Annotated in this window: 39 protein-coding genes, 1 pseudogene and 1 riboswitch (1 of these 41 running past the window's edge); of the genes and pseudogenes, 1 reads left to right on the forward strand and 39 read right to left on the reverse strand. The window is 27.8% G+C overall.

Annotated features, from left to right (window positions below):
* Positions 1-342 precede the first annotated feature (342 nt).
* Together IR152_RS15545 and IR152_RS15550 are read right to left on the reverse strand one after the other, a co-directional pair.
* Entirely contained in the window at positions 343-1,920 is a 1,578-nt protein-coding gene (locus IR152_RS15545) for a cell wall-binding protein Cwp5 (protein WP_227452833.1), read from the reverse strand.
* A gap of 316 nt (positions 1,921-2,236) precedes the next feature.
* On the reverse strand, positions 2,237-4,648 hold the full coding sequence (locus tag IR152_RS15550) for a cell wall-binding cysteine protease Cwp84 (RefSeq protein ID WP_227452834.1): 2,412 nt from the start codon (positions 4,646-4,648) through the stop codon (positions 2,237-2,239).
* 150 nt (positions 4,649-4,798) lie between these two features.
* On the opposite strand from IR152_RS15550, the gene IR152_RS15555 reads away from it, so the two are divergent.
* Positions 4,799-5,218 carry a GtrA family protein gene (locus IR152_RS15555; protein WP_227452835.1) on the forward strand — a complete coding sequence of 140 codons (420 nt, stop codon included), beginning with the start codon at positions 4,799-4,801 and terminating at the stop codon, positions 5,216-5,218.
* A 295-nt stretch (positions 5,219-5,513) separates the two neighbouring features.
* On the opposite strand, the pseudogene IR152_RS15560 reads toward IR152_RS15555, so the two are convergent.
* The 37 genes and pseudogenes from IR152_RS15560 to queA form a co-directional block, all read right to left on the reverse strand.
* Positions 5,514-6,729, reverse strand: a pseudogene (locus IR152_RS15560) (IS256 family transposase).
* A gap of 503 nt (positions 6,730-7,232) precedes the next feature.
* Entirely contained in the window at positions 7,233-7,670 is a 438-nt protein-coding gene (locus IR152_RS15565) for a COG2426 family protein (RefSeq protein ID WP_227452836.1), read from the reverse strand.
* 21 nt (positions 7,671-7,691) lie between these two features.
* Complete coding sequence (locus IR152_RS15570) at positions 7,692-9,062, reverse strand: undecaprenyl-phosphate glucose phosphotransferase (RefSeq protein ID WP_227452837.1); 1,371 nt, start codon at positions 9,060-9,062, stop codon at positions 7,692-7,694.
* Between the two features lie 199 nt (positions 9,063-9,261).
* Positions 9,262-10,218: a glycosyltransferase family 2 protein gene (locus tag IR152_RS15575; RefSeq protein WP_227452838.1), complete on the reverse strand. Its 957-nt coding sequence runs from the start codon at positions 10,216-10,218 to the stop codon at positions 9,262-9,264.
* Between the two features lie 43 nt (positions 10,219-10,261).
* Positions 10,262-10,444: a hypothetical protein gene (locus IR152_RS15580; protein WP_227452839.1), complete on the reverse strand. Its 183-nt coding sequence runs from the start codon at positions 10,442-10,444 to the stop codon at positions 10,262-10,264.
* 25 nt (positions 10,445-10,469) lie between these two features.
* Positions 10,470-11,777: a DUF6056 family protein gene (locus IR152_RS15585; protein WP_227452840.1), complete on the reverse strand. Its 1,308-nt coding sequence runs from the start codon at positions 11,775-11,777 to the stop codon at positions 10,470-10,472.
* On the reverse strand, positions 11,764-12,243 hold the full coding sequence (locus tag IR152_RS20300) for a hypothetical protein (RefSeq protein ID WP_311315448.1): 480 nt from the start codon (positions 12,241-12,243) through the stop codon (positions 11,764-11,766). Before IR152_RS20300 ends, IR152_RS15585 begins: the two co-directional genes overlap by 14 nt.
* The gene (locus IR152_RS20305) at positions 12,243-12,737 is read right to left on the reverse strand and encodes a glycosyltransferase family 2 protein (RefSeq protein ID WP_311315449.1); all 495 of its coding nucleotides are present in this window, start codon (positions 12,735-12,737) and stop codon (positions 12,243-12,245) included. Before IR152_RS20305 ends, IR152_RS20300 begins: the two co-directional genes overlap by 1 nt.
* 126 nt (positions 12,738-12,863) lie before the next feature.
* A complete protein-coding gene (locus IR152_RS20310) occupies positions 12,864-15,536 on the reverse strand; it encodes a CDP-glycerol glycerophosphotransferase family protein (protein WP_227452841.1) in 2,673 nt (890 codons plus the stop codon).
* 30 nt (positions 15,537-15,566) lie between these two features.
* Complete coding sequence (locus IR152_RS15600) at positions 15,567-16,388, reverse strand: glycosyltransferase (protein ID WP_227452842.1); 822 nt, start codon at positions 16,386-16,388, stop codon at positions 15,567-15,569.
* Positions 16,389-16,404: 16 nt separating this feature from the next.
* Positions 16,405-18,597: a CDP-glycerol glycerophosphotransferase family protein gene (locus IR152_RS15605; protein WP_227452843.1), complete on the reverse strand. Its 2,193-nt coding sequence runs from the start codon at positions 18,595-18,597 to the stop codon at positions 16,405-16,407.
* Between the two features lie 29 nt (positions 18,598-18,626).
* Positions 18,627-19,367, reverse strand: coding sequence for an ABC transporter ATP-binding protein (locus tag IR152_RS15610; RefSeq protein WP_227452844.1), 741 nt, complete (start codon positions 19,365-19,367; stop codon positions 18,627-18,629).
* A 14-nt stretch (positions 19,368-19,381) separates the two neighbouring features.
* Positions 19,382-20,158, reverse strand: coding sequence for an ABC transporter permease (locus IR152_RS15615; protein WP_227452845.1), 777 nt, complete (start codon positions 20,156-20,158; stop codon positions 19,382-19,384).
* 123 nt (positions 20,159-20,281) lie between these two features.
* Positions 20,282-21,223, reverse strand: a complete 942-nt coding sequence (locus IR152_RS15620) for a glycosyltransferase family 2 protein (protein ID WP_227452846.1) — start codon at positions 21,221-21,223, stop codon at positions 20,282-20,284.
* Positions 21,224-21,301: 78 nt separating this feature from the next.
* Positions 21,302-22,930 (reverse strand): O-antigen ligase family protein, encoded by a 1,629-nt coding sequence (locus tag IR152_RS15625; RefSeq protein WP_227452847.1) that lies wholly within the window; start codon positions 22,928-22,930, stop codon positions 21,302-21,304.
* Positions 22,931-22,942: 12 nt separating this feature from the next.
* Positions 22,943-23,410, reverse strand: coding sequence for a tetratricopeptide repeat protein (locus IR152_RS15630; RefSeq protein WP_227452848.1), 468 nt, complete (start codon positions 23,408-23,410; stop codon positions 22,943-22,945).
* Positions 23,411-23,599: 189 nt separating this feature from the next.
* Positions 23,600-25,471, reverse strand: a complete 1,872-nt coding sequence (locus IR152_RS15635; RefSeq protein ID WP_227452849.1) for a cell wall-binding repeat-containing protein — start codon at positions 25,469-25,471, stop codon at positions 23,600-23,602.
* A gap of 32 nt (positions 25,472-25,503) precedes the next feature.
* Positions 25,504-26,211, reverse strand: coding sequence for a PIG-L family deacetylase (locus IR152_RS15640; RefSeq protein ID WP_227452850.1), 708 nt, complete (start codon positions 26,209-26,211; stop codon positions 25,504-25,506).
* Between the two features lie 107 nt (positions 26,212-26,318).
* The gene (locus IR152_RS15645; RefSeq protein WP_227452851.1) at positions 26,319-28,190 is read right to left on the reverse strand and encodes a cell wall-binding repeat-containing protein; all 1,872 of its coding nucleotides are present in this window, start codon (positions 28,188-28,190) and stop codon (positions 26,319-26,321) included.
* Between the two features lie 317 nt (positions 28,191-28,507).
* Positions 28,508-30,850, reverse strand: a complete 2,343-nt coding sequence (gene secA / locus IR152_RS15650; protein ID WP_227452852.1) for a preprotein translocase subunit SecA — start codon at positions 30,848-30,850, stop codon at positions 28,508-28,510.
* Positions 30,851-31,111: 261 nt separating this feature from the next.
* A complete protein-coding gene (gene slpA / locus IR152_RS15655) occupies positions 31,112-33,283 on the reverse strand; it encodes an S-layer protein SlpA (protein ID WP_227452853.1) in 2,172 nt (723 codons plus the stop codon).
* A gap of 290 nt (positions 33,284-33,573) precedes the next feature.
* The gene (locus IR152_RS15660; protein ID WP_227452854.1) at positions 33,574-35,172 is read right to left on the reverse strand and encodes a cell wall-binding repeat-containing protein; all 1,599 of its coding nucleotides are present in this window, start codon (positions 35,170-35,172) and stop codon (positions 33,574-33,576) included.
* 219 nt (positions 35,173-35,391) lie between these two features.
* Positions 35,392-36,993 carry a cell wall-binding protein Cwp11 gene (locus IR152_RS15665; RefSeq protein ID WP_227452855.1) on the reverse strand — a complete coding sequence of 534 codons (1,602 nt, stop codon included), beginning with the start codon at positions 36,991-36,993 and terminating at the stop codon, positions 35,392-35,394.
* 364 nt (positions 36,994-37,357) lie between these two features.
* Positions 37,358-39,223, reverse strand: a complete 1,866-nt coding sequence (locus IR152_RS15670) for a cell wall-binding protein Cwp10 (RefSeq protein WP_227452856.1) — start codon at positions 39,221-39,223, stop codon at positions 37,358-37,360.
* Positions 39,224-39,433: 210 nt separating this feature from the next.
* Positions 39,434-45,397, reverse strand: coding sequence for a M60 family metallopeptidase (locus IR152_RS15675; RefSeq protein WP_227452857.1), 5,964 nt, complete (start codon positions 45,395-45,397; stop codon positions 39,434-39,436).
* 123 nt (positions 45,398-45,520) lie between these two features.
* Positions 45,521-45,606: riboswitch (cyclic di-GMP riboswitch) on the reverse strand.
* Positions 45,607-45,861: 255 nt separating this feature from the next.
* Positions 45,862-47,265, reverse strand: a complete 1,404-nt coding sequence (locus tag IR152_RS15680; RefSeq protein WP_227452858.1) for a cell wall-binding protein Cwp9 — start codon at positions 47,263-47,265, stop codon at positions 45,862-45,864.
* A 575-nt stretch (positions 47,266-47,840) separates the two neighbouring features.
* Entirely contained in the window at positions 47,841-49,736 is a 1,896-nt protein-coding gene (locus tag IR152_RS15685) for a cell wall-binding protein Cwp8 (protein ID WP_227452859.1), read from the reverse strand.
* A 246-nt stretch (positions 49,737-49,982) separates the two neighbouring features.
* Complete coding sequence (locus IR152_RS15690) at positions 49,983-51,449, reverse strand: family 1 glycosylhydrolase (protein ID WP_285894805.1); 1,467 nt, start codon at positions 51,447-51,449, stop codon at positions 49,983-49,985.
* A 48-nt stretch (positions 51,450-51,497) separates the two neighbouring features.
* Positions 51,498-52,877, reverse strand: a complete 1,380-nt coding sequence (locus tag IR152_RS15695) for a PTS transporter subunit EIIC (protein ID WP_227452860.1) — start codon at positions 52,875-52,877, stop codon at positions 51,498-51,500.
* Between the two features lie 152 nt (positions 52,878-53,029).
* Positions 53,030-53,830, reverse strand: coding sequence for a MurR/RpiR family transcriptional regulator (locus tag IR152_RS15700; RefSeq protein ID WP_227452861.1), 801 nt, complete (start codon positions 53,828-53,830; stop codon positions 53,030-53,032).
* Positions 53,830-54,009, reverse strand: a complete 180-nt coding sequence (locus tag IR152_RS15705) for a hypothetical protein (protein WP_227452862.1) — start codon at positions 54,007-54,009, stop codon at positions 53,830-53,832. Before IR152_RS15705 ends, IR152_RS15700 begins: the two co-directional genes overlap by 1 nt.
* A gap of 489 nt (positions 54,010-54,498) precedes the next feature.
* The gene (gene scfA / locus IR152_RS15710) at positions 54,499-54,642 is read right to left on the reverse strand and encodes a six-cysteine ranthipeptide SCIFF (RefSeq protein WP_009891067.1); all 144 of its coding nucleotides are present in this window, start codon (positions 54,640-54,642) and stop codon (positions 54,499-54,501) included.
* A 65-nt stretch (positions 54,643-54,707) separates the two neighbouring features.
* Complete coding sequence (locus tag IR152_RS15715; RefSeq protein WP_227452863.1) at positions 54,708-55,070, reverse strand: TIGR04086 family membrane protein; 363 nt, start codon at positions 55,068-55,070, stop codon at positions 54,708-54,710.
* Positions 55,071-55,127: 57 nt separating this feature from the next.
* Positions 55,128-55,421 (reverse strand): preprotein translocase subunit YajC, encoded by a 294-nt coding sequence (gene yajC, locus IR152_RS15720; RefSeq protein ID WP_227452864.1) that lies wholly within the window; start codon positions 55,419-55,421, stop codon positions 55,128-55,130.
* Positions 55,422-55,554: 133 nt separating this feature from the next.
* Positions 55,555-56,676: a tRNA guanosine(34) transglycosylase Tgt gene (gene tgt, locus IR152_RS15725; protein WP_227452865.1), complete on the reverse strand. Its 1,122-nt coding sequence runs from the start codon at positions 56,674-56,676 to the stop codon at positions 55,555-55,557.
* Positions 56,677-56,755: 79 nt separating this feature from the next.
* Positions 56,756-57,241: a phosphate-starvation-inducible PsiE family protein gene (locus IR152_RS15730; RefSeq protein ID WP_227452866.1), complete on the reverse strand. Its 486-nt coding sequence runs from the start codon at positions 57,239-57,241 to the stop codon at positions 56,756-56,758.
* Positions 57,242-57,252: 11 nt separating this feature from the next.
* On the reverse strand, positions 57,253-57,671 hold the final stretch of the coding sequence (gene queA / locus IR152_RS15735) for a tRNA preQ1(34) S-adenosylmethionine ribosyltransferase-isomerase QueA (RefSeq protein WP_227452867.1). The gene runs 607 nt beyond the window's last position; the window shows 419 of its 1,026 coding nt (coding positions 608-1,026); its start codon lies beyond the right edge, outside the window; its stop codon occupies positions 57,253-57,255.

A 57,671-nucleotide genomic window follows, 5' to 3' on the forward strand; every position in this document is an offset into this window, starting at 1 on the left:
TGCTATTGCTATTGCTATTGCTATTGCTATTGCTATTGCTATTGCTATTGCTATTGCTATTGCTATTGCTATTGCTATTGCTATTGCTATTGCTATTGCTATTGCTATTGCTATTGCTATTGCTATTGCTATTTAGATTATTTTTCTTTATTCTAGTTTTGTCAATACTTTTATGTATTTTTTTGTTACATTCAATTCCGCTCCCCATGTTACCTCCCCAAAATTTATTTAAACATATATTGAACTATATATTTAGTTATAAGCCTATTTATCTATAAATATATTTAACTATATAACTTCAGATATAATTCCAACACACAGTTCACTTAAATATACATATTTTTAGCTAAGAAATTTCTTTAGAAATCCAAGCTTATCTAGTATATCTTGTATTTTATTGATTTTCTGGCTTATAGAATCTATAGCTTTTTCAATTGAATCGACCTTAGCCTCTAAATCCTCAAGCTGATTAACTTTTTTATCTATAGTTCCATGATTAGTAATGTCACTATTAGATGAGTTATCTATAAGCTTTCCTATATAACCATCATTAATCAATTTTGTATCATTAGCAGAAGCTAATATCATCATTGTTTCTATATCTGAATTTCTAGTATTTTCTATAACTCTACCATTTTTGTCACGAACTGACAATATAGTTATTGTATCATGATTATTAAATCCACCTTCTCCAATATTTCTAACTATAACATTTACCAAAGTAGCATAGTTATTTACTTCACCATTAGGCATATCTATTGTAATAGTTTTTAAGCAATCCCTATTTATATTCACAGTTATTGGTTTATTTGTTACCATCCTAAAAGCTTCATTTACAGTATCTTCTTTGGGGCTAAAGTTAATAATGTCATTAGGACTTGCGATATTCATCATATCAGTTAATTCCTCAACTGTTTTGGCTTCAAATACAGTTTTTTCTTGTAAACTCTTAATCTCGTCAAAAGCCTCTTCATTTCCACTTCCACCTACCTGCGTTATAATACTTAATTTTTTAGTACTAAGTATATCTCTCTGTTTTGTATTTAATTTATCACCAACCAAAACAACAGGAGATTCATTTTTTGCAGCCAACACTCCAACTGCTAACGAGTCTATTAATTGATTTTCATTTTTGCTACCATCCTTAGTCACATATAGATTGCTTAAATTCGTATCAGAATAAAACTTTTCTATAACTTTAGCATTAGTCTCATTTCTATCCTTTCCACTCAATCTTTCTGCATTAGGAAGGCTCTTTTCCACAGCTCTTGAAACAGAATTTGTACCTCCAATTACATATGCTTTTATAACTTTCTCATCTCTTATAAATTTATCAAAGGCTTCTACCCCATCCTGAGGGCTAGATAAAATTATAGGCATCTTATTTTGAGCTGCTGGTGCTCCAACGCTAACAGCATCACTCAATCCTTTTTCACCATTTACCACAGTAACTTCCTTAATATCTTTTATATCCTTAAGCTTATTAGCCAAAATCAGTGAAGTTTCATATCTGTCCTTACCATTAATTCTTTCTACATTAAGTCCCTCACTTTTTAATTTGCTCTCTATATCTTTATTAAGTACAGCAGTACCACCTATTAAATAAATATCTTTAGCTCCTAAACGCTTTATCTCTTCTTCAGTTCTATCATCTAGTTTATCACTTTCTGTCAAAAGTATTGGTGCTCCTTTAGCTTTTGCAAATGGTGTAGCTGAAAGTGCATCAGCTAATGAATTATCATTAACCAACACTACATTAGAACTAGAACTGTATGCCTTTTGACTTATCTTTACAGCAGTTTCGTATCTACCATTACCTATTAGTTTTTCCTCTGTAAGTGCATATGATGGTATTATAGAAATGCTACTTAAAGTAAGCGCTATTGTCAGTATTGTTAAAATAGTTTTTGGTGCTTTCATTATTATTCCCCCTTATTTTGTTTAAAATCTTACTATATTTATATTATAAAATATATTTACACTATTTTACAGTTTAAAATTATTACATTTTTTCTCAACAAAAAATATGCTGTCTTAAAATAGATATACGCTCTTTCTCATTGTTGAAATGATGAAAATATATTTAATTTCATACAAAAAAGAGTGCCTCATGAACTAAAAAGTTCATTTTAGGGCACTCCATTTTAAGGCACTCTATTTTTGCTATTTCATATTTATAAACTTTTATTAAAATATTTTAATAATAAAACATATCGATTTATTATCTTTCTATTCACTATTTTCCTAAAAGAGTATTTAGTTCATTAAAAGCACTTTCATTTCCATTTCCACCAACTCTAATAGGAGTTTCTATTTTCTTAGACTTAAGTACAGTTTTTTGACTTTCCTCTAACTTATTCCCAACTAGAACTACTGGTGAATCAGTTTTAGCACCTAATGCTCCTACTGCTAGTCCATCTATCAAGTCTCCTTGACTCTTTGAACCATCTTTAACAACAAAAGCATATTTTAAATCTGAACTAGTATAAAATTTATCTATTATCTTAGCATTAGTTTCATTTCTATTACTTCCTGCAAGTCTTGTTGGATTTGAAAGCTTACTTTCTAAATTTGATGATAAAATAGCTGTACCACCAATTATATAAGACTTAGTTATTTTTGATGAATTTAAAAATTCATCAGCACCTTGTAACTCACTCTTTTCATTAGTAAGTATTATTGGCATATTATTATCAGCAGCTGCTGCACCAACACTTATTGCATCTGGAAGCCCATTTACACCATTTGCCACTGCAACTTGTGAAACAGATTTTATACTGTTTAGCTTTTGAGCTAGAGATATACTAGTCTTATATCTATCGCTACCTGAAATTCTTTCTACTGATATACCCATATTGCTAAGTTGAGTTTGTACATTCTTACTTAAAGAATCTTCTCCACCTATTAGATAAACTTTTTTAGTTCCTAATCTTTGTAACTCTGCCTTAGTTTTTGAATCTAAGTTATCTTTTCCTGTTAAAAGAATTGGAGAGTCGATTGCTGCTGTAAATGGAGTTGCTGTTAAAGCATCCACTATTACGTTTCCATTTACTAGTACTGCATTTTGTGAAGAACTCCATCCTTTTTGACTAACTTTAACTGCTGTTTCATATCTATCTGCTCCAGTTAAAGATTCTCCTGAAGTAGCTTGTCCAGAAGATGTTTTTGTTATAGCTTTTATAACAAAGTTACAAGGAGAAAATTCACTATATGTATTTATATCTTCAAATTTATTATTTTGAAGTATGTAACTTTCACCTAAGTTTGCTTTAGCTTCATATAGATAGTATCCATCTATGTCAGTTTCATATGCTAAAGTTGATTTTTCCCTATTAGGATTTGCTGTGTTGTCTATAACTACTACTATTGCCCCTTTACCTTTTGGTAAGCTGTAAGAATTAGTAGGTACATTTATGTATCCAGAATATGATACTGTTCCATTTGCAAGTTTTGTCATTGAGTTATTTTGAGGAACTCCATTTACTACTGGTGCATAATATACTTCATATTTTGCTCCTACAGAGTCTGTTTCAAACATAACAGAGTCAAGTTTTTCAGAGTCTCTGTTAAAATCAAACACATTTGCTGCTGTTACTTTATTTGACATTATTTTGCTAAGACCAGCATATTCAAGTTGGTACATCTTTTTGTCACTATCTGGTTTTGATACAGATTTCATTGCATAGTTATCAGTATCTGTTAGTAGAGTTTTATCTTCATAAGAAATCCAGAAGAATCCTTTCATAGAATTAAACTCTCCCCAACTGCTTTTTACTAACCACGCTCCATTTGATTCTGGTTTTACATCAGATGCAAAATTATCTTTTGAATAATTATCATCCCATCCTACTATCGCTACAGAGTGATTCAAAGGCACACTTCTATCATTACAATTATATGCTGTTTCATCATCATTAAAATATCTTGAATAATGTGCATATCCAGATGTCACTGCACCATACTGCATTATAGCATTTTTTACAGTTTCCTTATCTTTATTAAGACGAACAACATCTGTTACATTAAATTGTGTAGATGCAGTATCCATATTTGAAGGTCTAGTTGCACCTTGCACCTCAGATTTAAGATTATATGGTATATCCTTTTCTAACTTAGGACCTGCCCATGCAGTCAGATATCCTATAGCTGTTACATTTGAACTACCTGACATATCATCTACATTCCATCCATGTGTTCCACCAGTTGACCACCATCTAAAGTGCTCTTCTGAAAGGTCATATGTTCCATAGCCTTTTAGCTTTAGGTATGACTCTAAAGTTGACATACTAGAAAATGCCCAACATGTGTTAAGGTCTCCCTGATTTTTTGCTGGTGTAGTCAATCCTAAATTCATTGGATTGTATGATGCACTTGATTTGTATGATGATGGAAGAGTGCTTCTTCCCTTATTGTGAAGTATTGTACCTTCCATTTCATGCGGAACTGGTATTACTCCATTATATTTAGCTGTGTCTCCATTTTTGACATCTTCTAGATATTGAAGATAACTTTCAGAGTACTCTGCAGTTTCTACTCCATTCAGAGTTTTATTGTTTTCTGCTGAGATAGGTATTGTTGACACTATTAAAAAACAAACTGTCAACAATGCCAGTAGCTTTGACAATTTTTTTGATTTATACTTTTTCATGTTTACCCCCTTATATGTATTTAATTTTTATTATATCAGATTTCTAAATCAAGGTCATATTTTATTTTTATTATAATAACTTTTATTTGCATACTAGTTAATAATTATGTTATATTGGATATTAATTATATTATTTAGGAATATTGATATATGGGGAGGAATTATATATTGATTTTAAAAAGATACAAAGAAATAATATTATATTTATTTTTTGGAGTATTAACTACACTTGTAAATATGATTACATATTTATTTTTTACTAGAATTGTAGATTTAGATTTTTTAATTGCAAATTTTTTAGCATGGTTATTTTCAATCTTATTCGCATATTTAACTAATAAATTTTTTGTATTTAACAGTAAAAAAACTGATTTCATTTTTTTTATAAAAGAATTTACATCTTTTGTAAGCTGTAGACTAATATCTGGAATCACTGAAATGTTAATTATGTATATAATGATTAATTTTCTCTTAATAAATGACTTTATTGTAAAAATACTTACTAATATAATTGTTGTTATTTTAAATTTTTTATTTAGCAAGGCTATAATTTTCAAGAATAAAATTTAACTCCATCATATTAGATAAGAGATATTATAAAAGTTTAAAACTTTTATAATATCTCTTATCTAATTCTAAATATAAAAATTCATTAACAAATTTAAGGTGTGTCTACATATTGTGGAGTCTGGAAATATTTATGTGTATTCTTTAAATAAAAATTTATTTTTTAAGTGATAATTAAACATTTATTGGTAAGGCTATGGCTTTAAAAATCATAGCCTTATTTTGATATTTTTTCCATTTTTGCAAAAATTATTACCCCTTTAAGAAAATTTCTTGATTTTTTTGAAATATTTCTTTATTAATTTAGAGTTAGATTTCTTTCTTCAAAATAAATACTTAAATGAGCTAAAATTTGAGTCCAATTTCTAATTTTCTGAGTCCATTTTTCAGAAATATCCATAGTTGCTAAGTATAATGATTTGTGCAAAGAATCATCCGAAGGAAAAATAGACTTCGATTTAGTAACTTTTCTTAATAATCTATTGTAACTTTCCATTGAATTTGTAGTATATATCAATGTTCTTATCTCTTGAGGATATTTAAAGTATGTTGCTAGCTCATTCCAATTGCTTCGCCAACTTCTTAATGCTATCGCATATTGGTTACCCCATTTTTCCTCTAAGAGCGATAGCTCACTTAACGCTACCTCTTCTGTAATTGCAGCATATACTTTCTTTAAATCTTTTGCAAATTCTTTTCTATTTTTATATGATACATATTTAAAAGTATTTCTAATTTGATGCACAACACATCTTTGTATTTCAGTATCGGGAAATACTGCTTTAATTGCATCAGAAAATCCAACTAGCCCATCTACAGAAGCTATTAATATATCCTTAACTCCTCTGTTTCTAACATCTGTGAGTACCTTTAACCAATACTTTGAACTTTCATTTTCTCCAATCCATATTCCTAAAACCTCCTTTATACCTTCTAAGTTAATACCAATAGCTATATATGCTGCTTTGTTTATTATTCTACCTTCACTTCTAACTTTGTAATGTATAGCATTCATAAATACAATTGGATAAATCATATCAAGTGGTCTATTTTGCCATTAATGAGCTAAAGGTATAACTCTATCAGTAATTTTAGCTATTAGTTAATGATATATATCTATTCCATAAATACTTTTAAGATTACTTGATATATCTCGAGTGGGCATACCTTTTAAATACTATTCCAATCACCTGGTTCTCTATTCCTGATATATCATTTTCATAGTTTCTAATTATCTTTGGTTCAAAATCTCCATTTCGGTCTCTTGGAATATTTAAAGTTGTTTTTCCAAAATCTGATTTAACATTTTTATTTCTATATCAATTTCTAGAGTTTTTAGTATTTTTATTCTTATTATCATACCTATCATAACCTAGATGGTCACCAAGCTCCGCTTCTAACATTTGATGAATTGTACTTGCAAATAAATCCTTTAACATGTCTTGTATGTCTGTAGTTGTTTTAACATCGTATTCTTCAATAAGTTTTTTTAATATTTCGTTTTTGTTAAACATAAAAAGTGTGCACCTTCCTTTTATATAGTGATATTTAATATTTTAATTATCATCATTTTTTAGAAGAATACACACTTTATTTTAAAGACCCATATTGTGTCTTATTTAATTTTGATTCATTAAAGTGATACTTTACAGAATGATACCCTATTGCATATTAACTTTTCTCAGGATTCCACTTTTCATATCTCTTCATTGACATTTAATACTTTCTACACTCTAACATTTTGATTAACATTTATAAAATATTTACAGTTATGAGCTTTTATATAGAACCTTAAACCTTTTATTTTTCCTTCCAACTTTAATACCATCTCTCCCAATGTTCTATGTTCTTCATGTATACCACTTACTTTGTATGGAATAACTGACTTTACTTTTACACTTGGATAATACTTTAAAATATTTTAATATTATTTCTTTTTCTTTGCTCAATTATCCACCATGAGCTCTATTTTTTGAAAACTCTTCCTCATGATATAGAATATTCGTGTATATCTTTTTTAAAATATATGATATGACACAATAAATATAATAAGGCCTGATAGTGCATTTCCTAAAAATATTCCTAGTATTGCATCTTTTAATCTCATCTCTAACAATGATGCTATACCTGCTGCACTCCATGCGCCTGTGGTTGGAAGAGGTATTCCAACAAATAAAATTAAACCTATAACACTCAAAGATTTTAATTTTCTTGCTCTGCTATGAATTTTATTCTCTATGGAATTAGTAAATACGCAAAAGTATCCTTTTAATTTTAAATAATTTAATATATATCTAAAAGTTAATATTATAGGTATTCCAATGAATGTAGATCCTATTAGACATGATAAATATACTAACAGGGGATTCAAATTTAAAGAAATTCCTATAGGAATTGCTCCTCTAAGTTCTATTATTGGTATCATAGAAAAAAATACTAAATTTACATATTCCAATACATCACTCCTCATTATAAACTAATAAGCATTCTTGTTTGATATACCTTTAAATATAGTTAAAAGTATTATTTTTATATCAAATAAAAATGACCAATTTTCTATATAATATAAATCATGTTCTATTCTTTTTTCTATTGATGTATCTCCTCTATATCCATTTACTTGAGCCCATCCTGTTATTCCAGGTCTAACTTGATGCTTAATCATATATTTTGGTATTTCATCTTTAAACTTATTTACAAAAAATGGTCTCTCTGGTCTAGGGCCTACTATTGACATTTCTCCTTTTAAAACATTAAAAAACTGCGGAAGTTCATCTATACTTATTTTCCTCATTATTGAACCCCACTTTGTTTTTCTTGAGTCATTTTTTGTCGTCCATTTTGTTTTTTCATCTTCATCATCTTGAACTTTCATTGATCTAAATTTATACATATAAAAATCTTTTCGGTTTAATCCAACTCTTATCTGTTTATATATCATTGGACCAGGAGATGTTATCTTTATCATTATTATTGAAAATAACATTATTGGTAATGTTATTAATATAGCAAATAAAGAAAAACATATATCAAATAATCTTTTACAGCTATTCTTAAAGTAATTATCCAAAGGCACATGTCTTATATCAATAATTGGCAATCCATCTAAATCATCTATATATGGCTTTGTAGGTACATAGTTATAATAATATGGAATTATATTTGTCTTAACGCCAGCTTTTTCACATTTATTTATTATTTCTCCAAGTCTAAAAGAATACTCTGAATCAATTGTTATAAACACGATATCTATATACATTTTATCTAGTATATTTTCTATATCACCTATATCTCCTAAAATAGACATCCCTTCAAATTCATCTTTTTTATTATCTTTTTCATTTAAGCATCCTAATATATTATACCCCCACTGACCATTTTTTTTAATTTTTGATACTAATGTTTTTGAAGCTTTTGTTGTCCCAACTATTAGACAATGCTTTTGATTAAATCCTTTAAGTCTGGACTTTCGTAATATGTATCTTATAATTATTCTAACTAAACTAGTTAATATGGTATTATAAATCATAAACAATAAAAGAACTACTCTAGAATAATTTATAAGTTTTACTATAAATAACACTAAAATCAATATTAAAGCTCCTATTATATTTGAAGTTATAACTTCCTTTATTTCTGTATATATACTACTTATTCGTTTAGTATTATATAAATTTAAAGTATTATATATTATAAAGTACATTACTGTAGAACAGATTGCAGTTACTACATATCCCTTTGTCCCGATTGAATTTATACCTTTTAATATATAAAATTTTGTATAATATGCAAAGACAAATGATAATAAAGTAATAGACATATCAAGTAATATATGTATATTATTCAATAGCTTCTGATTTTCTTTTATCATAAAAACACCTTTTTCTGTAAATATTTAATCAAGTAGATTTACTATAGCAGTTATTTTTCTATGTTATAATGCATACAAACAATAAATATCAATATATAGCAACTAGTAGAGCAATAGACTAGATTCAAGAAATAATCATTTATGCCAACTTTTATTAAATATGTATCTTTAATTACTATATGAATTTACTAACAATATATCTAAACACATTAACTATTAGTAAAACCTCTATTTTCAAATAATTAAATAAATTTTTAAATCTAAAATCTACTTTCTTCATTTTATGTAATGACTTTATTCCTTCTGTAATTCCACTTCTGTAACTTTTTCCAAACCCTTTTACTATAAAAAATATATGTTTTATAAAAAAACCTATTAAAAGGAACGGAAAATTCATAATTAATTGTACTAAGGGCATATTCTTATATATTGTATATATATTATTTCTTGCAGACAACTTAACTTTGAATTCATTATATTTACTTCCAGTCGTAGCACTACCAACATGATAAACTACAGCATCTGAGCAATATACATTTTTATAACCATTAATTTTAGCTCTATAACATATATCTAAATCTTCCATATATGCAAAAAACCTTTCATCAAAATAACCAATCTTCTCTAATATACATTTTCTATATATAGCGGCTCCTGCGCAAGAACTAAATATCTCCTTATTTTTATTAAATCTTTTTATGTTCTTACCATCACCTCTCTTTAATGTCCAACCTATTAAATTATAATCATCTCCTGCATCGTCAATAACATTCTTGTTATTGTATCTTACCATTTTTGATGATACAGAAAAAATTCTTTCATCATTATTTATTGTTTTCACTAAATTTTTCAACCAATCATGTGTTACTTCTGTATCATTATTTAAAAGTACAATATATTCTGAATTGGCCAATTTAATGCCTTCATTAACAGCAACACTAAAACCATAATTTCTATCCAATTTTTTAAAAATTATATTTTCATAATTTTTTAACCACTCATATGAATCATCATTAGAATTATTATCTATAACTATAATTCTAAAACAATTATAACTTTGCTTTAGTATAGAATTTATACATTTTCTTAAATATTTACATCCATTATAATTTGGTATTATTATATAAATCATAAATTTTCTCCAATTACTTATCTAAAATATCAAATACTTAAATCTAATTCTTATAAAAATTTTTCTTCCACTCATCTTTTGAAACAAATGTTATATCTGTATCTTTTGGTACACCATAAAACAGTTTATATCTTTCATTCCATAAATCTTTATGTGGAGTTGGAACCCATAAATATTCTTCATAAGGAAGTTTTTTTAGAACAATTTCCCTACTATTTAATTTCAATTGACTTTTTAAATAACTTAACTGTTCAAAATTTTCTTTTGCAATATATATATATACTTGAATAATAAATCATTAAACCCGCTATAGATATTGAGATAAATTTGTTTATGTATTTATAATCTAAATTTGAACATGACATTATTAAATTTAAAATTTCATTAATTATTAACATAAATATTACATATGTAACAAAGAAACAACGACTTCCTATTGGCTTAACAACAAATAATGGTGCAACTAGCAAAACTATACTAATCCATAAAAATAAAATTTTATTCCTTCTAAATTTATCCTCTATAAAATCCTTTATTAATACTCCTATAGAAATAAAATAAGCAACTGAAAAAACACCTTCAAAGTATTTGGTATATTTTAATAAAATTTGCCAACTACTATTTATATTAACCATCAAACTATAAAATGCATATAGAATAATAATTGTTAAAATTAAATTACTAATGTAATTATTTTTTATTTTAGAAATAAATTTTCTTTTATTCATAATTATTATTACAGCCAACAGTGCTAGAACTAGATTTAAAAATACATTATTTAAAAACAATTCTTTATATATAACATTAAAATAAGTATGTATAGCAGATAAAATAAACTCATATAAACCTCCACTTGGAACTTGTCTATATGTATCATTATTATTTAAAATAGATATATATGCTGAATTAGAAAACATTATTACTGCTCCTATAGTAGCTCCTATAAAATATATAATTTGAGCTGTATAAATTCTTTTAAACTTTTTATAACTATAAATAATAACAAATATAGAAATAAGGATACTATATATAGTTACATGCTCAACAATTAAAGAATTACAAAATGATAGTAAAAATAAAAAAATAATTTTTTGTTTAGAATAAAACAATTCATTTTTGTCAAAAATATCTTTAATCATATATATAAATATTAAAATTGTAAAAGCTGATATAGCATAGTTTGTAAATCCAGAAGTCCAAACAACAGCTTCTCTAAATATAAGTCTAGGAATCATTAACATTATCAAACAAGTTGTTAAAAAAATTGTAGTATTTTTTTTATTTGAAAATCTATATGTCAAAACTATTATTCCCCAAATAATCATACTTCCTGAGATTATTCTTAAAAATTTAAATCTTGTTAAAAGTAAAACAATTAAATTTCCTAAATATCGCCCATTATAATTATAAAAAAAGCTATTATATCTTTCTACACCAATTGAACTCCCCCATGCCCAATCATCACCTGTATAAGGAAAACTTGCTGTTATCATAAATAAAAATACAATTAGTATACAGTTTAATAAAATTTCTTTTTTATGCAATTTAAATTTCTGCATTTTCTTCCTCCAATTCAAAATCTTTTTCAGTTTCATTAACTATATACATAGGTCTATGCTTAACCTCAGTATATGTCTTTGATAAATATTGTCCAACAACACCTATACATAATAATTGTATCCCTGATAGAAATAATATTAAACAAGCTAAAGTTGGCCATCCAGTTGTACTTTCACCCCAAATCATAGTCTTAATAATTATATAAAAAGCATAACAAATAGAAATTATAAATAAACTTATACCAAGTATAGAAGATACTAATAATGGAACAGTTGAATAAGCTAAAATTCCTTCTAAAGAATATCTTAATAATCCAATAAAAGACCATGTTGTTTTCCCTGCTACTCTTTCTTCATTTTCAATTGATATCCATACTTTTCTAAATCCAACCCATTCAAATATTCCTTTTGAAAATCTATGATATTCTTTAACATCTAAAATAGCATTTATCATCTTTCTAGTCATCAACCTATAATCTGTAGACCATCTATTATTTCAGTTGAGGATATTTTATTAACTATTTTATAAAAAAGTTTTGAAAAAATAGTTCTTATAATTGGTTCACCATGTCTATTACTTCTTCTTGTAGCCACACAATCACATTTTTGTTCATTTATAATTTTATACATATCTTCAATCAATCTTGGTGGATGTTGTAAATCAGCATCAATTATAACACTATAATTACCATTACTTTTTTTTAACCCTGCGTACATGGCTGCTTCTTTTCCAAAATTTCTTGAAAAAGATATATACTTTGTTCTTGAATCCATTAACTTTAACAATTTAATTTCTTTTAATGAATTATCATTTGATCCATCATCAATAAATATAAATTCAAAATCTATATAATTCATTTTTTTTGATAAATCTTTTATTTCCTCATAAAAAATTGGTATAGATTCTTCTTCATTATAACAAGGTATTATTACTGAAATTAGCTTTTTCCTATATTTCATAATAGACTTTCCCTCCTATACTTATTTAGATTTCAACAGCATATTTTCTATACTTTAAAATAAATTTACATTTATTTAAATATTATCAATTTAAATCTAAATATACATAATATCTTTTATAAGTAATCATATTTTTTTTATCTCATCATATATTCTTTGGCAATTTTCAGCATCTACATATCTATAAAAATTATTTACACGATTTATATATTTTGTCTTCATTTCGCAGTTATTTTCTATATATTCAATTATCAAATTAATTAAATCATTATATTCATAACAAACTTCACCAAATCCCATTGTATCATAATCAAAATATCCTCTTTTATATGTATGAGTACCGTCCTCAAATATTTCTCCTTTATCGTACTGATAATAGATAACTGCTTTTTTTAAAAATGCAAAATCAAACACTACTGAAGAGTAATCTGTAATAAATAAACTAGATTCAGAGAATAATTTATTATATGTAGTTGTTTTATCTTTAAACAAAACAAAATCATTTTGTTTAAAATCTTTAAGCTGTTGTTCAATATTTGGATGGGGAAAAAAAACTATACTATATCCATATGTTTTAGCATATTCTATTAATTTTTTATCATTTATTAACTTATTATATACTTTAAAATAGATACTTTCTTTAAAATTTTCATTATATTCTCTTTTACCTGTATTTATATTAAGATTATTGACAATATTCTTTCTCCATGTAGGAGATATAACAATTTGTTTTTTATTAGAATCATGAAGATAATCATACCTTGCCAACCCTGTTAACTTAACAATGTCTTTATTGTAATAATAATTTTCATTTAATATAGCATCATATTCTTGTTCTGCAGAAGTTATAAATAAATTAATATTTTTATTATATCTATTTAACCATGAAGATAAATCATCTTTTATTATGCCATGTTGTAAAAAAACAAATTTAAAATCAATTAAGTTTTTCAAATATCTTCCTCCACTTTCTAAACCACATCTTATGTTATCTTCAATATGAGACGAAATAACTTTATCTGCTAGTATTAAGAATAACTTATGCCTATAGGAATTAAAGTTTAATACTTTACCTAATTTTTTTATTCTTTTATAATCCTTCGACTTTTTATCAATTACAAAATATTTTTTAATATTATCTTTTTTGTTCAATGTATATCTAAATAAAGCTTCTCCATTATCATCAGCCATATCAACCCTATCCATTATTAACCATATTTCTTTTCTTTTTATATTTTTTAATATATATGAAAAAATTCTTAAAATGACAATTTTATACTGTTTTCTTCTATAAAGTTCTTGTATAAATCTAACTTCTCTACCCAACTTAGATTTTAAAGTCTTTCTAATAACAGAAAATCTTCCTTTTTGGTAAACTACACAAAATCCATTATCTATAAAATAGGATTTCTCAACATCAGAAAATAACCGAACGAATTTATTAAAATTTGGTTTTATTTTTATTTCAGTTTCATTTGATTTTATAAACAATTCAATTTCTGTACTTTGTACATTTTCTAATAATGGAATACTCATTAAAAAGTATTTTTTTTCCATTATAACTTCATCTAATGAATGTTTTTGACTTTTAACATTGTCCAATATTTCAGCTTTATATATCTCAGAATTAGCTTTCGCTATTATTGTAATATTTTCTGTTTTAAATAATTTTATATCTGCTAAAAATCCTTCTATTATTAATTTATTATTATCTATATGCATAAAGTCTATTTTAGGTTTAAAATCAGATAATTTATAAATAAAACTGTCATGAATGCCATAATATATATCACATTTATCATTTATTTTATTTAACCTCAAGTTATTTCCATACTTTAAATTCATACAAAATAATTTGTGCTCCAGATAAATATACTTTTGTTGTATTATAATAGAGTCATCTATATCTGATAAAACATATTTTATATTTTCTTTAAAACTTATTATTTCCTCATCATTAAATATATCATTACTTAGATTAGATATAATAAATCTCCACTGTAAATCATACATTACTAAGTATTGTACATATTTTGGTATAAAACCAAATTTAGTTTTTGAATAATTTAAAATATCTATTGAAAAATTAATTATATATTCATTATACCATTCTTTTCTACTAACTCCATTTTGAATAGCAGACGTTAAATTTCCCCTTCTTCTATAGAAATATTTTGCATTTGAAACAATCCCAAACTTACCTTTTTCTAATAAAATCTTTGTAATAAATTTTGCATCCTCTGCGTAACTTAAATTTTCATCAAATAACATTTTTTTAGTAATATCTTTTTTAAAAAAAGAACTAGATGCACTTAATTGTATTGATTTATATTCTTTAAATATATCTATAACTCTATTTTTATTAAATTTTTCATTAAGTATGTGCTCTCCGTTTTCTAAGTCAAAAAAATATAATGGTATAGATACAAAATCTATATCCTCATAATTATCTTCAAAAAAACTATAAACCTCTACAAGTACATTTTCATCAAATTTATCATCAGAATCTAAAAAGTTAATGTATTTTCCTTCTGCTAATTCTATACCTTTATTTCTAGCTGAAGATACACCACCATTTTCTTTATATATATATACGATATTATTTGGATATAAATCTTTATACTTTAAACAGATTTCTTCAGAATTATCTAGACTTCCATCATTAACTAAAATTATTTGAACATCCGCTTCAAAGTTTATCTTTTCTTGATTTACTATACTGCGTATAGTACACTCTAAATATTTTTCAGAATTATAAACAGGTATAACTATTGAAAATTTAAAATCATAATCGTTCACAATTTTTACCCCTTTTCTAAAACTTTGTCATTATATTTTAAACATTACTTTTTTTAGGAATTTTTTTACTCCATACTTATTTATGTATTCAAATACTACACTAAGTTTTGACTTTCTTATATAACTACTATTCTGTATATAAATAATATATTTATTAAAAATTAAATTTTCATATTCTTTCATGCTATCTTTTTTATTTTTTAACAATTTTCTATCATTAGGTATATTATAAATAGATGTAACCGCATTCAAAAAATAAAATTCAGACTCAATACTATATCTTATCCATAATTCCCAATCCTCTAATAAATGAAATCTTTCATCCATTCCTCCATACATTTCATATAATTTTCTTCTAAACATAACAGCTTGTATAGGAAACATATTTTCAAAAAATATCTTTTCTTTATTCAAAGGTTCATTATATTTTTCAAATTTTTTTACAGCAATATAAGTTACTTGTTCTCCTATGTACTTTATTTTTTGTTCATATGAACTTGAATGTACAGCATCATATTCAGCATATTCATCTAAAATATTAGCAAGTAGTTTAACATGATTAGGCAAGAGAATATCGTCATCATCAAGAAAATTAATATATTCTCCTTTAGATACAGCAAGTCCTATATTTGCAGCTTTCACTCTTCCAACTTTTTCTACAGTTGAATAATAGTTTATATTTAACTCAGCAAACTCTTTATATATTTTTTCTTTAGATTTTTCTGGACCATCCTCTACAATAATAATTTCAATATTTTTGTATTCTTGGTTTTTGATACTTTCTAGCGCAATTCTAAGAAACTCATACCTGTCGTGAGTCCTAATTATAATCGAAACCATTTTTTCACACATAAACTCATACCCTTAATTAAAGTTTAACAATTTCATTATATATTCTTTCACAATTTTTATTGTCATGCACTTTAAAAAAATTATCCATCCTTTCATAATACTTAATTTCCAAATCAAAATCATCATTTATAAATATTTGCTTTAAATAATTTATAATCTCTATTTCTTTATCAAATACAGGACCAAATCCATTTTCAAAATAATCAAAATATCCTTTTTTATAATGTCTTTCAAAAAAATCTTTTCTATCAAATTGATAATATATTACTGGTTTCTTCATATATGCAAAGTCAAAATAAACACTAGAGTAATCAGTTATTAATAAGTTAGAACTTTTTATTATATCTTGTAATTCAATTTCACTACTATTTGCAATGATAATATTTTTACTCCTTGAATTAAAATAAGGTTTATATATTTGAAATTCATGATGAAGATAAAATATAAGAGTATAATTGTTAAGTTCCAAAAAATCAATTAAATCATCACTATTTATAAAGCTATTATAAACCTTATAAAAACTAGAATTTAAAAACAATCTATCATCACATTTATTTTTTTTAGATAAATACTTTCTCCACGTGGGCATTAATAAAATTTGATTCTTATTCTTAAATTCATGAAGATTATCAAATCTAGCAAGCCCTGTATATACAACTTCATCTTTGTATCCAAATTTAGATTTTACATAATCATACTCATACTTTGCACCACAAATAAATAAATCAAATTCTGTATATTTTCTTCCCAATATATCTACTAAATCATCTTTAATTATACCATGTTGTAAAAAAATATATTTTTTTCTACCTAATATATCTGAAAGATATTTATTATAAATTTTATAATTCCATGGTTCTATAGCTCCTTTATGAGCAGTTACAAGTTTTTTAGATAGTATAAACAATATCCCATGTTTAAGAGTATAGGGTTCAATCACAGGTCCTAATTTATTTACTTTATAAAAATCTTTCTCATTTTTCTTACTTATCAAATAATATGCATTTATATTTGGATGTTTTTCTCTTAAATACTTAAAAAATACATATCCATTATCACTAGCATCATTTCCTCTCTCAGATATTATCCATACATTTTTATACTTGGGATTTGCTTTCATAAATATAGATAATATAATTGATGCTAGAATAAGAACTAGTTTCTTTAATATATTTAAAAATCTACTTAAAAAGGAAAATAAATTTTTATTCTTTAGTTTTAGAATTAATATCTTTATAAAAAATATATTAAAATTATTACTTTTCACTATAATATCAACAAGTTCTATTAAAAATATATCATCTAATTTATCTATTGATTCATTTGAAGAATTCTCAAACAATACTTTACTTTTTTTAAATAGTTTATCTTTTTCTTTTTTAGTAAGAATCCTTTTACTAAACATATTATATAAAAATACCAAATAAGTTTTCATATTAAACCAATCTATCATAAACTTATATTTAGGATACTGATCTATCAAATTATATAATTCTAAATTTAAATTTAAATGTTCAAAATAATTTTTCTTTTTCTGTAAATAATTGTCAGACTTAGAAATATTCTTCTTATATTCTCTTTTTCTGTAATAGTATTTACATTTGTTGCTAATATAGATTTTATTCGCATTAAAAGTTGTTAATACTGATACCAATACATCTTCAAAACCATTTATTGGAAACCTTAATTCTTTAAATAATTTTTTTGAAAATATTTTATTGCATACAGAAGTTGCAAATATTATTTCGGGTATATTACATATCTCAGTAACTACCCTTTCCTTTTCGAATATCTTACTTGATAAATTTCTTTCATATGTATTACCAAATTTACTATAATATAAATACTCATATATAAACAAATCACATTTATTTTCTTTAATTTTTTTTAAAGCTGTCTCATATGTATTTAAAGAAATAAAATCATCTGAATCAACAAAGGTTATATACTCTGCTGTAGCATATTGCAAACCATCATTTCTTGAATTAGCAGTTCCTCCATTCTCCGACCTATTAAGAATCTTAATTGATTTATATTGCTTAGCATATTCATATGCTATTTCTACACTTTTATCAGTAGAGCAGTCATTCACAATAATAACTTCAATATTGTCAACCCCTAATGTTTGATTTACTATGGAGTCTAAGCATTCATGTATATAGTCCTCTACATTATACATTGGTATAATAACACTTATTTTATATGACATATTTCTTTTATCTCCTCCAGTTAAATAAATTATCTATTTAGATACTCATTATACATATTACAAATTTTTTCTGAATCTCCAACTATCTTTACTTTTCCTTTTTCCAACCAGACTACCTTAGTACATAGACGTCTAATTTGATCTATTGAATGTGATACAAAAAGTACTGTAGCATCTGATTTTATTAGTTCTAACATTTTATTTTCACTTTTATTTCTAAATCTACCATCTCCAACAGATAATACTTCATCAACAATTAATATTTCTGGTGTTTTTATCGTTGCTATAGCAAACCCAAGTCTAGCTTTCATACCAGAAGAATAATTTTTTATAGGAGTATCTATAAATTCTCTTATCTCTGCAAAGTCAATTATATTATCTATATTTTCATTTATAAACCTTTTACTATATCCTAATATTAATCCATTTAATGTTATATTTTCCCTACCAGTAAGCTCATTATCAAACCCTGCTCCAAGTTCTAAAAGAGGTGATACTTGACCATTAATTTCTAGTGAACCTGTAGTTGGTTTTAGTACACCAGAAACCAGTTTTAACAATGTACTTTTACCAGCTCCATTTAATCCAACAAAGCCAACAACTTCACCTTTATGTATTTCTAAATTAATGTTATCTAATGCAACAAAATTTTCATATTCTACTTCTTTTTTAATTTTTTTTATAAAATATTCTTTAATTGAGTTTATCTTTTGAGTTCCCTTTCTAAAGTGCATAGATACATCTTTTATATTTATTGTAATATTACCCATAATTAACATCTCTCCTAAATATATAATATAAATTTATCTTGCTTCTTGTAAAAAAAGAACAATCCTATTATTAAATATACTACACTATAAAAAGCACATAAAATAATGTTGGTTGTAGATGTAATATATCCATTTAATATGCAATCTCTAAATACACATATGGCAGGATAAATTGGATTTAATTTCATAAAAAAAACAAACCTTGGGTCTACAATATTTGGAGAATAAAATATGGCTGACATATACATAACTATAAGTAATACAACTGAATATATGTGTTCCATATCTCTAAAAAATACATTCACTGTAGACAAAATTAATCCTATACCAAATGATATAATGAATAAAGTCACTAAAGGATATATAATAAGTAAATTCATAGCACTAAATTTAACACCAGTAACTATCATAACCAAAAATAAAGGTATTAAAGATATAACAAATATTATAAATGTTGACATAACTTTAGATAAAGGATATATGTACTTTGGAACATATATTTTCTTTATTAAGGAACTTCTTCCTGTTATTGATCTCATAGATTGATTTGTAGATTGTGAAAAAAAATCGTATAATAATCTTCCTGAAAGACAGTATACCGGAAAATTTTCTATAGAATTTTTAAATATATTTGAAAATATAAAAGTTAACACAAGCATAGTCATTAAAGGATTTATCATACTCCATAGTATACCTAAAAAAGAATTTCTGTATTTTAATTTTATATCTCTTTTAACAAACTCATAAAGCAAGGGTTTGTATCTCTTAAATGTTATTAAGTATTTATTCATTTTTACACTCCTGTAACTTGATTAAGTATTTAATTTTATTATTATTATTTAAAGTCAACTAAGCATATTTTGTTTTTTAATTAAAACTTAGTCTTATAAATTAATATCATACTTAAATTGATTTTATAATTTATTTTCTAATGTAGAAAACTCTTTGACATTAAAATAAAAAGAATGCATACTCATTTTCTTAACAAGTGAGCTTGGTAATTTCTTATAATTTTTTCCAAATCTATATCCAATAAATTTAAAACCACTCTCTATTATCAAATATGGAATCAACCATATCTTATTATTTCTAATTAGGTATTTTAATCCTTCTTTTACAAACTTAATACCTTCAGATTCAGATTTTATGTTCATAAAATAGCTATTAGTATCTGCAAATACAACTCCGATATCAAAATTTCTTTTAAACTGTTGAATGTAAGTGTATTTATGTGAATGTAACACTCTAGCACTAGATGCATAATAAATATTTTTATTATTTTGTATAAACTTATATGCTATTATCATGTCTTCATTCATTATCATATTTTCTGGAAATCCATTAACCTTAAAAAATTCCTCTCTAAGATATGCTGAACATACATTGCTAAAGAAAAAAGTTTTTACACCTAAAACACTAATATCTTTTTTAGACTTAACTATATCAACATCTCCATAATTAAAGCTTCTAGAAAACACTTCAAGTACACTTGCATCCAGATTTGGTAATTGTCTAGCATATGAACATACTGCACTTTTTTTCAAAAGTGGATTTATTAGTTCCTGTATAAGTGTGCTATCTTCTGGCAAAGCATCTTGAGTCATAAAAACCAATATATCACCAATGGCTAATTTAGCTGCTTCATTCCTAGTTTTTCCATGATTAAATTCATTTTGTTTTATTTGAAAAAATTTTACTATATCATACTTCATACAAATTTGTTTTGTTTTATCATTAGATTCTGTATCTATCACGATTATCTCAGATGGTCTTATAGTTTGATTCAATAATCTATTTATAAGACTATCCATATACTGCTCTGCATTTCTAGTTGGTATTATCACACTAACTTTCAAACTATATACCCCCAAATATATTTAATAGTAATACTAACAATTTTTGAATATAAAACAAGTTATCATATATTTTTTAATTTATTTTGTATTATTTTCGTTTTTTTCAAAAAATATTTTATTTGCACTTAATCCGGCAAACACCCAAAAAATCAAAGATGTTCCAACAAAACTATCATTAAGTATCCCTTGTAAAGCATATGCTAATACAGCAGCTGCAAAAATATATGTAAATTTATCATTCACTTGATCTACATACTTATAAAATGTATTTCTTAATAATGATATTATAATTCCTACCAAACCTATTAAACCAACTAAGCCACTACCATAGGCAACCTCAACATACCAACTATGGGTTTTATCTATAATCTCTCCATATTTACTAACAGCTCCAGACTTGTCTTCATTAATAAGTCTATATGGAAAAGTATCAAATCCATTCCCTATCACTGGGTTTTCATTTATAAATTGTAAGGCCCTGCTCCATATATTCAAACGATCTGTACTAAGCTCATTTAATTTATTGAAAATATGTGAATCTTTAATACTAGATATATTGGTACTTGGATTTTCTGATAATATTTGTTTTTCTTTATTTAAAGTATAAGAAAACACTATAGTTGAAATTGAAACAATCGCAACAAAAAGTATCGTACTATAATCAAAAAACTTCTTATTATTTACATATTTTAAAACAAATATAATCCCAATAAATAGTACTAAAATCATTGGTATTATAATAACTGATATACTATTTAATTTTGCAAATATAGCAAATGTCTCATCATAAATAGATTTTTTATACATACTTAGTAACAAGTAAACTGCTCCATTTAAAACTAACATAATAGAAGTGTAGATAGTTAACTCTTTTTTCTTTATAAATCTCCATGCTAAAACAATTATAATTGGAGTTAAGACTAGTGATGTTAAAAATCCACCTAATGAGTTTGATGTAACCACTATAGTAAAAGATATAATAGTTCCTAATAATGCTAAAATTTTCTTTATATGTTCTTCTTCAAATAACATATATACAAAACTCATACTATAAGTCACTGCTGAAATACCACTCATAAAATTAAACTGGTATAGAGTTGTCCAAAATGTTCCTGTAAATGTTCCTCCATTTCTACTACCAAGTATAAACTGTACAAAACTATTTTTTAGAACATCAAATCCGTAGAAATTAGCCAATACTAAAAATAAGTTTATGATTAGAAATGGAAATAATCCAAAATAGAAATATTTGAAATATTTTTCTTCTATTTTTATATTGTACAAAGTAAAAAATATTACTATATAGCAAAACCAAGAAAGTGCACCTTCATATCTATCAAAATTTCCAAACAATGCTATATCCTTATACTTAGAAAATATTGGGGATAAAATTACTCCTATTGCTAATATGAACAATATTATATTAATTTTTTTTCTTTTAAATTCTTCTTTCAAAAATATAATTTTATACATTGATAAAACAAAAACTATAAAAGTACCAATATATAAAACCATTGCCTTGTAAAAATTAAATAGTTCAACTTTTCGCCCTGTAGAATACATTGTTAATGTATAAATAGGACTATATTGTGTTGAAGTATGTATATGTGTTATTATTGGAATAATACAAAGCATAATTAATACTATAAATAATATTATTCTATTTACTACTTCAATTTTTTCTTTCATATAATATTTATCTAACATACGCCTCTCCCTTTAATTAATTTGAGATAATATTTTATTAGTTATATCTTTATATTCATTTGGTATACCTACTTTTTGTGCTTTTTCCAGTAAATTTCTTGCCATTTCCTTATCTTTATTTTCTATAGCAACTTCTGCATATGATACTAAAAAAGGTACCTTATTTTGCAAATGTATATATGAATCATATGCTTCTTTAAACTCTTTTTGAGCTTTATCATATCTTTTTGATACTTTATACAAATCAGCCTTTGTAATATATAAAATATCACTTTGACCATACTTTTTCTCTATACTTTCAATACCTAATATAGCTCTATCTAATTCTTTTCCTGTTTGTATTGATTGACTAGCTTGAACATATATATTATAATCTTTTTTCCTTTGAGAAACTTCTGACTTCGCTTCATATACAGAAAAGCCAAAACACGCAATTGCTAATATCGAAACTCCCAATATGTACTTATTTGTAATATTCACAGTCACTACTCCTTTCTTATACATTTTTCATCATATTTCCCTTAAACATAGTATACACTAATTTTGTTGTTATGAAAACTTTGTTTTAAATAACAATTACAAATAAAATATGAGATATTTTATTTATTTACACTAAAAACTAACTTAATGTATAAACAAAACATCTCATATTTTTCAATTCCATCTATATCATAATATAACTCTTGCTGTAGCAGGTGAAGTGGTTGATGTCGTATAACCATCATCTACAGAATATTTTGTTCTTCCCCACTTAGTTACTTTATTATTTGATATTTTTACTTCTACAGCTTCAATATAACTTCCATCTACCGCACTAACTTCAAAGCTATTTTGACTATCAACTTCAATCCATAAAGATTGATTTATCCTATCTCCAACATCCATAGGTGATGGTTTTGAGCTAACTACCCTGTAGTAAATTTTATGTTCTGAGCTTTGAGGTTTTGTAGAAATTGTTAGACTCACTCTATTTAATTTTGCTGGTGAACAAGCAGAAGCTGACACAGATATTCCTTTAGCAGAAGTACTATCAGTTACAGTATTATTATCTGGCTTTTTTCCACTTATAGAAGGTTCTTCACTTCCACTTACAGTATTTATCTTGCCATTATTTTTTATTATAGTATCAGATACACTGTTATTAACTTTATTTATCTGACCATCATTAACAATATTAACATTTTTAGCATTATCTGCTATTGTTAAAAGCCATATATCACCCTCTTCTTTATTATTTATTCTACATCCATTTCCATCATACACTGAAATTGAATCAATACTTCCTTCATTATTTAATGTATCGTTTTTTATATCTTCTATAACTAATTCATTGCTTAGATTTGACTTGGAATCGATATTAATATCTCCATTTGGCATATTTACAGTAATTTTATCAGTAAAATTTCCAATAAGCTCTACAGTTATTGCTTTTTTTGTATCGATTTTAAAAGAAGAGCTTATTGAACCATCAGCTTTGAATTTTATTATATCATTTGCATCTGATTTTTTTATAGCTGACTCGAATTCAGATACATTTTCAGCATTAAAATTAGTTGTTTCTTGCAAATCCTTAAGTTCATTATATGCATCTTCGTTTCCATTTCCACCTACTTTTGTTATTTTAGCAAAAATTTTAGAGTTCAAGACATCCTTTTGTATAGCATCTAATTTTTTTCCTACTAGTATTAATGGTGAATTATTTTTAGCAGCTAATACACCCACGGAAAGTGAATCAATTAAATCTCCTTGTTTTTTCATCCCATCTTTAGTAACATAAAGATTTTTTAACTCTGTACTTTTATAAAATTCCTGTATAACTTTTGCATTAGTTTCATTTCTATTACTTCCTGATATCCTTTTACTATTTGGTAGATTTTGTTCTATGGAATTAGAAATAGAATATACACCACCAATTATATAAGATGTTTTTATATTTTGTTCCTTTATAAATTTATCCGCTATTTTTGTACCTTCATTTGAATCAGAAAGTATTATAGGCATATTATCTTGAGCTGCTGCTGCACCAACACTTACTGCATCAGCAAGTCCTTTTTCACCATTTACAACAACTATTTTATAAATATCTTTTTCTTCATCTAATCTCTCTGCCAATCTTAAAGATGTTTCATATCTATTATCTCCTGATATTCTTTCAAAATTTATTCTCTCTGATTTTAATTGGTTTTCAATATTTGAATCTAAGGTGTTTTTCCCACCAATTAAATATACATTCTTTACACCTAACCTCTTTAACTCTGATTTTGTTCTAGCATCTAATTTATTACTTTGAGTTAATAAAATAGGAGCATTTTTCAATTTAGCAAAAGGAGTTGATGATAAGGCATCTGCTATTGAATTATCATTTACTAATATAGCACTATCTGCTTTTGACCATCCATCTTGGCTAATTTTTATTGCAGTTTCCCATCTTCCAGAACCTGTTAAAGTATTTGTTATCAAAGCATTTGAGGTATTAATTGATACTGAAATTACTAAAATTGATAAAGTTAATATCGATATTATTTTTTTTGAAACTTTCATAGATTACTTCCTCCCAATATTCATAAAATGTTTTATGGAGCATGAACATACTGTATTTTATTTAATGCTAACTCATCAAAATGAGATTTTACTGAATGGTATCCTATAGCATAATGCCCACTTTCAGGATTCCATTTTTTATATGAATTCATTGCACTTAATAACTTCTCCTCTTGACTAGGTAACACCTCCCATACTTCTATACTTGGATTAACTTTTTTAAAATCATTATAGTCATATGGCTCTACATAAAATCTTAAGTCTTTTATTTTCCCTTCCTGATATAACTCTAATGCAGCTTTTCCTAATGCTCTATGGTCTTCATGTATTCCATTAGCCTTAAATGGAGTAACAGTCTTTACTTTCGCATCTGGATATTTTTTTAAGTACTTAAGAATTATTTCCTTTGCTTTTTCCTTATTTAACGCTCCATCATGAGCTCTATTATCTTCTATATGTATATTACTTTCTTTTACACCCATTGCTTCACAACTATCCTTAAATTCTTCATCTCTATCTTTTGAAAACTCACTTTCCGCTAGAGAATACTTATGTACATCTTTAATATGATAAGAGCATGTTCCCCCATCATCTAAAACTTTTCTTATTATTGATTTACTTCCATCTGTACATAATATAACATGTGTATCACTCTTTTCAACATGTTCAATTATAGCACTCCCCATACTTAAAGTTTCATCATCTTGATGTGGTGTAAAAAATAAAGTTGCATCTACCACTACTGCATCCTCCTATTTCATAAAATGTTATAATTTACAATAAAATAGCATGACTATAGAAAAAGATTCCTCTATTTATTAAGGAACCTTCTCCACAGTATAAGTTATTACCAACCTAGTATCTTAGCTATCTTTTGTATTACTGTCAATTCAACTCCATTACCTATTTGAGTTACTTCTGCACCAAGATTTAATTTTTTACTAAGGGCACCCTTTTGTGAGTCTGTTACATCAGTTTTAGCCAGAAGTATCGGACCTTTACCTGCTGCTAGAGGTCCTGCTGCCAATGCATCTACTAACATACTATTATTTCCATAGCCATCTTTTGCTATATATAGTTTATCTAATTTGTTATAATATGTTTCTATAACTTTAGCATTGGTATCGTGTCTTGTTTCTCCTTCAACTCTTTGAACTTTTCTATCTTTATCAACATCAACAAGTTGATTTTCAATTTGGCTAGGTACATTGTTAGAACCACCAACTATGCCAATCTCTTTTCCATCCATCAATTTAATAGCTTCTGCTGAGAGATCATTCCAACCATTTACTATTATAGGAGCCTTAAGTTCAGCAGCTTTAGCAGCTATACTCATAGCATCAGCCTCCCCTTTTGCACCTACTACAAATGCATCTTTAAAAGAACCCATAGCTTTTGCTACTGCTACAGAAGTCGTATGTCTATCATCTCCAGCTAATCTTTCAACATTCTTAGTTACTGATTCTAATTGCTTTTTAGCTGTATTTGATACTGCTGATTCTCCACCTACTATGTATATTTTAGCAGATGGGCTCTTCTTAATTATATCTTTTACATAATCTAAAGTTACTTTTGGTATTTCACTATCAGATGCCAACAGTATAGGTGCTTTTTTAAATTGGGCTAGTGGTGTAGCTGCTAACCCATCAACTAATTTATTTGAATTAACTATAACTACATTTTCAGTGTATTTTGTTTGTTTTGCTATAGCTACTGCAGTTGCATATCTATCGTCTCCAGCTATTAATTTAACCTTTGAATTTCCTTCTAATGCAGATTTAGCATCTTTTAAATCTTTTTCATTAGTACTTTCTACAGTAAGTTCTATCGCTTTTCCAGATGTATCAGTATATTTAATAGTAAATTTATATTTTCCTGTTTCTGAATCTTTTGCTGAAATATCACTAACTGATTTTGATGTACCATTTGCCACCATATTACCTTTAACAGTTAATCTATATCCATCATATAAATCTTGTGGTGAAACTGTATTTAAATCACTATTTTTTATAGTTATTTCAGCTAATTGAACATCATCAATATTTTTAGCTCCTGCTACACCTAATTTACTTATGTTGCTTACTTTAAACGCTTCTGCAGAGGGGTCTAAATTTGTTCCATTTGAATCAACTGGATTAGCTGTTAAATCAACTTTTTCATCGCCAATCCCAACTTCTATAGTTTTAGAAGTTACTGTTTCTATTTTATCCCTTAAAGTTATAACTAATTTATCTTTAGCACTATCATACGACGCTTTTACATCTGCAACTTTATAAATTCCATTCGTTTCAGTTTTAGCTTTTTCTGTTATTGAATTAGCTTCAGCTGAAAGGTCTGCTGAATTTTCATACTTTTCAATTGCTTCAGCAACCACTTCATTTGCACTGTTTGTTACATGCCCTTTATCTTTTATCGTTACAAGAAGTTCTTTATTTTCTCCTAATGAATTTACTAACTTTTCTAATTCATCTATATTAGTTATTATATTTAATTTTGATGAAGTTTCACCAACCTTTATTTCATATATTGGTTGTCCAACTTGAGAACCTCCAGTATATTTTTGAGACATTAAATCTCTAACTTTTGAAACTAATTCTGTAGCTTCTTTTTTAGTTATTGTTTGTTCTTTTACCTGTGTAGTTTCCGCAGCAAAAACTGGAGTTACTGATGTACTTATCATTGCAGCTGCCATAACTACTGAAAGATTTTTTCTATTCATGGTATTTTCCCCCTAAGAAATTCAATTTTTTATTAATTTTTCCTTATTTACCAATTATAATATATATCTGACATTATTTCAATAAATAGGATTTATTGTAATAACTGATAATAAGGTATAACCTTTTTTATAATAGTTTAATTTTTTTATATTTACACACAAAAAGTAACAAAAATGTAATTTTTTTTTATAATCCAATTTATAACTAATAGACTTTTCATTTTCTTTATAGTATAATATTAAATGGAAGAAAGAAATTTCAAGCATCTCTTTTTTCCGTATTTCTCACACAAAAAGAGGCTCACATGAGCCTCTTTTTAATTGAACTTATAGAGATATTTTACTGTATTAACCCTTATTTTTTTATTTAAATTTTCAAACATACTATATCCTTCTATTGTATATTCTTTAATTGGATCTTTTTGACCATATGCTTTAAGACCTATATATTGTTTTAACTGTTCCATAGCATCTATATGTTCTATCCAATATGTATCAACTACTTGTAAAAGAACCTTTTTTTCCATCTGAGCTAAAGTATTAATACCGACCATCATTTTTTTTAAATCATAAACCCTTCTAGATATATCATAAGTATTTTCTATAATCTCTTCAACAGTTTTATTTCCTACTCCAGGTATTAATAAAGTATCTGCTGGCATAAAAACATCATATAGATACTTGAAATATCTATAATAGTCCCTGTTTTTTTTCAAGAAATTTTCAGCTGCATCAACTATAATTTCTCTTACCATTTGTTGTATATCTCCAGATATATCCTCTCCATCTAATACTTTATTTCTTTCATTGTATATAATTTTTCTCTGTTGATTTATAATATCATCATATTTAAGTACATTTTTTCTTATCTCAAAGTTTTTACCTTCTACTCCTTTTTGTGCTCTCTCTATTGCTTTAGATAACATTTTACTTTCAATAGCATCATTATCTTTACTATTCATTTTTTTCATTATTTTTTCTATACTTTTTCCACCATATAATTTTATTACGTCATCTTCTAAGCTTACAAAAAATCTCGATATACCAGGATCTCCTTGTCTTCCAGAACGCCCCCTAAGTTGATTATCAATTCGTCTTGTCTCATGCCTCTCTGTACCTATTACATAGAGTCCACCTAATCTTTTTACTTCTTCTTCTTCTATTTTATTTCCTGCACCAAGAGAAATATCAGTTCCTCTTCCAGCCATATTAGTAGCAATTGTCACCGAGCCTAGTTTTCCAGCCATAGAAATTATATCAGCTTCTTTTTCATGTTTCTTTGCATTTAAAACATTATGCTTAATTCCTTTCTTTTTTAAAAGACCTGACAAAAGTTCTGATTTTTCTATAGACACAGTACCTACTAATATAGGTTGTTTTGTTTTATTTATTTTTATTATTTCTTCTACAACAGCATCGAATTTAGCCTTCTCAGTTTTAAAAACTTTATCATGTAAATCTACTCTTATAACGGGTTTATTTGTTGGTATCTGTACAACATTTATTTCATAAGTTGACTCAAATTCACTTTCTTCTGTTTTTGCTGTTCCAGTCATTCCTGAAAGTTTATTATACAATCTAAAGAAATTTTGGAATGTAACAGTAGCTAAAGTTTTTGATTCATTTCTTATTTCCACACCCTCTTTTGCCTCTATTGCTTGATGAAGACCATCTGTAAATCTTCTTCCATCCATTATTCTACCTGTGAACTCATCTACTATAAAAATCTCATTATTTTTAACAACATATTCTACATCACGTTCCATTAATTTATGTGCTCTTAAAGATTGATTTACATGGTGGAATAATTCTATATTATCTACATTAGTCAGATTATCTATACCAAAAAACTTTTCACATTTATCAAGTCCTTTTTCTGTAAGAGATATAGTCTTATCTTTTTTATCCATTTCAAAATCACCATCTTCTATTGTGAGTATAAAAGCATTAGCCAAAGCACATATCTTACTTTCATCTTCTCCATTTCCAGCTATTATAAGAGGAGTTCTGGCTTCATCTATAAGTATAGAATCAACTTCATCCACTATGGCAAAGTTTAATCTTCTTTGTACTCTATCATTTGCATTAGTAACCATATTATCTCTTAAATAATCAAATCCATATTCATTATTTGTTCCATATGTGATATCACAGTTGTATTGATATTTTCTTTCATGTGGTTCTTGTTTAGCTAATATTACACCCACACTCATACCTAAAAATTCATATACAGGTTGCATGAGTTCTTTATCACGTTTAGCTAAGTAATCATTCACTGTGACAACATGTACACCTTGTCCAGATAAAGCATTTAAATATATCGGTGCCACTCCAACTAATGTTTTTCCTTCTCCAGTTTTCATTTCAGCAATTTTACCTTGATGAAGTACTATTCCTCCTATTAACTGAACCCTATATTGTCTCATTCCAAGAATTCTTTTTGAAACTTCTCTTACAACTGCAAATGCTTCTACTAATATATCATCTAATGTGTCGCCCTTTTCTAATCTATCTTTAAATATATTTGTCGTATTTCTCAGTTCTTTATCTGACAATGCTTCCATTTTATTTTCTAATGCTTCTATTTCATCTACTATACGATTTATAGCTTTAATTTCTATTTCATCTGATTTATCAAGTATTTTATCTAAAACTGACATTTTTTCCTCCTTATTTTTCTCTATTGTCTTTTTTACACTTTCTATTATACATTAAAATGAGTGAATAGTAGACATTTTTTTTAAAGTATAGTATAATGTCCATACTTAAATAAATTATTACATCTTTATATTTAAGTATTTTTCACGCAAAAGAGAGGCTAAAATTTTAGCCTCTCTTTTATTATTTAATTAAAATATCAAAATAAAAAAAGACTTCTTAAAAAGAAGTCTTTTTTTATTTTAACTTATCTAAAATTTATCTTATAAATCTAATAAGTCTTTTATTCTATTTAAAACTGACTCAGCTATACCTTTACCAACTTGTGTTAAAGATGCATCTGTATCATCTTCTAATACTTTACTTATTGCTACAGATTGCTCAGAAGATATAGAATCAGTAGCTAATACTACAGGAGCTGAATTATGACCAGCAACTGCACCAATTGCTAATGCGTCAACTAATTGGTCTTCCTTAGTAGAACCATCTTTAGCAACAAAGAAATCTTTTGCTCCTTTTCCATCTCTTATAGCATCTGTATCATCTATTTTATAGTATTTTTTGATAACTTCTGCATTAGTTCCTTGTCTATCATTTCCTTTAACTCTATCAGGAGCTTGACCTATAGCATCTTCTATAGATTTTTCCATATCTTTAGAAACACTAGCTGTTCCACCTATTATATCTACTTCTGCACTTCCTAAGAAATCTTCTGCATCTGAAGATAATTCAGTTCCTTTACCATCAACAACTATTATTGGATCAGCATCTCCATTTGTTAAATGAGAAGCAACAGAAGCAACACTCATAGCATCTGCTAATCCAGTTCCTCCAACTACATATGCTTTATCATTATCTAAACCTATCTTATCTGCTATTTTTAAAGAAGTTTCATATCTGTCTTCTCCAGATAATCTTGTAACTTTTAATCCCATATCAGTTAATTCTTTTTCAACATCTTTAGATACACTATTTACTCCACCAGCTATATAAACAGTTTTCTTATTTGATACTCCATCTGAAGTTTTTAATCCCATAACTCTCTTTATTTCAGATTTTACACCTGAATCTAACTTATCTTTACCTGTTAATAATAATGGAGCTGTTTTTTCTGATGCTAAAGGTGCAGCAACTAATCCATCAACTATAGCATTTGAACCAACTAAAACGACATCATCTACTTCATCAGTAGTTACATATCCATTTTCTGTAGAATTGAAATATTTCTCACTTATTGCTATAGCAGTTTCTATTCTATCTTCTCCAGCTACAACATTAGTATTTTTGTAACTATTATTGTATGTTTTTAAATCTTCTAAGAAATCTTTTAAATCACTCTTACTAGTAGATTTAGCAGTTAAAACTACTGGTGAATTTCCACTAGCTAACTCAGAAGGAGTTTTTGAACTTGCTCCATATGTTGCAAATCCTTGTAATCTCTTTCCAGTTGAGAAAAGAGTTGCTTTATAGTAATCTCCATCTTTCACTGCATCTTGTAGAGAATCTATTGCATCTTCTATATCATTTGAGTTAAATACATATTGTTTAGCTAAATTTTTAGCTACATCTTCTGAATCAGAATCAACAGTTACATTCTTTTCAGTAGCTTTTACAACTCTTAAATAATTTTTAGCTCCAGGCTTTTCTTCTTCAGCTTTAAAAGCTAATTTTCCAAGTGAATCTACATAAGGTTTAGAGAAATCAACTTTAGCATCACCAGTCTTAACTTTTATTTCTTCAACTTTTACTTCTGTACCATCCTCATCAGAATATGCTTTCTTAGCAGGACTTGCATCTACTGGTAATGTTAAAATTCTACCCTTATCATCGTCTGTATATTTTACATTTGCAGTAGTTGTGTAATAATTATCTGTTAAAAAAGTACTAACTGTTGTAGAAGTACCATCTAATTTAATATCACCTAACTTTTTAAATCCACCTTCAAAAAGAACTTTATCTGTTGCCTCATTAATTTTGTCTTTTATAGTTTTTTCTAAGGCATCAATTTCACTGCTTGTAAATTTAGGTGCTTCTTTTGCTTGAATCTCAAAATCAACAAATTCTCCAGCGTCTAAATCTTTTATTTTTGATTCAACAGCATCTAAATCTGAGCTATCTTTAATAGGAAACTCGTTTTTAACTATTTTATATCCAGAATCGCCATCCATTTCTTTATATCTAGCTACAATTACCCCATCATTATCTAGAACTTTTTGTAAATCATTTTTAATCTGTTTCACTTTACTTGACGCTACTGTATATCCTTTTATGTTTGCTTTTTTCTCAGTCTCTAAAGCTACATAATCACCATTTTTAAAATTTCCATTAAGTAATTGTTCAACACTTATTCCTTTTGATTCATCTGCAAATACTGGAGCAGCAGAACCAACTACAGTAACAGCTGCCATAGCCATTGCTAAATTTTTCTTATTCATTTCTTAAATTCCTCCCAACATTATATTAATTACATCTCTTTTAATTATGTACATATAAATTTCATGTTCATATAATCCAAATATTTCTCACACTCTTATGATAGACTATATAAAATATAATTTCAATAATTTATGCAAAATTAATAGAAGTTTTTTCCATCAAATTATCTGTTTTTTCGCCATTTTTTTAGTTTTTAAATTTATCATTCACATTTATACTATATTTTTAATTTTATTTTATCTTTTTTTAATCAATTTTATATTTTCTATCATAGCTGTTAAAACAAAATTTAGCTATTTAAAAATTCCATTGCTGCATTAATTTCACCTTGAGTAGAAACATACATTCCAAATCCAAAGCTATAAAACTCTTCTTTTAACATATTCTCATTATACTTAGAAGATTTTTTCCATAGGTCAAAAATGGACTTCGCTATATTTTTTGCATCTTTAGAAGTGTAAACAGACTTAACATTCATAGGTAAATATGCAATATTTTCATCAGTTCTCATACCAAAACCAGAAAACACTTCAGCTGCATTTTTACCATCAATCTCATGGGCAAATACCTTCTTATCATCCATATACTTAGACCATGCATTTGCCATTCCAGCTAAAGAATTTAATTCCCTTAAAGTCTTCTTACCTTTTTCTTTTCTATATGAATTAACTAAATTATACATTTCATTAGAAACCATAGCCTTAAATTCATAACTATTAGGGTCTTTTGTACTTGTATTTACAACTACCTTAACATTTACACTAATCTCACTCTTCTGACCTAAATTATCTACTACACTTATATTTAAAACATACGTACCAGCCTTATTAACATCTACATTTCCTTTAATATCGGTCTTTAAATCGTTTCCATAATAATCAGTAGCAACTATATTCAACATACTATTATCAAACTTATCCCCTACAGAAATCTCAACATCATTAGCAGTTATCGTAGGCAGTGTATTTTTATCAGATACAGAAATAACACATTGGTCAACAACCTTCTTATCCATTCCACCTAAAGAAGTAACTTCATCAGCACCTCTAAGTACACTCTTATCACTTCCATCATCAACAAGTACTATAGGTTTTTCCTTAGCCAATGGAGAACCAGCCACAGCATCAACTAATTTATACCCTTGCGAAACATAAAACTTCTTTGTTCCCTTATAAAAGCGTTGTATAACCTTCTTATTAGTCTCAAATCTATCCTTACCAGCAATCCTAACAGAATTAGTCTTACTCACGAGTTCATTACTCATTATCTCCTCTGAGCCAAGAGAATAACACTGAACATCATCCACATTAAATGGTATACTCTTTCCATCAGTAAGTATCACTGGCACTCCATCTCTAGCAGCTACAGAAGATACACTCATTGCATCAGCCTCACCTGTATATCCATTTACAAGAAAAACCTTATCACCACTATTTACTGATTTAATAGCTGAAATTTCCTTAGCTATAAGATAGCTAGTCTTTATTCTATCCTCACCACCAATTCTTTTGACCTCAATTCCCTTATTCTTAAGTTGATTTTCCACAGACTTACCTATAGTATCCTCTGTTCCTATAACATAAGCATTCTTAACGTCCTTTAATCTTTTTTCAACATCAGTTGGTATTTTATCTTTTTGTACCAACATTATAGGAGCTTTTGCAACTCCTGATAGTCCACTTGCACTTAATCCATCTACTATAGAATTATCAGTGTTTACTAATATGACTGTATCATATATTTGTTTGTCTGATATCAATGCAGAAGTCTCATATCTATCTTTCCCTTGTATCTTTTCTATGCTTGAAAGTGCATTGATATTTGTTGCCCCTGCCATTATTAATGATATTGTCAATCCTATCGATAATACTCTCTTATTTACCTTCATCAAACTCCTCCTACTAATTTTTTTATATAATTCAGCTAATTATAAATTACATCCTCAGTAGTGATTCCCTTAAAATTTATAAATGACTAAAATAAAAAACATCTAAAATACTATAATCTATAAAATAATAACAAAATAGACTACAAAAAGTACTTTAGATGTGATTTTCATTTTATGATATCAGTAAATTAATAAAAAAACAAGATTTATGGTAAATTTTTACAAACTACCCTCGTTACCATTTAAAAACTCTTGAGTAGCATGTACCTGACCGTCAGATAATATATAAAGTCCAAATCCGGTACTGGAAAAATCATCACTAATCATATTTGCATTATATTCAGGAGACTTCTCCCATACTTCAAATATAGCCTTTGCCAAATCTTTTGCATCTTGAGTCGTTTGAACACTCTTAGAATCTATATAAATATATGCTATATTCTCCTCACTTCTCATTCCAAATTCAGAAAATACTTGTGGAGCATTTTTTCCATCTATATAATGTGCAAAAACTGCGTTATCCATCATGTACTTAGACCACGCATTTGCCATACCTTCTAGCTTACTAGACACCACCAAAGGCTCTTTACCTTTTTCTTTTCTATAAGAATTGATTAAGCTGTACATTTCAGTAGACACCATTTTCTTAAATTCTGGGCTGTTGTAATCATGAGATTTATCATCTAACACTTTTATCTCTACTCTTTTTTCTATACTTTTTCCCCATTCATCTGTAGCCTTTAATGTCAATATATATGTACCTATTCTATCCGTATCTATAAACCCATCAACTTCTATTGGCAATACCTTTCCAGTGTTATCTTTAGCCACTATATTTAATTTGCCAGTGTCAAACTTTTCACCCCTATATATCTCTGTACTTCCAACTGTAATTGTTGGGGGTTGTCCATTTGACTTTGAAGCATTTATACACTGTTGTATTACTTTCTCATCTATTTCACCTATAGAAGTTATATGCTTAGCTCCTTCTAATACAGTCTTATCACTACCATCATTTACTAGTACCATTGGAGAGTCTTTAGTAAGTGGTGCAGCTGCTATTGCATCTACTAATTGATACCCATCTGATACATAGAATCCATCTGCACTTTTAAAAAAGTAGTCTATTACCTCTTTGTTAGTTTCAAATCGGTCAGTTCCTTGTATTCTTACTGAGTTTGTACTTTTTACTAGAGAATTACTCATTATCTCCTCCGAGCCTATACAATACGATGGAATATTTTTTACATCAAAAGGTACACTCTTTCCATCTGTAAGTATGATTGGAGCTCCATCTCTAGTAGCTACTGATGATACACTCATTGCATCTGCTTCTCCACTATATGCATTAGTTAATAGTACTTTATCCACTTGTTTTATATTTGCTATTTCTTTAGCTATTAAGTAGCTTGTTTTTAGTCTATCTTCTCCACCAATTCTTTTGACTTCTATATTTTTAGAATCTAGTTCTTTTTCTACTGATTTACTTATAGTATCTTCTGTACCTATTATGTATGCTTTTTTGATATTTTTTAAACATCTATTTGTGTCTGCTGGTATCTTATTTTGTTGTGTAAATAGTATTGGCGCTTTTGTAGCACCTGATAATCCACTTGCACTTAATCCATCTGCAAGTGATTTTTCTGTATTTACTAAAATTACTGTTTCATAAGTCTGTCTATCAGCTATCTTTGCTGCTGTTTCATATCTATCTTTACCATATATTTTTTCTACTACTGATGATGCACTTACACTTTTGAAGTTTACCAAGATTAATGATACTGCTAGACCTAATGATAATATTTTTTTGTTCATTTTCATATCCCCCTGATGATTTTTATATTTTATATTTATAATGTTTTCATTTAAACTTCATTTTTCCTTTATTTTCTATATATTATAGAGTATATATGATATTAATATATTTCGTCTATATATTAATACTTTATTTTATTAAATTTAAAAAATTATTTTTATCTTCATTTTAAATATGCTCAAAAATAGAGTTTATAGATGAAAGATACCTGCTTCGTTTAAAAAATAAACTTAATACTACTCAAATTATTATACATTTTAATTTCAATATTATTAAATTATCAACATAATAAAAATAAAATAAGAATGTACTTTTAAACATATAAATTTATATTTAAATACATTCTTATTTTTAATTTACTTAATATATTTATTTTTCAATTAAGCTCCTAATCTTATCTACTACAGATGAGGCTATTCCTCCGCCTACTTCAAACAACTTTGATGAATTTTTACCTTTTAATGACGATTCTTGTGATTTATCTAACGCATTTGTAGCAAGTATAACTGGTGAATTGTTTTTAGATGCTAATGGTCCAACTGCTAAGGCGTCTATAAGTTTATCTTGATTCGCAACTACAACTCCATCAAGTTTAGATTGAGAATAGAATTTGTCTATTACTTTGGCATTTGTCTCTTGTCTAGTTTGACCTGCTACTCTATTGTTTGATATATCTTTGTTTGCTATTTTTCCAACTTGCTCAATAGCCTTGTTGGATATTTTTTCTATTCCACCAATAAAGTATATATTTGACACATTATTTGATTTAATAAATTGTTCAGCTTCATTATCTACACCATCTTTTTGTGTAAGTACTATTGGAGTTTTTTCCTTACCAGCCAGTGATGCTATTGATAATGAATCAGCTTCTCCATTTCCTGCCCCTATATACAACTTGCTTACCTTATTTGTCTTATCTATTTCTTTTGCTATATTAATAGAAGTTTGATATCTTGTATCTCCACCTATTCTTTGTACTGATATTTTTGAATTTACAGCTTTGATAGCTTCAACAATTGAATTTGGCATTGAGTTATTTCCACCTATTACAATTACTTTTGATGGATTTAATCTTTTTAATTCTTCTACAGTTTTTTGAGGAAGCTTTTCATTTGATGATAAAAGAATTGGTGAGTTTTTTACACTAGCAAGTGGTGTAGCTGTAAGTCCATCCACCATACTTTTATCTTCTCCATTTACAATTACAACTGTATCTGATTTTGTCCAGCCACTTTGCGATATTTTAACAGCTGTCTCAAATCTATCAGCACCTTTTAATTTTTTGACTGTGACATTAGATGTAGACTCACTTGAACTTCCTCCTCCAGAGCTTCCACCACTAGATGAGCCACCTGAATTACTTCCTCCACTATTATTATCTGGTGGCAATTCATCTGGTTTAGATAATTCATTTTCAACTATGTACTCTAAACTTTTTGGAAGCGTAACTTCAACATATTTGTTTATTGTAGCTTTTCTTCCTCTAGTCGTTTTTTGTGATAATCCAAGTTTTAATATTACATTTAAGCCACTTTCTTCCGTTTCTTTGCTAACAACAGAATAGTTTATCCTAATATTGTTTAATAAATATTCAAGTGCTTCACTTTTCTCTACCTTATACTTTTCAGGGTCACTTTTACTAGAACCAGTTCCCCCAATTGGTTTTACTTCACTCTCATTAATAAGGGTAAATATTAAACTTTCATCTGAATTTATACTTTCATAATCCACTGTTTTATTGTTATATGTTACAATTTTTAAAGCTGGTTTATCACTTGTTCCATTCCCTAAAATTTTATAGTCAGCATTTGAGTTACTGCCAGATTTTTTTACAGATATTCTTCCTATATTCAATCTATTTCCATCTAGTAAATCTTCATTTGATGTAACATATATATCTAATGTAGTTGTATTACTTGATTTATTGTATTCTGCTCTACAAGTAGCATTTGCATTTCCACTTTTTATCTGAGCTTTTATATTATCAGACCAAGTAATCTTTTCTTTCTGCTCATTATCTACTATTTCAACCTCACCTTGTACTTTTATACTAGCTTGAAATGAATATACTATATTTTCTACTGAGTCCACAGATATGTCTATGGTATTTACTTTCTCATAAGTTTTTGTTCCTTGTAAAACTGGTTCTGCATATGCACATGTAGCACTACCAGTTACAGCTACTGCCATAGTTGACACTGCTACGGTTCTTATAAAAGATTTTCTTTTACTCATTAACACCCGTCCTTATCTATCATTAGCTAGATGGATAAGATTGCTTATCCACCTAGCTTTTATATTTAATTTATAAATTATCCTAAACTTATAGTTACATTTATATACTCTACTTTTAACATCTACTCTTTTAAAACTATTCTAGTATCTACTCACATTAAATATACAATGTTAGCACTAGTATTTTTAGATTTTTTAGACTTATCTCTACTATTTATCTCTGACAATGTTACCTTTTACTTTATTACTTACAGCTACAACCTTCTTATTACTGACATCAGTAGCATTTCTTGTAGCCTTTCTAGCTTTACTATTACTATCAGTAAGGCTTATTGTCTTTAACTCATCGTAATTCTTAGCTTCCACAGGTACATACATTGTATCACTTACAAATCTTTGACCTACTGGAGTATCTCCTTGAAGGTCATTGTATCTATATAATTCAGCCTTAACTTTATCACTTAAAGAATCAAAGCTTTCTTTTGGCATATAGTAAACCCATGTACCTTTACTTATTTCTCCTAATTCACCTTTTTCTGGAACCTCTGCAAATAAAAGCGCTTCTCCAGATATAGTCTTATTGTTTTTATCTATAAGTAGTGGTAAGTTAAATGCTGGATTTCCACTGTATTCGCCTGTAATAACTATTGAACCTGCTGGAATCTTAGCTGTTTCATCTTCACTTGTGTTAGAGTTATCACTTTGATATACATAATCTTCTGCTAATTTTCCAATTCCATTAGTACGAGTCTGGTCTGCACTATTCACTGTTCCAATCTCTATATTGTCACCTGGAGGCCCTATTATATCTAACTCTGCAACTTCTATATTAGACTTATTGTTTGAGATTAGTTTTACATATCTAGCTTGATAAGTCCAAAGATTACCATTTTTATTAAATGTAACTCTAGCCTCATTATCTTGGTCTTTTCCTCCACCAACTAAATCTTGTCCATATTCAAAAGTTCCTTGACTTACATCTTCCCAGTTCTTTTTATCATTGCTTACTTGTATCTTGTAATTAGTTAAAGAATTGTATGTTGTACTAGTATCCTTTCTAAAGTTAAACAATCCTTTTAATGAGAATTTTCTAGCTTCTGTCTTTGGTTTTGTATATTTTAATCCTACTATAGGTAATGTCTCTTTCATATCTACTATTATATATGGATTTTCTTCTACATTTATATCAGGGTCTTTTTGTGGGTCTTTATTCCACTCAGCTTTACTAATTCTCTTCCCTTTATAAGTAGTACTTGCATCATTGTCCTTTATATTATCAATTTCAGGATTTTGTAGTGGTCCATGTGAGTCATTTTCAGTTCTAACATCACCATCAGAAACAGTATTTGTTATAAATGACCATGCTGATTTATTTATTTTCCCTTCATCTGATAATTTTACAGTACCAACTTCAAATTCTTCTGTTGGATTTAGATGATAATCATATGCAACTACCTTATATGTAAATGCTCTGTTGTTAAGAGGAGATATATTATCAGTAAATTTAGCTTTACTATTTCCTTTTGCATCTACAAACCCAACTGTTCTGTATTTTACTTGAGTTCCATTTTCACCATCTAAATAATTTCCATCACTTCTTATTATTTCGTATCCTAATATCTTATCTTTATCCTTATCTACATCTAGGTCTATAGATATCTTATTAGACTTAACTAGAGAACCACTTATTATCCCATCAGAAAAACTAGCACTTACTTTAGTATCTTTCGCCATACTAGCTATATTTTCATTTAAAATCTTTCTTCTAGCTTCGTCATTTACATATTGTATCTTTCTAGCTTCTTTTTCGTACTTATTACTATCCATTATACTGTTTAATTCTGGTGTAATTTCTACTCCCCATGCCTTAAAGTAATCTCTTAAATCTTTTTCAACAACACTTGATGCCATTGCTACCAACATTTGGTCTTTTGGTAAACTATTAATTGGGTCACTACTTGAAAGTGCTCTGTATTTTCTTGAAATCTTTGCATAGAATGTGTCATTACTTAAATCAGCATCTGAGTTATTCTTTAACATTGAGCCTGTAAAATCATCATCATAAGCTAGATGTAATTGCCATAACATTCCAAGCCTTTCAAATACATTGCTTGGTATACCTAAGCTATTTGAAGTTACATGTTCATATATCTTATCCATTGTTGAACCTTCAAGTCTTGAATGTGTCTTATCATCAAACGTCTGGGCAAGTAAAGCAAGTACATTGTTACTAGTTTCGCTATAGGTCATCTTACCAATATCTGTAACATGCCCTATCTCATGACCTATTCCCCATCCAAATAAACTTCCTCCACTAGCTTTTCCATTAGTATCTATTTGGAAAGGTACTCCATTCATAAGTCCTGGCACTGAACCGTATTCTACTCCTACATGTAGCCCAGAAGCATACATAAATGCTCCAATAAACATTCTTTGATATTTTATGTTCATACGTGATTTTGGAGCCATATCATTTTTAGTTATATTAAATTCATTATCATCTACAGTTCCATTACCATCTAAATCTTGTGTCTTAAATACTCCTCTTTCAGAATATATTAAATCCATAATTTGTTCCCATGCAAGCATACTATTATATAGTCTATCTACTTGTGTGTTTAAATCAGAATTTCCTTTTGATATTCCTTGATATACAGCTGTTGCTGGAACATTTAATGTCACTTTATCACTTTCAATATCTGTAGTATTTAATACACCAGTTTTTTCTGAATATCCATATGAATTACCAATATTTGTCCCTGGATAATATGGTTCTCCTTTTATAGCATCTTTATATTTAGCTAATTCTTCTATATATGCTTTTATCTTTTTCTTAGATTGAGAAACACCTTCTGGGCTTTTATCGTTTATTGTTCCATTTAGGTTAAGATGTGGTATCTTAGTAGCTCCTGCTACACGTACCTTTATATCTCCTCCACTTGGAGTATCCTCAGGGTATCTTATGTATAAACTTCCTCCACATTCTATATCTAAACTATGAAGTTTGCTTAACTGAATTACATTTTTTCCAGTGTTAAGATTTATTTCTCCACTCTTATATGCACCAGATTCTCCATAGTATTGTGTATATATCAACTTAGGAGTTTTTCCACTTTTACTTCCAACATATACTGTGATTTCATCTCCTGCTCTAGCAGCTACTCCCAATGCTTGCCAGTCATTTTGCATACCTAAATTATTAGAATTTACAGTATATTGTCCATTTTTATCTTTATATTTTCCTGATTTATTTATTTCTTGATTCACAGTTGTTACATCAGTAAGTGTTGCTCTATCATTATATAAGTCTTGAGCTAATTTTAATTCTCTCTCAATAACTGTCTTATAAGGATGATATTCTCCACTAGCTTTATCTGGAGTATTCAGTCTATCTTTTAGTTCAGTTATTTTTTCTTGAGTTATATCTTCTTTTAATTCAATCTGTAGGTCATCTGCAAATAGATTTCTTACATCATCTTCTATACTGTCATACTCATAAAACTTAAGTTCTGATATATTAGCCTTGTATGAATAAGATGAACAAACATTTACTTGTATCTTAGTAGCATTTATTGGCTCTTTTAATCTAACCATTATATACTTATTATTATTCACAGGGTCTGTCTTTGTTTCAAAAGGAACATCCCCCAAATTATGTAATTGACCATTTTCATCCCAATATCGTATTTCAAAGTCATTTATTGTCTTATCAGAAACATCAAAACGAGGTGTAGCCATAAAAGTATCCATAGTATAAGATTTATCAAAAGTTATTATTGGTCCTCTATTCGTTCCCTCAGCCGCATTATATTTTGGGAATGTCCAGTGTGTTGTAAAGTCTCCATCTACTATATTAAATTTATCAAATGGATTTTTATCACTATATTCACTTTTATCATATCCATCTGGATAAGTAACATCTACAATGTGATTTGTCGGTATTCCAAATCCACCATTCTCTTTAGGAGTATTAATCAATCTATAGTTAGGTGTTGTTGGTGCATCCATACTTTCAGTTGTCCCTATATATGTTTTAGACATTCCACTAGTTCCCAAGTGGTTAGTAGCTGTCATTCTAACTTCATATGTTGTATTATCCTTAAGACCTTCTATCTTTGAACTTGTCCCACGAATAAGCCTATCATTGTATTTTATCCAAGAGCCATTAGAAGCTTTTTCTCTATAATATAAGTCAAAATCTTTAGCTTGCTTATGATTTTTCCAACTTACATCAAGAGATTTAAATCTACCTTTAACACTTATGCCTTCTGGTGGTTCTGGCTTTGTATTTGGAACAACTTGAAATTCTAATATACTATCTGGGCTAAATTGTATAGGTTTATAGTTTGAATCTACATTTTCTGGTACTCCATCTAAGTTTTCTGGCATTGCATCTTTATATCCACTAGACCAATCGCCATTTAAAGATTGTATGCTAACTCTATATAGTCCATATGCTTCTATATCTCTAACTTCTATTGTATTTTTACTAGTTTGTAATTTTTTAGTCGATAATACTTTTCCCTTATCGTCAATTTTATCTAGTATAAGCTCATATGCCGATACATTTACTTCATTATTCCAATAAAAAGATACCTTTTCATTTCCAACAGCAGTGCTAGTCAATATTTTATTGATTTTAGGTATATTCATATCTGGCTTTGGTATTTCTTTATATACATTGTTTAAAAATTCAACTTTAGATATTTCTGCAAGGCTTCTATCATTTGCTGTTGTGGCTGTTATTTTTATAGTTATCTTTTTTACTGCTACTTGTTTACCAAGATTTATTACTATATCGCTATTTTGAACATCTGCATATGTTTCTAATGCTGACCTACTATATGTAGATGTTGTAGAGTTATCATCTTTACTGATATTACCCTCTTCTTTTGGAGTATCTTCATCTGAATCAGATTTATCTGTTGATGAATCTTCTTTACCATTATTTTCATCTTGATTTGTATTAGAGTTTGATTCTTCTTTATCACTATTTTCTTCTTGTTTATCATTATTTTCATCTTTATTATTTGAGTTATTATCAGACTGCTCTATATTTTCATCTTTATTATTTACTTCTTCTTGATTTACTTCTTCTTGTTCGTTATTTGCTTCTTCTTGTTGCTCTTCATCTTTTAAGTTTTTTATATATTCTTTGTTTTCATAAGGAATCTGTTGAACATTACCATCTTTGTCAGTAACTTCAACTATTCCTTTTGCTGGAGCAGTACCTTCTGGAGCTTTTATATTGATGACTTCCATATTAAGTGCTTCTGATAAAGCTATGTCCATTACTGCTGGTTTTTCCTCTGATATTTTATCATTTTTTTGAGATATTGTAACTCCATTATTTTCTTCACTAAATAAATCTTCTACATTACCTTTAATATCTGTATCACTATTTACTTTTAATTCAACCTTACTCGTATCTACTATAGGGTTGGTAGATACTATACTTTCTAGACTTTTTGCATCTTCACTTTGACCTAAATTTTTCTGCACATAATCTAAATCAACAATATCTACCTTTCCATCTCTATTTAAATCATATTCTCTTTTATTTGAATCTATATTCTCTAAAACCTTATTATAATCATTCTTATCTACTTTACCATCTTCGTTTACATCACCCATTAAGAATAATTCATAATTTAAAGGTTTATTTTTATTATCTACACTTGCTCTATTACTTAATAAAACTCTTTGTGAATAACTTGATATATCAATGTCTTTAATTTCTTTGTTCTTAAATCCAGCTCCAGAGACTTCTATATTGTATTTTCCTACAGGTAAATTGTCAAATACAATATTATAATATGATATATTCTCATCTTTATTTTTTATTTCACTTCTACTTGCAGATAGTTTTTTTATAGTATATTCTATATTATCTGCCCCAATATTTACTGTTCCTGAATCTTTTTCTCCAAGCTTTATTACCCCACTATTGTTACTATCATCTTTTAATCGTAACTGCATATTAGTCATATTTTCTGACTCATTGTTTTTTATTGGAAGTGAAAAATTTAAATCTACTTCAAGATTCCCCTTCAACTTTTCTGTAACTGATTTTTCAACTGCCCTTAGCTTTCCCTCTAACATAGTTTCTGCAAAAACGTTTAGTGGTGCGCTACACATAGATACTGCTAGTACACAAGATATTGCCTTTTTCATGAAACAACAATCCTCCCTTAATAAATATCTAACTTTTCATGAATTTAAATACTATAAGTTTCAGACAATAAAAAAAGACACTCAAAGAGAATCTTAATTATAAGATAAAAAGACTTTACTCTTTTTAGCAACTGGCTGATATGGCTTTAAAAGCTTTAATCCCTATAGTTTTGCGTCATTAGATTTCCCTAATTTTGCCATTTAATTTTCACTACTTTATTACCCATTTTATATTATATTTAAACTTTTTAATACAATTTTTTTAAATTAAATTATAAAAATTTAGCTGTCTCAAAATAGAGATAAGCCTATTTTTCATTGTTGAAATGATGAAAATGTATTTAATTTAATATAAAAAAAGTGCCTCATGAATTAAAAATTTCATCTTGAGACACCGCAATTTTTCATTATAATTTAATTACTTATATAATTTTCTCACAAGCATAATTTTGTGTATATCTTTCTTATTCTTTATATCTTCCATAAAACTCATGTGTCGCATATAGATTCTTATCTCCTGTTATAGCTATACCAAATCCCATTATTTCATACCCTTTATGTAACATATTAGTACCTTCTTCTGGATTTGTCTTCCACTCATTAAAAATAAAGTTTCCTATATCATCTGCATCTCTATTTGTATACACAGGTTTATCTGGAATTTTATATTTAATTATATTTTCACCTTGAACTGCAATATATCCAGGCTTAATCTCACTCCAATCTAAGTACTTTAAAAAAGTAGAATATGAATTTTTTCCATTTATCGTATGAGATAAAGTCTTCTTATTTGCCATTAAATTAGACCAATCATTTGCTAGACCCTCTAATCTACTTGCTACAGATAACGCTCTTACTCCATTTTCTTTTCTGTATTGCTTTGTAAGAGCATATACTTTACCCTTTATTCTCTCCTTAAATGCTCTGTCATTTGGATTGTAATATAACCCTTGTTGGTTTGGTGAAGCTTGATTTATACATTGCTTGATAACATTTTGATTTATGCCTCCTAGTACAGTTAATTTATTTGCACCACTTAAAATGCTCTTGTTGCTACCATTTTCAACTAAAACTACAGGAGCATTTTTTGCTATTGTAGAAACTACCAATGCGTCTGTTAATTGCAACCCTTTACTTAGGTAAAATTCTTTACTATTTTTATAAAACTCTTGTATAACTCTCTTATTGGTATCAAATCTATCTGTTCCACCCAATCTAACAGAATTTGTACTCTTAACTAATTCGTCACTGATTATTTCACTAGAGCCAAGTGCATAACTCTTTAACCCTGTTGTGTCAAATTCTACACTATTTCCATCTGTGAGTATTATAGGTACTCCATCTCTAGCTGCTACTGGTGATGCACTTATCGCATCTGCTTCTCCCGTAAATCCATTGGCTATAATTACTTTATCTATTGGCTTAATTTCTTTTATTTTTTCAGCTATTTTTATGCTTGTATCAAATCTATTTTCACCAAATATTCTTTGTACAACCTTTTTTTTGGATAGTAACTGATTTTCAACATTTTTACTTATTGTTGATTCTGAGCCTATTATATATACAGTATTTGCTTTGTTTAATCTTTCCATAGTTGTGTTTGGAATCTGATTCTGTTTTGTCATCAAAATAGGTGCATTTAAAGCTCCAGCTAAACCACTTGCACTTAAGCCATCTGCTAAGCTATTATCTGAATTGATTAGAATTGCTGTATTGTAATTTTGTTTATCAGCTATTTTTGCTGCTGTCTCATATCTGTCATTCCCTTTTATTTGTTCAACTGATGTCAACGCATTTACCATAGGAGTATTTACCATTACTAAAAATAGTGTAAGTCCTATAGCCAATATCTTTTTACTATTCTTCATATTATTTTCTACCCCCAATATATTTTTCAAATTTTTTACTAGTACTTTTGCTTATTTCTACTAAAAAGGTTACAATTTTGTTACCATATTTTATATATGATACCATAGTTATCCATATAACTCAAACAATATAGTTAAAGTCTTTATTCTCCATAAATTCAAAACATTATAACTTATTTTATTTAATTAAGTAATAAATTAAAAATAATATACATTAATGGGGTATTTAATCATTATAAGCAGTATAATTTATAATAATTTTTTTATAATATGAAGTCCACAATATTATAATTAAAAAATAAAATAAAGAAGTGTCTCAAAATGAATTTTTTAGTTCATGAGGTGCTTTTTTTATGTGAAATTAAAATCGTATTTAGCCATATAGAAACACCCCAATCGTTAGGTTTTTGTTCCAACAATTGGGGTACAGTATAATTTCTATTTTGAGATAGACTCTTATTTTTATTTCATTATTTTTATATATTTTCTAATATCTAAATTATATCTTACCTATTAACATATTGTATAACTATATATTATCTAAATAAACTTTTAATATTAGTTTCTATATCTTATTAGTTCTTAGTAAATAAGTTTATTTTTTCTGCTATTTTTTCAATAGCGTTTTTAGCTATTCCTTCACCTATTTGTACTAACTTAGTAGCATTCTTAAGTCTTAATTCAACTACTTCTTCTTGTGATTTAGAAAGTTCTTCTGTAGTTAATACTATTGGAGCTTTTGAACTAGCTGCAAGTGGTGCTGCTGTAAGTGCATCAACTAATTGTCCATTTCCACCTACATAACCATCTTTTGCAACATATGCTTTAGTTGCACCTGCGTAGTACTTGTTGATTACTTTAGCATTAGTATCTTTTCTATTTTCTCCAGCTAATCTTTCAACTTTATTATTTAAATCTATTTCAACTAATTTGTCTTCAACTTCTTTTGATACAGAATTCTCTCCACCTACTATTTCTAATTCTTTCCCTCTTAATAGTTTTTCAGCATTTGCATCTAACTCATTACCTGTAACTATTATTGGAGCACCAAATTGAGCAGCTCTAGCTGATATACTCATAGCATCAGCTTCTCCATTTCCACCTACTACAAAAGCAGTCTTAAATGTATCTTTTAATTGTTTTGCTATTTCTAAAGAAGTTTCAAATCTATCCTCTCCAGAAACTCTCTCAACTTTACTTACACCTAATTTAGAAAGTTTTTCTTCAGTTTCTTTTGATACTTTAGATTCTCCTCCTACTATATATATTTTCTTAGATGATAAATTGCTTCCAAGTACTCTTAATATTTCAGCTTCTATTTCTGATGGTAATGAGTCTTTCTTAGATAATAGTATTGGTGCATTTTTTTGAGATGCAAGTGGTGCTGATGCTAATCCGTCAACTATAGCATCTTCTCCAACTAAAATTATAGCTCCTGCTTCTCCATCTCTGAATCTCTCTTTACTAACTTCTACTGCTGTTGTGAATCTTGAATCACCAGATAAAACTTCTACTTTTAATTCTTTTCCTTCTTTTAAATCCGTTAACACTTTATGTAAATCTCTAACTAACTTATGGTTTTTACTTGAAACACTTATTGTTTCTGGCTTTTCATTTGTCTTACTTAAAACTATATCAAAGCTTGATTTTTCTGGCTTGTCTTTATCGTCACTATCTTCTTGCTCTTGAGTAAGGATTGCTTCGTTTTCAAATGTCAAAGCATATCCATTTTTAACTTTATTAACTATTTCTCTTCCTAATGTAGTTAATCTAATTCCGTCAAATAATTCTTCTGCTGATATGTCTTGTAAATCTGCGTTTTTAACTGTTATTGTATGTAATTCTTTTGATTCTATGTCACTATAATTCTTTTCATAACCTTCAAAAATACCCTCTTCTGATGTTATTACTTTCGAGAAATTTAAATGTTGGTCTCCTACATTTAATGTAATAGCATTTGTTGAATCTTTTGCTCTTTTTACTTCAACTGTACTTGTAGATTTTATAGTTGCTGTCAATTTGCTATCAGAATCTTCTGCTAAAGTTGCATTGTAGGCATTAACTGCATCTACTATTTCTTGAGCAGTTTTGTAGTTTTCAACTTTATAGTCAACTACTTTTCCGCCTAAAACTTGATGCCCTTTATCTTGAATAGTAACTTTTAAACTTTGTCCTTCTGTCAATGAGTTTATTTTATTTTGTAATTGAGTTGCATTAGTTAAGTTTACATTGTCTACTTTTATATCGTAAACTCTATCATTTACATTTGCTCCTGCTTTTGTATCTTCAAACTTAACTTCTAATGCTTTTCTAACCTCTTCGATTAGGTTAGTAGAATCTTTCGCACTTACTGTATAATTTTTATCAATATTTTCTGTCACAGTATTATCTGCGAATATTGGTGCAGTTGCACTCATAACTGTAGCCCCTGCCATTACTATTGCCATACTTCTCTTTTTGTTGCTTAACATATTTATGTCCTCCGAATATTGTTTTTTATTTTTTATATTCGTATTTCCCACACATAAATAATATTATATATAATATTATTTTTCAATATATTTTATGTGTTTACATAATTTGCTAATATAAATACATCATTTAATGTTTTTACATTAAAGCAATAAACCATGAGGCAGTCATATTTAAAATAATAGTAGATGTATTCATAAAATAAAATAGTTATTGGAATAAGCAGAAAGTAAGAAAAAATATTATTAACCCAAGTTTTCTCCATTTGATTTAATTACTTCTTTATACCAATAGAAAGAATCTTTTCTAATTCTTTCTAAAGAGCCATTTCCTTCATCATCTTGATCAACATATATAAAACCATAACGTTTTGACATTTGTGATGTTCCACAACTAATTAAATCAATACATCCCCAAGTTGTATATCCCATAACTTCTACCCCATCTTTAATAGCTTCTTTTATAGCTATAATATGCTTTTTAATATAGTCAATACGATATAAATCATGAATCTTCTTATCCCCAGTTAATATATCTTTTGCACCTAATCCATTTTCAGCTACAAATAATGGTAAATGATAACGATCATATAATTTAAGTAATGAAATACGTAATCCAGTTGGATCAATTGGCCAATCCCATTCAGAAAGCTCTAAATATTCATTTTTAATTGCACTATCAAAAGTTCCTGCTACTGTATTAGCATCATCACGTGCTTCTGCTACATGCGACATATAGTAACTGATTGAAACAAAATCAACTTTTCCTTCAAAAAGGATTTTCTCATCATCTTTATCCATTTGGAGGTGTATATTATTATCAGCAAAGAAACGAGTCATATATGATGGATATTCTCCTCTCGCTTGTACATCTGGATAAAACATATTTAATTGATTAGCCTTTAATGCTTGTAGCTGATCCTCTGGTTTAGTTGTTCTTGCATATGATTCTATTTGATTAATCATACAACCAATTTTAACATCTGGTGCAATTTCTCTTGCTACCTTTACAACTAAAGCACTTGCTACAAATTGATGATGAACTGCTTGGTATCCCTCTTGCATTTTATTTTCAACTAAATCACCTAAAATACCAGCGCCAGTGTAAATACTATGTAAAGACATATTCATTTCATTAAATGTAATCCAATACTTTACTTTATCCTTATATCTAGCAAGTAATACTCTACCATACTTTGCAAATAATCTTATTAACTCACGACTTTGCCATCCATTATATTTTTGTACTAATGTAATAGGCATCTCGTAATGAGACATAGTAACTAATGGTTCAATTCCATACTTAACTAATTCATCAAATACCTTATCATAGAAAGCTAATCCTTCCTCGTTTGGTTCTTCTTCTAATCCAGTTGGGAAAATTCTTGCCCAAGAAATTGATAAACGGAATACTTTAAATCCCATTTCTGCAAATAAAGCAATATCCTCTTTATAATTATGGTAGAAATCAATTCCCCAACGTTTTGGAAATTTATATTTTTCTGGGTTATTTAAATATTCTTGCAACTCTTTAGAAGTTACATTGAATGTAAAATTATCAACTTTTCCTGTTGCATATGGATCCTTGTATGCTGCCATATCTGAAGTAGATAATCCTTTTTCACCTTCATCAAAAGCCCCTTCTATTTGGTTAGCAGCAGTTGCTCCTCCCCATAAAAATCCTTCTGGGAAACCCTTCATTAATTCTTTCATTTATTTAATCCTCCTAAAACCTTATTTCTATTTAAATTTTGTATATTTTTATTTAACACTTTCATCTTCAACCTTTAAAAATAATGTTACTACAAAAGCTACTACAAAGCTTAAACCTACACCTAATAGAGCAAACAAGAAATTCTTAGTTCCTTGCTCAATATATGAAGGTAGTGCAGTAATCCCTGGGAGTGTGAAAATAAATGCCTTTACAACAAATGTTCCAAATATACCACCACCAACTGCTCCTCCTATCAATGCTGCATAGAAAGGCTTCTTTAATTTCAAAGTAACGCCATAAATTGCTGGTTCTATTATACCGAAAACTGCTGAAATACCTGTTGAAGCTGCTAGTGATTTCATATTCTTATCTTTAGTTTTTACTGCTACTGCAAGAGTTGCACCAGCTTGTGCTAAATTACTAACTAAGTTCATTGGAAGTAACATAACATCATATCCAACTGTACCAAAGCTTGATAAAGCTGCTGGGAAGAATGCATAATGCATACCTGTCATTACTATTAAAGACATAGTACCTCCAAGTAACATTCCTGCAAATGGTCCTGCTACATTAAATAAACCTGTGAAGAATTTCTCTACATAGACCCCCATGTAACTTCCTAATGGTGCAATAAATACTAAAACTAATACTGATGTAATTAATAAAACTATTAAGGGTGTAACTATTATTTTGAATAGACCAGGTACAAATTTATCTACCTTCTTATAAACATAACTTAGTAACCATACACCTAAAATTATAGGAATGACCGTAGAACTATAACTAATCATTGGTATCTTTAATCCTAAGAAACTTAGTGAAGCTACTTCTCCTGAAGCTGCATAGTTAATAATAGTAGGATACATTATTACTCCTGCAATTGTTACTGATAGAACTTCGCTTGTCTTGAACTTCTTAGCAGCTGAAAAAGCAATTAAAAATGGTAGAAAATAAAAGGGTGCATCTGCAACAATATTTAAAACTGTATATTCTGAGGATGTTGTTGAAATCAAATTAAAAGCTGTTAATAATGCCAGAATTCCTTTTAATAAACCAGCTCCAGTAATTGCTGGTAAAATAGGATTAAATATTCCTGAAATAGTATCAAAAATAATATCAACAATATTTTTCTTCTCCTTTTCTTCTTTGACATTTTCTTCTTTAACATTAGCAGTAAACTCTTTACCTAATATTGTAGAAACTTCTTCAAAAACTTCTCCAACTTTATTGCCAATTATAACTTGGAATTGACCATTCTGAAATTGCGCACCCAAAACACCTTCTATTCCCTTAATATTTTCCATGTTTATCTTTTTAGCATCTACTACATTAAAACGTAATCTTGTAATGCAGTGCCAGCTTTGAGAAATATTTTCTTTTCCTCCCATTTCATCAATAACTTTTTTTGCTATCTCTTTTTTATTCATTACTTAGCCCCCCTCTTATTCCTTAATCTCTCCTAATGTCTTTCTTGCCTTAATATTATCATAAAAAAAACATAGAATAGCCTCCAACATATGAAAGCCTTTTCTATGTTTAAAATTATTTTCACTTTTTGAAAACAGATTCAAAGCATATATTATTTACTGTATTTTTGATAGTATCGATTGATTAATATTTCTGTAAATAAATGAAGTTTATATCTTCCTTCTGTCGCACTTTTATAATTGCCAAGGTAAATAACATAATCACATTGTGAAGCCATTTTTAGAGCTGGATTTTGTGTAACAAGAACAATTTTACCTCTATTTTCCTTAAGAGAATAAAAAATTTGTGATTTTTGTCTTATGAAATTTCCATCAACTGAAAAAATAATTGATAAACTATTTTCATTAGTTTGATTTGCTAGCCTTTCTTGACTTCTTTCTTGAGATGCAAAATTAACATATTTACCTAAATTAAAAAGATTATATTGTAGATGTTGCATAAAATAACCTGATAAGTGAAAACCAAAAAAGTATATATCTTCATAATTATGTATCATATTAACCAATCTATCAATTTCATTTAAATCAAGTTTTTCTACAAATTCTCTTAGTGATATATTAATTGAATCTACAAGATCAATTAATACGTCTTTATCATTTTTAGAATTAAAAGAAATATTTTTAACATTATCTGATAATATTTCTGTTCCAAGATTTTTTCTTTCTATACATTTCATTTTAAATTCATTAAAGTTACTATATCCTAGTTTCTTTACAAATCTACTTATCGTTGACGGAGATGTATAGCATATTTCTGCTAATTCTAAAATAGTTATATCTTCTATTCCTTTTTGTATATTTTCCAATATTACTCTACATATCGTTATATAGGTAATATCTTCACTTTCAGAATTTACTATAATTTGAAGTTGTTTTCTTATATCTTGAACCATTATATTCCCCTCAATCTTTGCAAAACTTCATTCATATCTATACTTAGAGTATTATATTCATCAAGAATGAGAAGCTCTACATTGTGTGAAAAAGCACAAGCAAGCATGCGTTTCGTCTTCATACCACGAGATAGTTCATTGATTTTTACGGACATAGATAATCCAAATCGATTTATCATTTGTTGAAATATATTACTATTTCATTCATCATAAAAAATGACAAAATTTATTCTTTTATTTGCCCATAAATCGTCATATCAGAACTATTTGATAGTATAAATATGCAAATTATCACCTCTTGCTGTATTGTTTATTACAAATACAATATATACAGAAGTAACAGAAAAGTCAAGATATAATAAAAATGAAAAAAATAGATTTTAGTTCAAGAATAATCTTTTACGGGAACATCAGCAGGAATAAACACTTGTATCATATGCTTCTGCACACTGCATTTGACTTCAATACCCAGAATGTCTTTTCCATGTTTGGCACAATATATTTTAATTCCATAGTATTTTACTTCGCTTCTTTCTAATATAATTGATTGTTTCTTATTTAGCTGTAAATGATAACCAATATATAAACAAAAATAAAAAAGGATATCTCATAATGATAAAAGAATCACTTTGAGATACCCTCCTACAAACAACTAAATCAATAATTTTCTATCTTTCACACTCTTGATTTGCAACTGTACAAGAAGTTTTACAAGCTGATTGACAAGAAGTTTGACACTCTCCACATCCACCTTTTGCAGCACTTTGCTTTAAAGTAGCTTGAGATAAAGTTTTTACATGTTTATTTTCCATTTTCAACGCCTCCATTTCTAATTGTTTCCTATTGATTATATCATAAAACTACTTTAATATAAACTCTATTTAAAGTTGACACCCAATACGCCTCCAATGCCTCCTGCTACTGATATTAACAATAACTTATAAATCATCCCCACTTCAAACACAAACTTTTCTTGTGCTAAAAACACAGTCAAAAAAATACATACTATGTACAAAAGTCCTACCAAAAACCCATACATAAGTCCTTTTTCTTTCATGTGTTTTGAAGTATAAAACCCTCCTATAGCTGCAGAAATAGTAGTTATAAATGATGAAACCATAGTTATATTATCCCCACCAATATCTGTAAATGTCAAAAATAAGTTATACACTAATAAAACAGCCAAAGTTATTATATATGCATATCCCAGACCTTTAAAAATATAATTAGATTTTCCCATAAAAAAACCTCCTCTCAAATTAATATATATTCGAGAAAAGGCTTTTAAATTACTAATTTAGTCTTCTTCTATTTCTTCTTTTTTAGATTTAACTGTTCCTATAGCCCATTTTTCAAATGGAACTTTAGTTCTATTTGGTCCTAATTCTAATATTACAACGTCATCTTCAACTTTAGCTACATTAGCTACTATTCCACCTATTGTAACGACCTTGTCTCCTACACCTAGGCTACTTCTCATTTCTTTTAATTGTTTGTCTTTTTTCTTTTGAGGTCTAATCATTAGGAAATAAAAGATTGCGATTACTACTACCCATAGACCTACACTCATTATTATTTGTTGCTGTGGCATTAAATTTTCACTCCTTTGTAAATTATACTCTTTTGTAAATCATAATAAATGTTTATATAACAATTTACTTTCTCTATCTTTGAGTACTATTGAATATTATATATTAAAATGATTATAATTAATAGTGCAAAACCTATATTTCATATCCATATTTTGCAAAAAACTCATTTCTAAAATCAAGTAATCTATCTTCCATTATCGCCTGTCTTATTTGTTTCATTAAATTTAATAAAAAGTAAAGATTATGTGTAGTTATTAATCTTGCACCCAATATTTCATTTGCTTTTATAAGATGTCTTATATAAGCTCTTGAATAGTTTTTACAAGCATAACAATCACATTCAGGGTCAAGTGGAGTAAAGTCTTCAGCATAAGTTGCATTTCTAACTACTACTTTACCTTGACTAGTCATTGCAGTCCCATTCCTAGCTATACGAGTAGGTAAGACACAATCAAACATATCTACTCCTCTTATAACACCCTCCACTAAATCATCTGGGCTACCAACTCCCATTAGATATCTCGGTTTATCTTTTGGCATAAGTGGAGTTGTATGTTCTAGTACATCATACATAAGTGGTTTTGGCTCTCCAACACTAAGTCCACCAATAGCATATCCAGGTAAATCAATACTAGTTATTTCTTTTGCTGATTGCTCTCTTAAGTCTTTATACATCCCACCTTGTATTATACCAAATAGGGCTTGCTTGTCTGTATTATTATGGGCATCTTTACATCTTTTTAACCATCTTGTTGTTCTTTCTAACGAGTTTTTTACATAGTTTCTATCTGATGGGTATGGTGCACACTCATCAAATGCCATCATTATATCTGACCCTAGTGCATTTTGTATTTCCATAGCTTTTTCTGGAGTTAGAAAATGTTTTGAACCATCTAAGTGTGACCTAAATTCTACACCTTCTTCTTTTATCTTTCTCAAAGGACCTAAGCTAAATACTTGAAATCCTCCACTATCTGTAAGTATTGGTTTATCCCAATTCATAAACTTATGAAGACCACCAGCTCTTTTTATAAGTTCATGACCTGGTCTCATATATAAATGGTATGTGTTACTAAGTATTATTTGTGAACCAATCTCTTTTAGCTCTTCTGGTGTCATAGATTTTACAGTTGCTTGAGTTCCAACTGGCATAAATATTGGTGTTTCAATAATTCCATGTGGAGTGTGTAATCTTCCTAATCTTGCACCACTCTGTTTACAAGTTTTTATCAATTCGTATCTTACTGCGTACATAAATTTCTCCTTAAATAATATTTATTTCTCCTGATTTTTTAAGATATATTTATAATAGTTCATTCTCCTAATATATTTTCTAAATAGATTTATCTTTATCATTTTTACTCTGTTGTTCTTTAATTGCATCTTCATCATGAATACTCGTTATATTAAGAGCACTCTTGTCTTTTGTTACTAAAAACTTTTTTATAGCAAATAATCCTGCAATAGCTATAACTCCTATTAAAACATCTATCATTCCTTCATTTTTAGGAAGTAACAACATTTTTCTAGCTATAGCATAAAGTAATGCCTCAATAAATGCTCCTGGTATATGAAGTGATAGCATTACTACAAGTTCAACACCTATCACTAAAAGTAATATTTGCGCTAGGAAGTCATTAAGCTGACTGTATTGTACTGGATTTTGAAAATCAACTATATATGCTCCCCACATAAGTCTTAACACATCTATAGTTCCTAGAAATACGGCTATTAGAACTACTACTGCTAAAATACGTTCAAATATAAAAGCAATCTTTAATATAGGGTTATTCTTTTTTTGTTTTTGTAAACTATGCATCTATTACCTCCCTACTTTATAATCATAGCATCTCCAAAACTGAAGAATCTATATCTTTCTTTTACTGCCTCATTATATGCATTTAAAACAGTATCCTTTCCACAAATAGCACTTACTAACATTATTAATGTAGACTCTGGTAAATGAAAATTAGTAATAAGCTTATCTAAAACTTTAAATTTATAACCTGGATATATAAATATATCTGTCCACCCACTAGTTTCTTTCATCTTTCCATCTTCATTACAAGCTGATTCTATAGTTCTACAACTAGTAGTTCCAACACATATTACATTATTTCCATTTTCTTTTGCCCTATTTATTTTGTCAGCTGCTTCTTGACTGACCATATAATATTCTGAATGCATCTTATGATTTAAAACATCATCTACTTTTACCGGTCTAAAAGTTCCTAAACCAACATGTAAAG

It is taken from the genome of Clostridioides sp. ES-S-0108-01 (assembly GCF_020662285.1).
GTDB lineage: Bacteria > Bacillota > Clostridia > Peptostreptococcales > Peptostreptococcaceae > Clostridioides.

What these genes read in the sequence shown, in the direction of transcription:
- IR152_RS15545 (WP_227452833.1), bottom strand. Translation starts at nt 1,920, where the DNA reads ATGAAAGCACCAAAAACTATTTTAACAATACTGACAATAGCGCTTACT.
- IR152_RS15550 (WP_227452834.1), bottom strand. Translation starts at nt 4,648, where the DNA reads ATGAAAAAGTATAAATCAAAAAAATTGTCAAAGCTACTGGCATTGTTG.
- IR152_RS15555 (WP_227452835.1), top strand. Translation starts at nt 4,799, where the DNA reads ATGGGGAGGAATTATATATTGATTTTAAAAAGATACAAAGAAATAATA.
- IR152_RS15575 (WP_227452838.1), bottom strand. Translation starts at nt 10,218, where the DNA reads ATGATTTATATAATAATACCAAATTATAATGGATGTAAATATTTAAGA.
- IR152_RS15585 (WP_227452840.1), bottom strand. Translation starts at nt 11,777, where the DNA reads ATGCAGAAATTTAAATTGCATAAAAAAGAAATTTTATTAAACTGTATA.
- IR152_RS20300 (WP_311315448.1), bottom strand. Translation starts at nt 12,243, where the DNA reads ATGACTAGAAAGATGATAAATGCTATTTTAGATGTTAAAGAATATCAT.
- IR152_RS20305 (WP_311315449.1), bottom strand. Translation starts at nt 12,737, where the DNA reads ATGAAATATAGGAAAAAGCTAATTTCAGTAATAATACCTTGTTATAAT.
- IR152_RS15600 (WP_227452842.1), bottom strand. Translation starts at nt 16,388, where the DNA reads ATGTGTGAAAAAATGGTTTCGATTATAATTAGGACTCACGACAGGTAT.
- IR152_RS15605 (WP_227452843.1), bottom strand. Translation starts at nt 18,597, where the DNA reads ATGTCATATAAAATAAGTGTTATTATACCAATGTATAATGTAGAGGAC.
- IR152_RS15610 (WP_227452844.1), bottom strand. Translation starts at nt 19,367, where the DNA reads ATGGGTAATATTACAATAAATATAAAAGATGTATCTATGCACTTTAGA.
- IR152_RS15615 (WP_227452845.1), bottom strand. Translation starts at nt 20,158, where the DNA reads ATGAATAAATACTTAATAACATTTAAGAGATACAAACCCTTGCTTTAT.
- IR152_RS15625 (WP_227452847.1), bottom strand. Translation starts at nt 22,930, where the DNA reads ATGTTAGATAAATATTATATGAAAGAAAAAATTGAAGTAGTAAATAGA.
- IR152_RS15635 (WP_227452849.1), bottom strand. Translation starts at nt 25,471, where the DNA reads ATGAAAGTTTCAAAAAAAATAATATCGATATTAACTTTATCAATTTTA.
- IR152_RS15645 (WP_227452851.1), bottom strand. Translation starts at nt 28,190, where the DNA reads ATGAATAGAAAAAATCTTTCAGTAGTTATGGCAGCTGCAATGATAAGT.
- secA (WP_227452852.1), bottom strand. Translation starts at nt 30,850, where the DNA reads ATGTCAGTTTTAGATAAAATACTTGATAAATCAGATGAAATAGAAATT.
- slpA (WP_227452853.1), bottom strand. Translation starts at nt 33,283, where the DNA reads ATGAATAAGAAAAATTTAGCAATGGCTATGGCAGCTGTTACTGTAGTT.
- IR152_RS15660 (WP_227452854.1), bottom strand. Translation starts at nt 35,172, where the DNA reads ATGAAGGTAAATAAGAGAGTATTATCGATAGGATTGACAATATCATTA.
- IR152_RS15665 (WP_227452855.1), bottom strand. Translation starts at nt 36,993, where the DNA reads ATGAAAATGAACAAAAAAATATTATCATTAGGTCTAGCAGTATCATTA.
- IR152_RS15670 (WP_227452856.1), bottom strand. Translation starts at nt 39,223, where the DNA reads ATGAGTAAAAGAAAATCTTTTATAAGAACCGTAGCAGTGTCAACTATG.
- IR152_RS15675 (WP_227452857.1), bottom strand. Translation starts at nt 45,397, where the DNA reads ATGAAAAAGGCAATATCTTGTGTACTAGCAGTATCTATGTGTAGCGCA.
- IR152_RS15680 (WP_227452858.1), bottom strand. Translation starts at nt 47,265, where the DNA reads ATGAAGAATAGTAAAAAGATATTGGCTATAGGACTTACACTATTTTTA.
- IR152_RS15685 (WP_227452859.1), bottom strand. Translation starts at nt 49,736, where the DNA reads ATGTTAAGCAACAAAAAGAGAAGTATGGCAATAGTAATGGCAGGGGCT.
- IR152_RS15690 (WP_285894805.1), bottom strand. Translation starts at nt 51,449, where the DNA reads ATGAAAGAATTAATGAAGGGTTTCCCAGAAGGATTTTTATGGGGAGGA.
- IR152_RS15695 (WP_227452860.1), bottom strand. Translation starts at nt 52,877, where the DNA reads ATGAATAAAAAAGAGATAGCAAAAAAAGTTATTGATGAAATGGGAGGA.
- IR152_RS15700 (WP_227452861.1), bottom strand. Translation starts at nt 53,830, where the DNA reads ATGGTTCAAGATATAAGAAAACAACTTCAAATTATAGTAAATTCTGAA.
- IR152_RS15705 (WP_227452862.1), bottom strand. Translation starts at nt 54,009, where the DNA reads ATGATAAATCGATTTGGATTATCTATGTCCGTAAAAATCAATGAACTA.
- scfA (WP_009891067.1), bottom strand. Translation starts at nt 54,642, where the DNA reads ATGGAAAATAAACATGTAAAAACTTTATCTCAAGCTACTTTAAAGCAA.
- IR152_RS15715 (WP_227452863.1), bottom strand. Translation starts at nt 55,070, where the DNA reads ATGGGAAAATCTAATTATATTTTTAAAGGTCTGGGATATGCATATATA.
- yajC (WP_227452864.1), bottom strand. Translation starts at nt 55,421, where the DNA reads ATGCCACAGCAACAAATAATAATGAGTGTAGGTCTATGGGTAGTAGTA.
- tgt (WP_227452865.1), bottom strand. Translation starts at nt 56,676, where the DNA reads ATGTACGCAGTAAGATACGAATTGATAAAAACTTGTAAACAGAGTGGT.
- IR152_RS15730 (WP_227452866.1), bottom strand. Translation starts at nt 57,241, where the DNA reads ATGCATAGTTTACAAAAACAAAAAAAGAATAACCCTATATTAAAGATT.